The 57,000-nt window shown below is 56.2% G+C and carries 55 protein-coding genes, 1 pseudogene and 1 riboswitch (1 of these 57 only partly in view); of the genes and pseudogenes, 32 read left to right on the top strand and 24 right to left on the bottom strand.

Annotated elements, in window-relative coordinates:
• On the top strand, window positions 1–69 hold the 3' portion of the coding sequence (locus tag NI000_RS23555) for a hypothetical protein (RefSeq protein WP_253413832.1). The gene continues 174 nt to the left of window position 1, outside the view; 69 of the gene's 243 nt are visible here — the last part of the coding sequence; its start codon lies beyond the left edge, outside the window; the stop codon is at window positions 67–69.
• Between the two features lie 77 nt (window positions 70–146).
• Window positions 147–785 carry a hypothetical protein gene (locus tag NI000_RS23550; protein WP_253413831.1) on the top strand — a complete coding sequence of 213 codons (639 nt, stop codon included), beginning with the start codon at window positions 147–149 and terminating at the stop codon, window positions 783–785.
• A gap of 42 nt (window positions 786–827) precedes the next feature.
• Here the strand turns inward: NI000_RS23550 and NI000_RS23545 are convergent, their stop codons facing one another.
• Complete coding sequence (locus tag NI000_RS23545) at window positions 828–1,166, bottom strand: hypothetical protein (RefSeq protein ID WP_253413830.1); 339 nt, start codon at window positions 1,164–1,166, stop codon at window positions 828–830.
• 123 nt (window positions 1,167–1,289) lie between these two features.
• Between NI000_RS23545 and NI000_RS23540 the strand changes: the two genes are divergently transcribed.
• From NI000_RS23540 to NI000_RS23530, 3 genes are all read left to right on the top strand, one after another.
• A complete protein-coding gene (locus NI000_RS23540; protein WP_253413829.1) occupies window positions 1,290–1,880 on the top strand; it encodes a MarR family winged helix-turn-helix transcriptional regulator in 591 nt (196 codons plus the stop codon).
• Between the two features lie 94 nt (window positions 1,881–1,974).
• Entirely contained in the window at window positions 1,975–2,484 is a 510-nt protein-coding gene (locus NI000_RS23535; RefSeq protein WP_253413828.1) for a hypothetical protein, read from the top strand.
• Window positions 2,481–3,347 carry an SDR family oxidoreductase gene (locus NI000_RS23530; RefSeq protein WP_253413827.1) on the top strand — a complete coding sequence of 289 codons (867 nt, stop codon included), beginning with the start codon at window positions 2,481–2,483 and terminating at the stop codon, window positions 3,345–3,347. The genes NI000_RS23535 and NI000_RS23530 overlap by 4 nt, the downstream gene beginning before the upstream one ends.
• A gap of 33 nt (window positions 3,348–3,380) precedes the next feature.
• Here the strand turns inward: NI000_RS23530 and NI000_RS23525 are convergent, their stop codons facing one another.
• Window positions 3,381–5,072 (bottom strand): methyl-accepting chemotaxis protein, encoded by a 1,692-nt coding sequence (locus NI000_RS23525; protein WP_253413825.1) that lies wholly within the window; start codon window positions 5,070–5,072, stop codon window positions 3,381–3,383.
• Between the two features lie 329 nt (window positions 5,073–5,401).
• Window positions 5,402–5,501: riboswitch (purine riboswitch) on the top strand.
• 77 nt (window positions 5,502–5,578) lie between these two features.
• Between NI000_RS23525 and NI000_RS23520 the strand changes: the two genes are divergently transcribed.
• Both NI000_RS23520 and NI000_RS23515 read left to right on the top strand, forming a co-directional pair.
• The gene (locus NI000_RS23520) at window positions 5,579–7,012 is read left to right on the top strand and encodes an NAD(P)/FAD-dependent oxidoreductase (RefSeq protein WP_253413824.1); all 1,434 of its coding nucleotides are present in this window, start codon (window positions 5,579–5,581) and stop codon (window positions 7,010–7,012) included.
• A 155-nt stretch (window positions 7,013–7,167) separates the two neighbouring features.
• Window positions 7,168–7,791 carry a uracil-DNA glycosylase gene (locus tag NI000_RS23515; protein WP_253413823.1) on the top strand — a complete coding sequence of 208 codons (624 nt, stop codon included), beginning with the start codon at window positions 7,168–7,170 and terminating at the stop codon, window positions 7,789–7,791.
• A 110-nt stretch (window positions 7,792–7,901) separates the two neighbouring features.
• Here the strand turns inward: NI000_RS23515 and NI000_RS23510 are convergent, their stop codons facing one another.
• Window positions 7,902–8,375: a hypothetical protein gene (locus tag NI000_RS23510; RefSeq protein WP_253413822.1), complete on the bottom strand. Its 474-nt coding sequence runs from the start codon at window positions 8,373–8,375 to the stop codon at window positions 7,902–7,904.
• A gap of 230 nt (window positions 8,376–8,605) precedes the next feature.
• Here NI000_RS23510 and NI000_RS23505 point away from each other — a divergent pair, with 230 nt between their 5' ends.
• The gene (locus NI000_RS23505; RefSeq protein WP_253413821.1) at window positions 8,606–9,868 is read left to right on the top strand and encodes a Glu/Leu/Phe/Val family dehydrogenase; all 1,263 of its coding nucleotides are present in this window, start codon (window positions 8,606–8,608) and stop codon (window positions 9,866–9,868) included.
• A 132-nt stretch (window positions 9,869–10,000) separates the two neighbouring features.
• On the opposite strand, the gene NI000_RS23500 is transcribed toward NI000_RS23505, so the two are convergent.
• Window positions 10,001–11,296, bottom strand: a complete 1,296-nt coding sequence (locus NI000_RS23500) for an MFS transporter (protein ID WP_253413820.1) — start codon at window positions 11,294–11,296, stop codon at window positions 10,001–10,003.
• Between the two features lie 136 nt (window positions 11,297–11,432).
• Here NI000_RS23500 and pdxR point away from each other — a divergent pair, with 136 nt between their 5' ends.
• Window positions 11,433–12,872 (top strand): MocR-like pyridoxine biosynthesis transcription factor PdxR, encoded by a 1,440-nt coding sequence (gene pdxR, locus NI000_RS23495; protein ID WP_375540996.1) that lies wholly within the window; start codon window positions 11,433–11,435, stop codon window positions 12,870–12,872.
• A gap of 365 nt (window positions 12,873–13,237) precedes the next feature.
• Here pdxR and dapA read toward each other — a convergent pair whose 3' ends face one another.
• On the bottom strand, window positions 13,238–14,128 hold the full coding sequence (gene dapA / locus NI000_RS23490) for a 4-hydroxy-tetrahydrodipicolinate synthase (protein ID WP_253413819.1): 891 nt from the start codon (window positions 14,126–14,128) through the stop codon (window positions 13,238–13,240).
• A 130-nt stretch (window positions 14,129–14,258) separates the two neighbouring features.
• Here dapA and NI000_RS23485 point away from each other — a divergent pair, with 130 nt between their 5' ends.
• Entirely contained in the window at window positions 14,259–15,131 is an 873-nt protein-coding gene (locus NI000_RS23485) for a LysR family transcriptional regulator (protein WP_253413818.1), read from the top strand.
• A 116-nt stretch (window positions 15,132–15,247) separates the two neighbouring features.
• Here NI000_RS23485 and NI000_RS23480 read toward each other — a convergent pair whose 3' ends face one another.
• The 4 genes from NI000_RS23480 to NI000_RS23465 all read right to left on the bottom strand — a co-directional run bounded on the left by NI000_RS23480 (window position 15,248) and on the right by NI000_RS23465 (window position 18,688).
• Window positions 15,248–15,346, bottom strand: a complete 99-nt coding sequence (locus NI000_RS23480) for a YjcZ family sporulation protein (RefSeq protein ID WP_253413817.1) — start codon at window positions 15,344–15,346, stop codon at window positions 15,248–15,250.
• A 517-nt stretch (window positions 15,347–15,863) separates the two neighbouring features.
• Entirely contained in the window at window positions 15,864–16,364 is a 501-nt protein-coding gene (locus NI000_RS23475) for a DinB family protein (RefSeq protein WP_253413816.1), read from the bottom strand.
• Window positions 16,365–16,436: 72 nt separating this feature from the next.
• Window positions 16,437–17,378, bottom strand: a complete 942-nt coding sequence (locus NI000_RS23470; protein WP_253413815.1) for a helix-turn-helix transcriptional regulator — start codon at window positions 17,376–17,378, stop codon at window positions 16,437–16,439.
• Window positions 17,379–17,551: 173 nt separating this feature from the next.
• Window positions 17,552–18,688, bottom strand: coding sequence for a stalk domain-containing protein (locus NI000_RS23465; protein WP_253413814.1), 1,137 nt, complete (start codon window positions 18,686–18,688; stop codon window positions 17,552–17,554).
• Window positions 18,689–18,896: 208 nt separating this feature from the next.
• Here NI000_RS23465 and rsgA point away from each other — a divergent pair, with 208 nt between their 5' ends.
• Complete coding sequence (gene rsgA, locus NI000_RS23460) at window positions 18,897–19,976, top strand: ribosome small subunit-dependent GTPase A (protein ID WP_253413813.1); 1,080 nt, start codon at window positions 18,897–18,899, stop codon at window positions 19,974–19,976.
• Between the two features lie 168 nt (window positions 19,977–20,144).
• Window positions 20,145–21,434: an MFS transporter gene (locus NI000_RS23455; protein WP_253413812.1), complete on the top strand. Its 1,290-nt coding sequence runs from the start codon at window positions 20,145–20,147 to the stop codon at window positions 21,432–21,434.
• A gap of 58 nt (window positions 21,435–21,492) precedes the next feature.
• Here the strand turns inward: NI000_RS23455 and NI000_RS23450 are convergent, their stop codons facing one another.
• Both NI000_RS23450 and NI000_RS23445 read right to left on the bottom strand, forming a co-directional pair.
• Window positions 21,493–22,101, bottom strand: a complete 609-nt coding sequence (locus tag NI000_RS23450) for a methylated-DNA--[protein]-cysteine S-methyltransferase (RefSeq protein ID WP_253413811.1) — start codon at window positions 22,099–22,101, stop codon at window positions 21,493–21,495.
• On the bottom strand, window positions 22,095–22,736 hold the full coding sequence (locus NI000_RS23445; protein WP_253413810.1) for a bifunctional transcriptional activator/DNA repair enzyme AdaA: 642 nt from the start codon (window positions 22,734–22,736) through the stop codon (window positions 22,095–22,097). Before NI000_RS23445 ends, NI000_RS23450 begins: the two co-directional genes overlap by 7 nt.
• A 158-nt stretch (window positions 22,737–22,894) precedes the next feature.
• Here NI000_RS23445 and NI000_RS23440 point away from each other — a divergent pair, with 158 nt between their 5' ends.
• Window positions 22,895–23,860, top strand: coding sequence for a DNA-3-methyladenine glycosylase family protein (locus NI000_RS23440; RefSeq protein WP_253413809.1), 966 nt, complete (start codon window positions 22,895–22,897; stop codon window positions 23,858–23,860).
• 1 nt (window position 23,861) lies between these two features.
• Here the strand turns inward: NI000_RS23440 and NI000_RS23435 are convergent, their stop codons facing one another.
• The gene (locus tag NI000_RS23435; protein WP_253413808.1) at window positions 23,862–26,186 is read right to left on the bottom strand and encodes a bifunctional diguanylate cyclase/phosphodiesterase; all 2,325 of its coding nucleotides are present in this window, start codon (window positions 26,184–26,186) and stop codon (window positions 23,862–23,864) included.
• A 219-nt stretch (window positions 26,187–26,405) separates the two neighbouring features.
• Between NI000_RS23435 and NI000_RS23430 the strand changes: the two genes are divergently transcribed.
• The 5 genes from NI000_RS23430 to NI000_RS23410 all read left to right on the top strand — a co-directional run bounded on the left by NI000_RS23430 (window position 26,406) and on the right by NI000_RS23410 (window position 30,174).
• Entirely contained in the window at window positions 26,406–27,122 is a 717-nt protein-coding gene (locus tag NI000_RS23430) for a hypothetical protein (RefSeq protein WP_253413807.1), read from the top strand.
• Between the two features lie 103 nt (window positions 27,123–27,225).
• On the top strand, window positions 27,226–27,918 hold the full coding sequence (locus tag NI000_RS23425; protein ID WP_253413806.1) for a response regulator transcription factor: 693 nt from the start codon (window positions 27,226–27,228) through the stop codon (window positions 27,916–27,918).
• Window positions 27,915–29,420: a sensor histidine kinase gene (locus NI000_RS23420; protein WP_253413805.1), complete on the top strand. Its 1,506-nt coding sequence runs from the start codon at window positions 27,915–27,917 to the stop codon at window positions 29,418–29,420. Before NI000_RS23425 ends, NI000_RS23420 begins: the two co-directional genes overlap by 4 nt.
• 159 nt (window positions 29,421–29,579) lie before the next feature.
• Window positions 29,580–29,699, top strand: coding sequence for a sporulation protein YjcZ (locus tag NI000_RS23415; RefSeq protein ID WP_253413804.1), 120 nt, complete (start codon window positions 29,580–29,582; stop codon window positions 29,697–29,699).
• A 148-nt stretch (window positions 29,700–29,847) separates the two neighbouring features.
• Entirely contained in the window at window positions 29,848–30,174 is a 327-nt protein-coding gene (locus NI000_RS23410; RefSeq protein WP_054974749.1) for a YnfA family protein, read from the top strand.
• Window positions 30,175–30,253: 79 nt separating this feature from the next.
• On the opposite strand, the gene NI000_RS23405 is transcribed toward NI000_RS23410, so the two are convergent.
• A complete protein-coding gene (locus NI000_RS23405) occupies window positions 30,254–31,927 on the bottom strand; it encodes a glutamine--tRNA ligase/YqeY domain fusion protein (RefSeq protein ID WP_253413803.1) in 1,674 nt (557 codons plus the stop codon).
• 278 nt (window positions 31,928–32,205) lie between these two features.
• Between NI000_RS23405 and NI000_RS23400 the strand changes: the two genes are divergently transcribed.
• Complete coding sequence (locus NI000_RS23400; RefSeq protein WP_253413802.1) at window positions 32,206–32,784, top strand: hypothetical protein; 579 nt, start codon at window positions 32,206–32,208, stop codon at window positions 32,782–32,784.
• Between the two features lie 94 nt (window positions 32,785–32,878).
• Here the strand turns inward: NI000_RS23400 and NI000_RS23395 are convergent, their stop codons facing one another.
• From NI000_RS23395 to NI000_RS23365, 7 genes are all read right to left on the bottom strand, one after another.
• Window positions 32,879–33,211: a hypothetical protein gene (locus NI000_RS23395; protein WP_253413801.1), complete on the bottom strand. Its 333-nt coding sequence runs from the start codon at window positions 33,209–33,211 to the stop codon at window positions 32,879–32,881.
• A 214-nt stretch (window positions 33,212–33,425) separates the two neighbouring features.
• Complete coding sequence (locus NI000_RS23390) at window positions 33,426–34,745, bottom strand: 6-phospho-beta-glucosidase (protein WP_253413800.1); 1,320 nt, start codon at window positions 34,743–34,745, stop codon at window positions 33,426–33,428.
• Complete coding sequence (locus NI000_RS23385) at window positions 34,738–35,724, bottom strand: N-acetylglucosamine kinase (RefSeq protein WP_253413799.1); 987 nt, start codon at window positions 35,722–35,724, stop codon at window positions 34,738–34,740. Before NI000_RS23385 ends, NI000_RS23390 begins: the two co-directional genes overlap by 8 nt.
• Before the next feature lie 29 nt (window positions 35,725–35,753).
• A complete protein-coding gene (locus NI000_RS23380) occupies window positions 35,754–36,764 on the bottom strand; it encodes a LacI family DNA-binding transcriptional regulator (protein WP_253413798.1) in 1,011 nt (336 codons plus the stop codon).
• Window positions 36,765–36,898: 134 nt separating this feature from the next.
• A complete protein-coding gene (locus NI000_RS23375; protein ID WP_253413797.1) occupies window positions 36,899–38,269 on the bottom strand; it encodes an ABC transporter substrate-binding protein in 1,371 nt (456 codons plus the stop codon).
• Between the two features lie 42 nt (window positions 38,270–38,311).
• Complete coding sequence (locus NI000_RS23370) at window positions 38,312–39,193, bottom strand: carbohydrate ABC transporter permease (RefSeq protein ID WP_253413796.1); 882 nt, start codon at window positions 39,191–39,193, stop codon at window positions 38,312–38,314.
• A complete protein-coding gene (locus tag NI000_RS23365) occupies window positions 39,190–40,083 on the bottom strand; it encodes a carbohydrate ABC transporter permease (protein WP_253413795.1) in 894 nt (297 codons plus the stop codon). The genes NI000_RS23370 and NI000_RS23365 overlap by 4 nt, the downstream gene beginning before the upstream one ends.
• A gap of 410 nt (window positions 40,084–40,493) precedes the next feature.
• Between NI000_RS23365 and NI000_RS23360 the strand changes: the two genes are divergently transcribed.
• Window positions 40,494–41,837, top strand: coding sequence for a DUF2252 domain-containing protein (locus NI000_RS23360; RefSeq protein WP_253413794.1), 1,344 nt, complete (start codon window positions 40,494–40,496; stop codon window positions 41,835–41,837).
• Window positions 41,838–42,013: 176 nt separating this feature from the next.
• Here NI000_RS23360 and NI000_RS23355 read toward each other — a convergent pair whose 3' ends face one another.
• Both NI000_RS23355 and NI000_RS23350 read right to left on the bottom strand, forming a co-directional pair.
• Window positions 42,014–42,880, bottom strand: coding sequence for a hypothetical protein (locus tag NI000_RS23355; protein ID WP_253413793.1), 867 nt, complete (start codon window positions 42,878–42,880; stop codon window positions 42,014–42,016).
• 129 nt (window positions 42,881–43,009) lie between these two features.
• A complete protein-coding gene (locus NI000_RS23350; RefSeq protein ID WP_253413792.1) occupies window positions 43,010–43,903 on the bottom strand; it encodes a LysR family transcriptional regulator in 894 nt (297 codons plus the stop codon).
• 170 nt (window positions 43,904–44,073) lie between these two features.
• Between NI000_RS23350 and NI000_RS23345 the strand changes: the two genes are divergently transcribed.
• Genes NI000_RS23345 through NI000_RS23330 form a run of 4 tightly spaced genes read left to right on the top strand, consistent with a single transcriptional unit; the run spans window position 44,074 to window position 49,136 of the window.
• The gene (locus tag NI000_RS23345) at window positions 44,074–45,045 is read left to right on the top strand and encodes an ABC transporter ATP-binding protein (RefSeq protein ID WP_253413791.1); all 972 of its coding nucleotides are present in this window, start codon (window positions 44,074–44,076) and stop codon (window positions 45,043–45,045) included.
• 18 nt (window positions 45,046–45,063) lie between these two features.
• Complete coding sequence (locus tag NI000_RS23340; protein WP_253413790.1) at window positions 45,064–46,155, top strand: ABC transporter substrate-binding protein; 1,092 nt, start codon at window positions 45,064–45,066, stop codon at window positions 46,153–46,155.
• A gap of 12 nt (window positions 46,156–46,167) precedes the next feature.
• Window positions 46,168–47,838, top strand: coding sequence for an ABC transporter permease (locus tag NI000_RS23335; RefSeq protein WP_253413789.1), 1,671 nt, complete (start codon window positions 46,168–46,170; stop codon window positions 47,836–47,838).
• Between the two features lie 5 nt (window positions 47,839–47,843).
• The gene (locus NI000_RS23330) at window positions 47,844–49,136 is read left to right on the top strand and encodes an MBL fold metallo-hydrolase (RefSeq protein WP_253413850.1); all 1,293 of its coding nucleotides are present in this window, start codon (window positions 47,844–47,846) and stop codon (window positions 49,134–49,136) included.
• Here NI000_RS23330 and NI000_RS23325 read toward each other — a convergent pair.
• Window positions 49,133–49,993, bottom strand: a complete 861-nt coding sequence (locus NI000_RS23325) for an EcsC family protein (protein WP_253413788.1) — start codon at window positions 49,991–49,993, stop codon at window positions 49,133–49,135. The genes NI000_RS23330 and NI000_RS23325 overlap by 4 nt on opposite strands.
• Before the next feature lie 527 nt (window positions 49,994–50,520).
• On the opposite strand from NI000_RS23325, the gene NI000_RS23320 reads away from it, so the two are divergent.
• The 8 genes from NI000_RS23320 (at window position 50,521) to NI000_RS23285 (ending at window position 56,666) form a co-directional block, all read left to right on the top strand.
• The gene (locus tag NI000_RS23320) at window positions 50,521–50,772 is read left to right on the top strand and encodes a hypothetical protein (RefSeq protein WP_253413787.1); all 252 of its coding nucleotides are present in this window, start codon (window positions 50,521–50,523) and stop codon (window positions 50,770–50,772) included.
• Between the two features lie 482 nt (window positions 50,773–51,254).
• On the top strand, window positions 51,255–52,145 hold the full coding sequence (locus tag NI000_RS23315) for an AraC family transcriptional regulator (RefSeq protein WP_253413786.1): 891 nt from the start codon (window positions 51,255–51,257) through the stop codon (window positions 52,143–52,145).
• Window positions 52,146–52,150: 5 nt separating this feature from the next.
• The gene (locus NI000_RS23310; RefSeq protein ID WP_253413785.1) at window positions 52,151–53,056 is read left to right on the top strand and encodes an alpha/beta hydrolase family protein; all 906 of its coding nucleotides are present in this window, start codon (window positions 52,151–52,153) and stop codon (window positions 53,054–53,056) included.
• 149 nt (window positions 53,057–53,205) lie between these two features.
• Entirely contained in the window at window positions 53,206–53,745 is a 540-nt protein-coding gene (locus NI000_RS23305; RefSeq protein WP_253413784.1) for a TetR/AcrR family transcriptional regulator, read from the top strand.
• Window positions 53,746–54,312: 567 nt separating this feature from the next.
• Complete coding sequence (locus tag NI000_RS23300) at window positions 54,313–54,816, top strand: C40 family peptidase (protein ID WP_253413783.1); 504 nt, start codon at window positions 54,313–54,315, stop codon at window positions 54,814–54,816.
• 220 nt (window positions 54,817–55,036) lie between these two features.
• On the top strand, window positions 55,037–55,885 hold the full coding sequence (locus tag NI000_RS23295; protein ID WP_253413782.1) for a DUF72 domain-containing protein: 849 nt from the start codon (window positions 55,037–55,039) through the stop codon (window positions 55,883–55,885).
• 309 nt (window positions 55,886–56,194) lie between these two features.
• Window positions 56,195–56,413, top strand: a complete 219-nt coding sequence (locus tag NI000_RS23290) for a hypothetical protein (protein ID WP_253413781.1) — start codon at window positions 56,195–56,197, stop codon at window positions 56,411–56,413.
• A 79-nt stretch (window positions 56,414–56,492) separates the two neighbouring features.
• A complete protein-coding gene (locus tag NI000_RS23285) occupies window positions 56,493–56,666 on the top strand; it encodes a hypothetical protein (protein WP_253413780.1) in 174 nt (57 codons plus the stop codon).
• 100 nt (window positions 56,667–56,766) lie between these two features.
• Here NI000_RS23285 and NI000_RS23280 read toward each other — a convergent pair.
• Window positions 56,767–56,888: pseudogene (locus NI000_RS23280) on the bottom strand (transposase); the annotation flags it as partial.
• Window positions 56,889–57,000: the final 112 nt, after the last annotated feature.

Below are 57,000 nucleotides of genomic sequence, written 5' to 3'. Positions count from 1 at the left end.
ATGGATTTCCGGGTCGAATTGCTCCATGTCAACCTTGAGCAAGCTAGGCAAGATAGTAAGTATCATTAGATTTGCTGGAGTATAATAGATCAAAGAGGATAGCTTTCGGCAAAAGAGGCGGAAATTACAACGGGAAGTGGTTCGATTTGTCTGATGCAGCCAAGGCAATTAACGAGTTGGCGAGAGACTGTTGTTATTCGGAAGAAGAGATGATAAAGAGTCTTGAACTTCTGATAACTCAACTTGAATTGGGGCAACAATTGGAGTTGCACAGTTTGCTTTCGGAGGAGGCCTTAAGCATGATTTATTCTTTTAGAAAAAGATTGGCCGTCGCTCCGGCAGTACAAGAGCATCTCGTATGGCGATACTTTAGTGGGAAAGTCTCGAAAAGTGGCGACAGCATTGACGCAAAGCTTTTTGATGAAATGATTCAAGAATTCATCGATTCTAGGTCGCTGGGTATCGAAAGCATTATTATACAAGCGGTAAAATCGGATTTTTTGACAGATTCGCAACTGGAAAAAGCCAAGTCTGTATTGACAAGCAAAGTATTTGAAAAGGAGTACCTGGCTTGTTCTTTTCGTAAAAAAATAGATTCAGGGGTGATCTTAGATTCCGGGGATATTCGTAAATTGCTTGAAATTAGAGCTTATTCCATACTAGAGCTTGCCATTGACAAAAAGGCAGTAACGTCTGATGGCCTGAATTGTTTCGTGGCTCCGGGAGAGGGTACACCGGATAAAAAAATGAAATCGAATCTATTCCGAAAAGCGCGGCTAAATTGAACGTGATCCTAACTATTCTACTACAATGCGTCTGGCTCACGTTTAATCGCCGGCCACATGGATCGCTTGGCTTTGGCTCAAGGCATCGATTAAACAGTCCAACGCTGCATGATGCCTGTAATCTATAAACAATCTGATTTGTTTCAAATCTCCGACAAAATGGTGCAGATCGGGTTGATGAAACCGGATATTCGTCTTGTAGTAATCCTTGATTTTTCTTAAATAGGGATAACTGCTCCAATGCGGCCCACCCATGAATATAGCTTCGTGTAAACTGCTCGGAATTTCAATGAATCCTGCCTTGGCGCCTTTGTCATCGTATAGGATAATATCCAGTCCCATAGTTCCTCTAAATGTATTGCATGTGATGATGGCGTGCAATAACCTTGCCGAACTGCAAGCTGCAAACCGATTTTATTTTAATGCGCGGTATCCCCGGATTCAAGCTCGACGAGCAAGAAAAAATTTCTTGACACAAAATTAGTTAGGTGCCATACTATATTCATGGCTAACGATAACAAAGTTTGGAATCAGAATGATGCGATTCCCTCGCTTGTCCAATCGAAGCGGCAGCTTGAGCGTTATGGGCTGGACGTTGACGCGCAGGCCATCCTTGTCGCTACCAGGCTGTTGGCAGCGGGGACGAAGCTTGGGCATGCCTCGGAGGTTCATTTTGCAAGATTCGGTTTATCGACAGGGCGGTACCGGGTGCTGGTCGAGCTGGAGGATAACGAGGGAGAAGCGTTGCCGTCGCAATTGGCAGAGAATTTGGGTGTTACGCGGGCTACAATGACAGGGCTTATCGACACTCTGGAGCGGGACGGACTCGTATCCCGCCGGACCAGCGCTCAAGATGGCCGTCAGAGATCGGTCGTTCTGACGGAGGAAGGAGCGAAGAAGCTTCAAGCTATGGCTCCGGAGCACTTCGCGAGGCTGGAAGCGATGGTTGGCCTTCTCAGTATCGAGGAGCGCGGCGTATTTCTTGACCTGCTTGGCCGGGTGACGCAAGGCATCTCGGCACTTACAGACGAGACGATTGAACCAGACAAACCGGCGGGCGAGCTGCAAAGAAAGAAGCGCAGCAGCAAAGAGTAAAACGGGCTAGAATAACTAGCCCGTTTTCACTCCCATATAGTTAGGTTCCTAATTATATGTGGTATAGATATTCGCAAGAGAAAGGAGCAAGTGTATGAACAGGATGGAATCCGCGGATAAGCGCGGAGGCGCTCCTTACAGCGCGTCTGCCGGTTCTGGCGCGAGCCATTTTGTGCTGTGGCGAGAAGTCGTCATGGCCTATGCCTCCCCTGCCGTCATGGCAGGAATCGGAGGATTGGTTACCGCCGACAAGGGTCTTCAAATTGCGGCGCTGACCACCATTGGCGGAGCATCGGCCTTGATCGCCTGGATGCTGGGCCTCTGGCTGCGAAGCGCGGGAGGCAGAAATCGGTGGATCGCCAGCGCGAATCGCGTAGTTGTCACAGGTGCTTTTGCCTTGGGCGGGGCTGCGCTTGGCTTATTGGCCGCCTGGGCCACGATCTATTTGTTCGGAATCGTACGGCCGTTCGATCACGCGGCTTGGCTGGACCGGGTATGGTTCGATTTTCCGCTGTCCGGCACGATTGCAAGCACGATAATCACATGGCGCTGGCGGCTTGCCGTCCGCAAAAAATTTTCATTCAAAGGAGAAGAGAGAAAATGATTGTTATTCTGGGAGCAACAGGTACGATTGGCAGTGCGCTTGTGAAACGTTTGGTTGAACTCGGTGTGCCCGCGCGGGCGCTGAGCAGAGAGCCGGAGAAGCTGCGGCATCGGCTTGGGGAGTGGGGCGTAACGACGATTGAGATCGCAGCGGCCGACGCAGTCGATCCTGAGTCGATGCGGCGCGCTTTCGCAGGGGCCAGCCAGCTTTTCCTGGCGATGTCCAACAGTCCGAGACAGGTCGAGCTGGAGACTTCGATCATTCGGATGGCCGCCGAAGCCGGAATCGGGCATATCGTAAAAATATCCAGCCCCGCCTACGATCCGAGCGCCCCGGTGGCCGTCGCGGGATGGCACCACAAAATCGAGAAAGTCTTGTCCGAATCCGGGCTCATACATACCGTGCTCCGTCCCTATGCGTTCATGCAAAACCTGCAGCGTCTTGCCCCCACAGTCGTCAATCAAGGGGTGTTCTACGGCTGCATGGGCGAAGCGGCATGCAATTTCATCGACTGCCGGGATATTGCGGACGTTGCCGCAGAGGCGCTGACCAACCGCGAGGTCGCCGGCCATGTGTACACACTTACTGGGGCGGAGGTTTTCAGCTATCCGCAGATTGCGGACAAACTGTCTGCCCTGCTCGGCAAGCCAGTCCGGTACATCAATATGGACCCCGAAGCGCTGCGCCGCGATCTGATGGAATTCGGCCATATGCCTCTCTGGCTTGCGAACCATGTGGCGGGAATTCAGTCCATGTCGGTGGCGCTGCCGGAAAAGCCTACGGATACCGTGAAACGTCTGCTCGGTAGAGAGCCGCGCACGCTGGATGCTTTTCTGCGCGAGCATGTGGACATGTTCAGGTAACGGGCCCAGCCCGGGCTATCCATGTTGCAGGCTTCAAACTTTAAAGCGGTGGATCGATTGTTGAAGCTCTTGAGCCATCTCCAGCAAATGACCGGCCGACGCCGCAATCTCCGCCATGGCATCGAGCTGCTTGCTGCTGGCTCCGGCGATATGCTGGGTTCCTTCGGCATTGGCCGCCGCAGCGTCGGCGATCGACCCGATGGAGCCGGCGATGTGCCCGCTGTCCTCGGCCATTTTGCTTGAGGCGGCGGCCACATCCTCCATCTGCCCGCGGATGCTTCGGATGGCCAGGACGATATGGTCGAACGAAGCGCCGGCTTCGTTCACCGTTTGGAGGCCGGAGTCGGCCTCGGCCGCGCTGCGTCGCGTCATCTCGATCGCCGCTTGAATCTCGGTCCTGGCGGATTCGATCAGCTCGGTAATGGTCTGTGCCGATTCGGCCGACCGCATGGCTAGCTTGCGAACTTCGCCGGCGACGACGGCAAAGCCTTTGCCCTGCTCGCCCGCGCGTGCGGATTCGATTCCGGCGTTCAGGGCCAGCAGGTTCGTCTGACGCGAGAGGTCCGTGATGAGCTGAATGGACGTCCCGATCTCCCGGGAACGGGCATCGAGCCGATTCACCGCTTCGGTCATCCGGCTGATCGTTTCATGCACGAGGGAAATTTGCTTCATGGAAGTGTGGATGGCTTGATTGCCCTGCAGCGCGGCTTCCTCCGTCATTTGGATCGCAGTGAAGACGTCTCCGGATTTGGCGGCGGTCTGTTGGGCGTTCAGGGCAATCATCCCGATAATTTCGGAGCTATGCCCGACGGCTTCATTTTGCGTTTCCGTTCCGCTTGCGACCTCCCCGACCGTTGCCGCAATATGCTCGGATGCCCGGCTCGTTTCCTCGGCGCGGACGCTGAGCTGAACCGCATACGCCGCGAACCGTTCCGCATGAGTGCCAACCTGCCGTACAAGTCCTTGCAGGTGCCGGACCATCTGATTAAACGACGAAGCCAGCTCTTGAAATTCGCCTCCCGACCGGATCGCAAGCTGCTTGGTCAAATCCCCTTCCCCCTCGGCAATTTCTTTCAGCTGCCGGTTAACCATCACGAGCGGCTTCGATACCCGAGAGGCTACGATCAGGCCGAAAACAAGGGCAATTCCAATGGCCGCGGCGCTGGCCGTCACAATGAGCTGCTGGGTGAAGGCGACACGGGCGGCGTTGGTTTCATAGGCATGGCGCATCGCTTCTTCCTGCCGGTCGACGATGATTTTGGCTTGATTTTTGATCTCCGTGCCAGCCGGCAGCACCTCCTGACTGACGACCGCCCGCGCCTGCTTCGGATCCGTTTTCAGCAGGGTGACCACTTTGTCCGCGCTCTGTTGCAGCGTTCGGTTCCATTCGGTAATTTGCGCCAGGGCGGCCTGGTCTTCGGGCTGAGCCAGCATGGGCTTTACTTTGTCCGCCAGTTCGCTCAAATCTGCATTCGTTCGCTGAAAACCTTGCAAGTACTGGCTTTCCTGTACGACGAAGTACGCATTAAGGAAGTTCATCTGCTGCGCGGCGTCGAACTGAATGACATGGGTATCCAGCGCCGCTTGAATATCGCTGCGGATCAAATCGGAGTAAGAACGGTTCACGGACTGCAAAGAGTAGAAGGACATGCCGCCGATGACGCCGAGCAGCAGAGGCGCCACGAGGAAGCCGATCACGATTTGTTTGGCGATAGACAGGTTCATAGAGATCGATCCTTTCGTTATCGTAGACCTAAAGAATCGGGCCAATGGAACTATATATTTCCATCTTACAGGAACGTCTCCGAAGATAGTGTTAAGTTATTGTAGATGCCTCACCGGAGCAAAAAGGTTCGTCAGCGGATTCAGAAGTGGCATGGTTCTCGAACGATGGAACATCGAGCGAGGATATGTGATAATGTTCGTGATTTTGTTTTATATTGGACGAGACCTCAGGACAAACGTATAATTTTTCTGTAAAACACGAACAAAAATAAGATATTCCCTTGACACCGATCTGAAATTCCGGTAACGTAATTTACGTAAACCGAATAAGCGTCACAGATGAGACTGTTCGTATATCTTCGGCATGACGGGCCGGGGGTCTCTACAAGGAACCGACAATTCCTGGCTACGAGCGGCGGGTTTTCCATACCCGTTCGAGGCCGGGATTTTTTGCGTCTCCGGACGGGTAGGCACGAGATTATTCGTTCGATGGAGGGAAAGCGAAGATGGGCAAGCGCTTTGATGTGATTATTGTAGGAGCCGGACCGGCGGGGATTTTTGCCGCTTATGAGCTGACGTTGAAAGCGCCTCACAAACGCGTTTTGTTAATCGATAAAGGGCACGATATCGACAGCCGCCGGTGTCCGATTCTGGAAGAGAAGATCCGGCTCTGTCCTCCCCCGGCGGGGAAAAAGGAGTACGCGGGCTGTCTGCCGGCCTGTTCGATTACGGCCGGGTTCGGCGGAGCGGGCGCTTACAGTGACGGGAAGTTCAACATTACGACGGAATTCGGCGGATGGCTGACCGACTATTTGCCGCCGTCGCAGGTGCTGGAGCTTATTCGCTACGTCGACAGCCTCAATCTGCGGCACGGCGCTCCCGATACGATCACCGACCCGATGACCGAGGTCGTGCGCTCGATCGAGCAGCGCGGCTATGCGGCCGGACTCAAGCTTCTGCGGGCGCAGGTCAGGCATCTGGGCACCGAGAAAAATTTGCAAATTCTGAAGTCGATCAACGACTATTTGAAGCGGCATATCGAGATGCGGTTCAAGACGGAAGTGGCCGACGTGCTGACGGTGAAAGAAGCGGAAGGCTACCGGGTGCAGGGCGTCGTGCTGTCCAGCGGCGAGGAGCTGGAAGCGGACGCTGTGATCGTCGCGCCGGGACGGGACGGTTCGGCTTGGCTGACGGAAATTCTCCGCAAGCGGCGCATCCCGATGTTCAACAACCAAGTGGACGTCGGCGTCCGGGTGGAGACGTCCGATGTGGTCATGCGCGAAATTAACGAGCATTTGTACGAGGGCAAATTTATTTTCAACACCTCGGTCGGCACGCGGGTGCGGACGTTCTGCAGCAATCCGTCGGGCCATGTCGTGGTTGAGAACCACAGCGGGGTGATGGCGGCAAACGGGCATGCTTTCAAGGACCCGGCGCTTGGCTCGCTCAATACGAACTTTGCGCTGCTCGTCTCCCACCGGTTTACCGAGCCGTTCGACAAGCCGAACGAATACGCGCGGGAAATTTGCAAGCGGGCGAACGATTTGTCGGGCGGCGGCGTGATCGTTCAGAAGTACGGCGACATCATTCGCGGCCGGCGCTCGACGGCAGGGCGCATTCAGGAAGGATTTCTGGAGCCGACGCTGAAGGAGGCCGTTCCGGGGGATCTGGGCCTCGTGCTCCCGTACAACACGATGAAAAGTCTGATCGAAATGGTCGAGGCGCTGGATAAAGTGACGCCGGGCATCGCATCGGACCATACGCTGTTCTACGGTGTGGAGGCGAAGTTCTATTCGGCCCGGCCGAAGCTGAACGCGCAGCTGGAAACGATGATCCGCGGCTTGTACTGTGGTGGCGACGGCGCGGGCGTGACCCGGGGGCTGGCCCAAGCGGGCGCAGCCGGCGTGTGGATGGCCCGGTCGATCGTGGAGCGGATGTAGCGGAGACGACAAGGTGAAAAGCCGAAGAAGCCGGAGGGCGGCTTCGGCTTTTTCGATAGCCGGACTTCGCTTAAAAGAATCGTGCAACCGTATAAACTCAGGGCTTCCGGAACATCCTGTAAACCGACAATCCTATCGGGAAGGAAGCCGAATCCATGACCGACAACGATCCAATCGCTCTGCCGGAGGAAGCTGCGCCGCAGCATGCGGCATCCTGCAAGCTATGCGAGTTGGCAAACCAGCGGACCCGCGTCATATGGGGGGAAGGCAATCCGGAAGGCCGGATCATTATGCTGCTGGATAATCCCGGAGCGCGGGAGGACCGGGAGGGCCGTGCCTTCGTCTGCGGTACCCGGGCCACGCTGCAGCTCGGTGCGGCGGAGGCAGGACTCGATATGAGCGACGTTTACGTGACCTATGTGTTGAAATGCCGGCCGATTCGCAAATACGACAAAGAAGCCGCTAGGAATACCTGCCGGGCACACCTGCTTTCCCAGTTGGAGCAGAAGCGGCCGAGGCTCATGATCTGCTTGGGGAACGTGGCGGTACAAGCGTATTTTCAAGACCCGGAAGCCGAAGTCAAGCAGCTCAGGGGAAGCTGGTACAATATCGGCGGGCTGCCGACGACCGTCAGCTACCATCCGCTCGCCGTCCGGCGCAGGCCAGGGCTTATGCGTTTGTTCGTGGAGGACCTGAGAAGGGTGGCTGTAAGGTCGGCTGAAACCGGCACGGCAGCGGTCGCCACATCAGGCGGGCTACAGCCGGAGAAGGGGAGCTGACGGAGCGAAGAAGTCCGTCTCAGCTTGAAGTGTAAACTGCTTGCAGTCCGACAGCCGTGATAAGGACATGTCCGCCCTTGCCAGACATGTCCTTCGCAGGTGGGAGAGGGCTATTGCCGCGAGAAGCCTTCCTCCGCTAAATACTCTTCGGCTTCCCCGTACGTTTCGAAGGCCGCTTCGAGATTCAAACCGGCATAGACGCACCACAGCTCGTTCTCGTACAGCAGCATCAAGGTCTGCTTATCCGGACCGATCCAGCGTTCCTCAATCTCCGCTTCGCCGGTGACGGCTTGTTCTTTTGCCGTCTTGGGCGCAAGGGAGCGGATCGAGGCTTCGACAATCGAGCGGAGCTCATCTGCTGTGAAGTCCCGGATGTTCACCATCCCCCGCTCATCAATGTCGTAACCGGACAGATGACCGGCATAGACGAAGCCGTTGCCGTTCGGGTGCAAATGATAGACAACGGTTTTCTTGTCGTAAGCGCTCTGCTCATAGTGATAGTTTACCCGGCCCAAGGATACGTTTTTCCTCTCCAGCTCCGCAAACGATTCGATTACGGCAATCTTTTCCTCAAACGTCAGCATATTTTCCTCTTTCCGTCAGATAAATTTTGAATATATGTCAATTATATTATACATTATTTTTAGAATAAAAATAACAGATAGTGAAAGGTTTTTTGAAGTTTTCTGACGCCAGTAATTTGCGAATATTGTCAAAAAAAACGGTTGAAAGTGGAAGTCGATACCTATAGAATAAAAAACAACTCATTATTTCAGCATTACGTTAAAGCATAGAAGGAGATGGAGATGAATCGATGACTGTTACTACACTGACTGCCGAGAATCTAAACCCGTTTAAAATCGCCCAAAGGCAAATCGAACATGCGGCTTCTCTATTAAACTTGCCCAAAGAGGCCGTAGAAATTCTGAAGCATCCGAAACGGGTGCTGTCCGTCACGTTCCCCGTGAAGATGGACAACGGTCAAGTCCGCGTATTTGAAGGCTACCGCTCTCAGCATAACGATGCGGTCGGTCCGACGAAGGGCGGCATCCGGTTCCATCCGGACGTGACGCTGGACGAGGTTAAGGCGCTCTCGATGTGGATGAGCTTCAAATGCGGCGTTGTCGGCCTCCCGTACGGCGGCGGCAAGGGCGGAGTCATCTGCGACCCGCGCGAAATGAGCAAGGGCGAGCTGGAGCGCGTCAGCCGGGGATTCATGGAAGCAATCGCCGATATCGTCGGACCGGAGAAAGACATCCCGGCTCCGGACGTGTATACGACCCCGCAAATTATGGGCTGGATGATGGATACGTTCAGCCGTTTGAAGGGCTTCAACAGCCCGGGCGTCATTACCGGCAAGCCGCTGATTATCGGGGGCTCCAAGGGAAGAAACGAAGCGACGGCCCGCGGCTGCGTCTTCGCGATTCAAGAGGCGCTGAAGGATATGGGCAAGACGCCGGAAGGCGCGACGGTAGCCATTCAAGGCTTCGGCAATGCCGGCCGGATTGCGGCGAAGCTGCTGTCGGAGCTGGGCTGCCGCATTGTGGCCGTCAGCGACTCGCGCGGCGCGATTTACGACCCGCAAGGACTGGATTTGGACCGCGTAGAGCAGTTGAAGGATCAGGGAGACCTGTCCGCGTACGGCGCGTCGTCCGCCATTCAACCGGAGAAGCTGCTGGAGCTGGATGTCGATATTTTGGTGCCGGCTGCGCTTGAGAATGTCATTACATCGGCGAATGCTGCTCAGATCAAGGCGCGCATCGTGGCGGAAGCGGCCAACGGACCGACGACCCCGGAAGCGGACGAAATTTTGTTCGGCAATGGCGTGAAAGTGATTCCGGATATTTTGGCGAATGCCGGCGGCGTGACGGTTTCCTATTTCGAATGGGTTCAGAACCTGATGAACTATTACTGGAGCGAAGAAGAGGTAAACCTCAAGCTCAAGACGGCGATGACGGAAGCGTATCGCGCGGTTCAAGATCTGGCGACCCAATACAAAACCGATCTGCGTACGGCCGCTTACATGATCTCGATGGAACGGATTTCCAAAGCGATGGAAGCCCGCGGTTGGGTGTAAGCGTAGAGCCTGAATCGAATATGCAATAAACAATCGCCGCCGGCGGCCTTGTACCTTGGTACAGAAGCGCTGGCGGCGATTTGTATGAAGCCGGGGTTCGGTTTGGAACAGCAGCGGGACTGAAGCCTCCGTTCAGGCCTGTGCGGCAGAAGGCCGGCTGGCTTCGCGCTTGCTCCGGCTGCGAAGATGCAGCCAGGCGTAGCCGGCGGCCACGAGTGCGGCAATCGTGATGTTCAACCCGATCAGCGACTGATAGTTGCCGAAGCTGTCGAACAAAAATCCGGCGAGCAACGCCCCGATAATGCCGCCCGCTTGATGGAACAGCAGAAGAAAGCCGGTCTGCGTCGACGTTCCTTTGAGCGTCTCCCCGGCAAGCAGCAGTCCTCCCGGAATAGCGCCGATGTAGGTTGCGCCGAACAAGACGGAGAACAGAACCGGAGACAAATCCAGATGAAACCAGAGCAGCATGAACCCGAGGACCCGGAAGCCGTATAATACGGCCAGGGCGAGCGCCCGCGAAATACGGTCCAATAAATAGCCGAAAACGAACGAGCCGGCCACCTCCATGACCCCGAGGAGACTGAGTGCCGATGCGATCATTGCGCCGGGAACGTGCGCATGCTGATGAATGGCTACCATGTTCATTTCGACGGTGCCCATGTTGAACCCGCAGGCGAATAAAGCGAACATGACGACCGGGATAACCGGGGAGCCGAAGTAAGGCGCGAATTTCTCCCTCAGCCTGCGCAGCGGTAGCCCGGACCGGGAGGGGGCGGCTGCTTGGCCCGTTTCTTCCGGCTGACCAGAAGCTTCTGCGGCCTGAGCCGGCGCTCCGGAGTCCGTCCCTTTCCCGGAATTCCTCCCGTCGCGGATGAACAACAGTGTACTGGGGAGAACGAGTCCGATGCCGAGTGCGGCGGTGATAAGGAAGGCGTATTCCCACGTAAGCTGTCCTTCGTAGCTGATGAAGATCGGGCTGACGATAGCGAGGCCCAGCGGCGAAGCGCTGTTAATGATCGTCATGGCTTTCGCCCGGTGGCGTTTGAACCAATGGAGCACGAGCGTGAACACTGTGGTCGAACCGATCCCGACAAGACCGGTAATGATGCCGTAGCCGATAAAGAAGGCGACGGGATGATGTACGAAAAAGACCACGCTGGAGCCCGTTGCACCGAGCAGCGTGCTGAGCACCATCACCTTTTTGACACCGTATCGATCGACCAGCCACCCGCCGAGCGGCATACACAGCGCAGCGATCAGCAGGTTCAGTGACCAGGACAGCGAAATGAAGCTGCGCCCCACGGCGAAATCCTCGGTAATGGCCGCTTGGTAGTATGCCATGACGAATCGGGATAACGCTGCAATACAACCGAAAACCCAGAGGACCGCGAGAAGCCCCCAGGCGTATTTTTTCTCTCCAAACCACATGCGGAAGCCCTCCCTGACCTGACGATTTTGTTCTAATGAGAGCATAAAAGAGCCTGCGGAGATTGTATGCATCCAATTGGAGGGTACCATTGCCAGCCAATTTGGCGTATACTGGGGTAACCTGGAGGGGATGCGTGTGAACTGGAGGTTGGATACGGATAGCCGGGAACCGAGGTACCGGCAAATCGCCCGTTATTTCGAGCAGCAGATCGTTTCCGGTCAGCTGCTGCCGGGCTCGGCGCTGCCGACGGAACGGGAGCTGTCCGTGCGGCTCGGCATTAACCGCAGCACCGTCACGGCGGCTTACTCCGATTTGCGCGCATCAGGCTTCGTGCAGTCCACGCAAGGGAGCGGCACGCGTGTAAGCGAAACGTTATGGGGCGATACACCGAAGCGCGGCTTGAATTGGCACTCATATGTCAGCGGAGGCTCGTTTGTGCCGACGCTGGCGATTGTCCGGCGGATCCGGGAGATCGCAGCAGCTCCCGATACGGTCGTTTTCTCCAGAGGAGAGCTGTCGGCCGACCTGCTGCCGTCGGAGCAGCTCAGCGCATTGCTTCGGAAGTTAACGCTGTCGATGCCGCTTGATTATGCCAATCCGAAAGGAGAAGCCGAGACGCGGGAGGCGATTTCCGTGCATCTGAAGGAGCAGTACCGGGTGAATGCCGCTCCGGACGAAATCTTGCTGACATCCGGTGCCCAACAGGCTTTGCATCTCGTGACGCACTGTCTGCTGAACCCGGGCGACGCGGTCGGGCTGGAAGGACCGTCATACGCTTACTCCCGCTCGCTCTTCGTCTCGGCAGGCTTGCGTTTGTTTCAAATGCCGATGGACGAGCAGGGTCTCATTCCTGAGGAAGTGGCTCAGTTGTATAACAAGCATAAAATCCGGATGATCTTCGTCAATCCGACCTATCAGAACCCGACCGGAACGACGCTCTCGCTTTCCCGCCGCCGGCGGCTGCTGGAGCTGTGCGAGGAACGCCGCATCCCCATCGTCGAAGACGACCCCTACAGCTTGTTAGCGTTGGAAGGAGCTGCGCCGCCGCCTCTATCCCTTAAGGCGCTGTCATCCGGCAGCGGCCATGTGCTGTATATAGGTACGCTGTCCAAGATGGCCGCGCCCGGATTCCGCGCTGGTTGGATCGTTGCTCCGGCAGGTGTCGCGAGCCGGCTGGCCGAAGCGAAGCAGGAAATGGATTATGGCTACAGTACGATCCTTCAAGAGGTGACGAAGCTGTACTTGACGTCGGGCGTATGGCAGGGTCACCTCGCGGACCTGCGTCAGGCGCTGACGCGCCGCCGCAATCGGATGCTGACCGCGCTGCAGGAGCATCTCGGGAATCGGGCCGAATGGCTCGTGCCGCAGGGCGGCTATTACCTGTGGTGCAAGCTGAACCGGAAAATCCCAGACGGCGAGCTGGTCCGGGAGATGGAGGCGCACCGCGTCGCGGTCATGCCCGGCAGCGTATACGGCGCGGAGGGCAGCTCGTTAAGGCTGTCGTACGCCCGGGAACCGGAAAGCCGGATCGAGGAAGGCATCCGTCGTCTAGCCGCCGTTTTGCGCCACCTGTGATCCGGGGGTCCGGCTGAGGGAACATTTGCTTGAAACTTATTCCCAGGTTCAATCGTCTAATAGATGACGGTCCTTTTGTCCAATGACACCTGGAGCCGCGCTTAGGCACCGTACGCCGGAAGCGGGTGAAGCTTGGCGCTTCTATCGTTGGCGAACCTAAATGATATTGGAGTTGAAGAAATGAAGTTTTTGAAAAACGTTATCCTCATCGTGCTAAGCTGCATCGTTAGCTACTGGCTCGTTGGCGGGGCGTTTATCGATTTGTTTTCCCGTATGAAACATTAGGTTGGGTCCGAAAAAGCCCTCCGCTTGCAGCGGAGGGCTTTTTCGTGCGTCTGACGATTGGTTTTGTTCGGACCGTCGGTTTACTTTACCGGCACACCGGCTCGGCTCCAATACGCTTCGAGCTCCTGCCGAAGCGTCGCGCTGATGCTCGTCATCGGCAGGCGGAGAGCCTCCGAGGCGATAATGCCCTGATGAGCCAGAATCCACTTGACCGGCGCCGGATTCGATTCCTTGAAGAGAAGCCGGATGAGCGGAAGCAGTCCTTCGAACGTTTGCTTGGCTTCGTTCGAGTCTCCTTCGGCGAACTGCCGGTGCATTTCTACTAAAGCTTCCGGCACTACGTTGGAGGCGGTGAGGATACCGCCCTTGGCCCCGCAGCAAAGCATCGCGTAAGCGTAAGAGTCGTCGCCGCACAATACCGGTTTGCTATTCAAGCGGGACAATTCCGTAAGCAGCTGAATGCCGCCGGAGCTGTCCTTCAAACCGATCACCCCGTCCAGTTCCAGGATGGCTCCGGCCGTCTGCGCCGTAAGCCCTACCCCGGTACGCGACGGGTTATCGTAGGCGATGACGGGGATGCCGACTTCCGCCGCTTTGCGGAAATGGGCGGCAATGCCTTCCTGCGACGGGCGGTTATAGTAAGGGACAACGACAAGTACGGCATCCGCGCCAAGCCGTCCCGCAAGCTCCGTACGCTTCACGGTCGAAGCGGTGTCGTTCGTTCCGGTGCCGACGATTACCGGCAGTTTCCCGCCTACCGCGTTCTTGGCAGTCTTTACCAACGCCTCGACTTCTTCCCATGCTACCGTCGGCGATTCTCCTGTCGTTCCGTTGACGACCAGGCCATGGATGCCGCGGTCCGCAAGCCAGCGAACATGCCGCTCGAATGAAGTTAGATCTACGGCGCCGTTACTGTCGAACGGGGTGACGATAGGGACGTAAACACCAGTTAGCTGCTCTTGGGTTAGCATTTTTTACATTCCTCCATGGGTTTCGAATAATTTTTGTTTGGCTCTACTTTACCATGGTTTCAATCATCGGAGTTAGCTATAATAAGTGATAGTCATCATCAATAATATTGATAATAGGGGCGAACATCACATGGATCTGACATATTTCCAGACGTTTCGCGAGGTGGCTAAACGTCAAAGCTTTACCCGGGCCGCCGAGGAGCTTGGCTATGCGCAATCCAGCGTGACGATGCAAATTCAGAAGCTGGAGCGGGAATACGGCGTTTCCTTGTTTGAGCGTCACGGCAGGCTGCTTCGGCTTACGCCGCCCGGCGAAGTGCTGCTGAAGCTCGCTGTGCAGATGCTGGATTTGTATGCGCAGTCCAAAGAAATCGTCGGAAATCAGGTCGGCGGGACGTTGACGATCGGCACGATCGATTCGCTGGCGGCCTACTATCTTCCCCCTTATTTGCAGCAGTTAAGAGAACGGTTTCCCGAATTGAACATTCATATCCAAGCGGAACGCGAGTCGCTGATCGTCAGCAAAGTGAAGGAGGGGGAATTCGACATCGGCCTGCTGCTCGACGGCAAGCCGGTCGACCCGGCTCTTCGCTGCGAGACGATCCGGGAAGAGCCCCTGGTGCTGACCGCGCCGCCCGGCCATCCGCTCACGCAGTTATCCGGCGGTGTAAGCGTGGATCATCTGAACGGAGTCGAGCTAATCATGTCGGAGGAGAGCTGCAATTACCGGGGCATGTTCGAGAACGTGTTAAGGGCGCACAACGTCTCGTTTCTTATCCGTTTTGAGCTGGGTAACCCGGAGGCGATCAAGCAGTGCGTGATGAATGGACTCGGCGTGGCTCTTCTTCCGCAGATCGTTGTGGAAGAGGAGGTACGGCGCGGACGCCTGAAGGTGCTGCCTTTTGTCCACCCCGATATCCGGTTCGATCTGCAGCTGTTTGTCCATCCCAAGAAATGGATGTCGCAACCGCTGCTGGCGTTCATTCGTCTGCTGAAGCCATGAGAAATTGAGGTTGCTGGAGGAATGCCAAAAGAGGGGGTTCGCAGCGAGCCCCCTTCCCGTATGCCCGTGATGTAAGAAAAAAAGCCCAGGCCGCCGCCCGGGCCTTGTGCCTCGAATTAGAACCAGACGGCACAAGATACGATTACCAACAAAATAAACAATACGAGGATTACGCCCGTAGAAGTAAAACCGCCAACCCCTTTTACGCAGCTCATACATCCATCCTCCTTCCGTTTGACCTAGTATACCTTATGATGGTCAGAGGCCCCTTGATTGGGTGAGTGGGAAAATGTGCGTTAGCGGAGATGCAAAAGGATAGGGTGCTGGATGTAGTCAAATGGATTGCAACTATACTCAGCTTATGGCTGAGCGGTAGGAAGCTGTTCAAGTTGATCAAACGGAAGCTAAGCAAGCGAAAAAACCACCGTCAATAAGGTTGCAGCCCTGACCGGTGGTTTTTCGCTTAGATTGAAAACTATGCGCGCCGTGGGGTAGACCACAGCTTCGTTTATCCAAAGAGCCGTTTAGTGTTGGCGCACTGCGGCTCTTTTTAGTGTTCCCAAATTTCAACTGAGACAATCTCTGATTTAATCGGAGTAAATATCAGTTACTGATACTATCTATAAATATCACGTATTCACTGCATACGCCACATATTCATGTCTTGCTTCTTAGACTCAGGCTGACTGTTTTCAGTCGGATGAAACGCTCGGCGTCGTGGCGTTAGCCTGGTCAGATATGCGGCTGCATGCCGCTTTCCAGCCAATCTTCCCGCGTCGGGCCGTAGATGTCCGGAACCCTGAGCCCGGCCTGGCGCATCAGGACGGTCATTTGGCCCCGGTGATGGATCTGATGCTGGATTAAAATCCGCAAGGTCAGGCCATTCGGCCACGTGTCGCCGTACATTTCCGTCGTTTCCGCCAGCTTGGCGTCGGTCCACTGGGTTTGAACGGCATTCAACGCCGCTTGAGAGGCGTTCCGGTAAGCTTCGGCAATCACGGCTGCCGAGGCCGGCGCATGCTGGTCGTCTCCGGCCGATGCGAATTCCAGGCCGGTCCGAGACAGCATCTCATGCACGGTCGTCGTCAGATGCCAGGCAAGCTGTCCAAGCGTCCGATGGTCCGGAGTAACCGCCTGATCCAAGGCTTCGTCGGTCAAGGTATCCATGACTCTCTGGGTAGCGGCTGCTTCTTGCTGCCATTCGGCTATAAAATCGGCTGTTTTTACAAACATCTCGAATTCCTCCCTGTGCTCGCAATTTAGCGTACTTCTTTACAATAGCATAGATTCCCTGACAACTGTATGTCAGGGTTGCTCGTAGAGCCGCGCGATGGCTAGTGCCTCCTCCCGCACCCGCCGGGCGACGGCTTCCGGCTCCAGCACCTTCACATGGGGACCGTACGACAGCAGATGGGCGTACGTCCATGGCGCGTCCGGATGGGAAGCGCGAACGATGAGCGTCCCGTCCGGGCCATACTCGATTTGCTCGGGCTTGTAATAATCCACCACCGGAACCCGGACCTTCGGATTGAATTGCAGCACGAGATTCACGGAATGGGGAGAATCGCGCCGCATCCAGCGGGTATCCAATGCTTCCGTCGGCAGCTGGCGAGGTTCGAACGTCTCCGTTCCGGCTTGCAAATTCCGCATCCGTGACAGCCGGAATATCCGAAAATCTTCCCGCAGCCGGCAATAGCCGTACATGTACCACACGTAGCCTTTTAGCACCACGCTCATCGGTTCGCACAGACGCTCGGCCTGCTCCCCTTTCCCGTTCGTATACTCAAAGGCGGTGAGCCGGTTTTCCCGGATCGCCTGCCTCAGCGTTTCCAGCTTTTCTTTGTCGGCGGTACCGTTCCTCCAGGGATTCATATCGATAATGATCTGCTTGGATGCGTCTGTCACGCTTCCTTGCTCGGATTTCGCCAGAAGCGCGCCGACTTTGTCCAGCAGACTGCCGAAATGCCGGTCGTCCAAGGTGGTCTGCATGCCGCGCAGCGCGACGATGAGCGACTGGAGCTCGTCGAAGGACAGGAGCTGACGGTCCAGCCGGTAGCGGTCCGTAATCTCGTAGCCGCCGGTCTGACCGGCGTAAGAAACGATCGGAATCCCCGCTTGATTGATCGCTTCGATATCCCGGTACACCGTCCGCAGCGACACTTCGAAGCGCTCGGACAATTCCTTGGCGCTTACCCGTTTGCGGTTAAGCAGCAGCATGGTGATGGCCAGCAGCCGGTCGAGTTTCATAAAATGCAGCCGTCCTTTGTTTCCGATTTAATGTCGGTTGGTGTTCATGCCTAATTCTCCATCCGGGCAGCCGAATCCTTTTTATAGAAAGCGACAAGTTGCTTTTTAACGTTTGTTTTTTATGCAAAGCAAAAGAGCGCCGTTAAGCGCTCTTTCTTGGTCTATAGGCGGAACTAACGGATCGTGATCGTCCCGGCTTCGGACTTCACGTCCGCTTTCAGGATGTCCGAGAAAAAGGCCAGCGGCACGTACATTTTGCCTCCACTGTTGATCGCCGGGGCGGTGCCCAGGGAGATCGGAGCCATTTTGTTGATCACGTACTCATCCTTGCCCGTCCGCACGATCGTCCACTGGGCTCCTTTATGCAGCTCCACGGCTTGCTGCTCGGCGTTCCATTTCAGCTCGTAGCCAAGAGCTTCGGCGACGCTCCGCAAAGGCACGGTCACGGAGCCTTTGGCATCAGTGTAGACAGCTGCATCGACGGTGGACAGCTCGGTGCCGTTCACGACAAGCTTCTGCGGCGGGCCGCCCGCTTCGGTGCCCGGTGCCTGCGCTTGCTTCGGCAGCGGGATGGCGAATTCCGGCATGCCTGCGGCGTAAGGCGCGATCTCGTACGGCCCGAAGACGATGACGGCGCTGCCTTGATGAATATAGAACGACTGCGTATCGGCGATGCCTTCGAAGCCGTCTTTGAAATAATCGTCGGGATGCTTGGCGATCTCATCCTTGATGTGCTTGTCGATCGTCTGCTTGTAGTCCGCGCCGAACAAGTCTTTCAGCTCGATCCGCTTCGCGGCGTCTTGATTCAGCACGTTGTATGTGTCGGTGCGCGGCAAACCGTGGGCTCCTCCTGTATACACGTAGGTCGTTACTGCGATGGAGAACATGTCCGCATCGGCAGCACCGCCCCCGGCTTTCACTTCGTACTTGACGGCGACCTCGTACGGTCTGAATTCAAAGCCCGATTTTTTGGCCTCGGCCGCGTCATTTTCCGCTTGCTTCTTCAGCAGCTCCAAGTCTTTCATCGCATCACGCTCCAGAATATCGTTCAGCTCGTCTTGGTATTTTTTATCTTTGAGCCCTTCGATGACCGGGATGCTCAGATCCGCGGAGTACAGATCGGTCTTCTCTTGTACGGCCTTGGCCGATACTTTGACGGCACCTTGCTGAACGGGAGCGGAGATCGGCACGGCTTGAACGGGAGCGCTCGCGGAGGAAGGCTCGGCACTTACCCGGGAACCAGGGATGCCTGCGGTCAATAGGCAAGCTCCTGCGATGCTGAGAGTCAATAGTTTGAACGGTGTTTTCATAAAAGTCCCTCCTAGGTTGTAATGATTTGATGCTTTGATTATAGGACGAATGACTGGCAAGAAAGTTACAATCTGGTTACAAACTCCCGTGACGGCTAGTTCGGTAAAAGATGATTAGAAGTCTTTTTTTACTTTGATGCAGTCGGTCCGGTTCATTACAATAAATGGTACAGCCGTTTTGTCGGCATGAAGAATGGGAGGAAAACAATTGACCGTATACCATCTGTGCGATTGGGGCTGGGACGACCGGCGGGAGGAGGCGTTCGCCCCTTACCGTGAGGCCGGACACGAGCCCGGGCGCATCATTTTGGAGCATAAGCATGTTTACCGCGTGGTGACGGCCGGCGGAGAGCTGCTGGCCGAAGTATCGGGGCGGCTCCGGCATCAAGCGGCCGGCCGGGCCGATTATCCCGCCGTCGGCGATTGGGTGGCGCTGCAGGCGCGGGCGGAGGACGGACGCGCGATCGTGCACGCGGTGCTCCCGAGGGAGAGCAAGTTTTCGCGCAAAGCAGCCGGGTCGGCCGTCGAGGAGCAGATCGTCGCGTCCAATGTCGACACGGTGTTTTTGGTGCATGCGCTGAATGCGGATTTTAACGTGCGGCGGCTGGAACGCTACTTGACCTTATCCTACGAGAGCGGCGCGGCGCCTGTCGTGCTGCTCAGTAAAGCGGATCTGTGCGAGGACGTACCGGGCAAAATAGCCGATGTAGAAGCCGTGGCGCCGGGCGTCCCGGTGCATGCGATCAGTTCTGCACGAGGCGAAGGCTTGGATGCGCTGTCCGCGTATTTGAAGCCGGGACGGACGGTGGCGCTCCTCGGGTCCTCGGGAGCCGGGAAATCCACGTTGGCCAATATGCTTTACGGCGAGGCCATCTTGGACACCGGGGAGATCCGCGAGGGAGACGGACGCGGTCGGCATACGACGACCCACCGCGAGCTTGTGCTGCTGCCCGGGGGCGCGCTGCTGATCGATACGCCTGGGATGCGGGAATTGCAGCTGTGGGATGCGGAATCCGGCTTGGACGCCGCCTTCCGCGACGTGGATCTGCTTGCCGCGGGCTGCCGGTTCGGCAACTGTACGCACCAGGAGGAGCCCGGCTGCGCCGTCAAGGAGGCGCTGGAGAACGGCACGCTCGACCGGGGACGGTACCATAACTACGTGAAGCTGCAGAAGGAGCTGGCGTTCCAAGCCCGCAAGGAAGACAAGGGCTTGCAGCGGGCGGAGAAAGACCGGTGGAAGAAGCTCAACCAATCGATGAAAAAGCATCCGAAGCGTCCGTTGGATTAAATATGCCGTTCAAGGTCATACAAGGCCATACAAAGCCATACAAAGCCCATTCCCTTCGATAACCGGAGAGAATGGGCTTTGCGCTTGATTTTGCCGGACGAGTCTTTCATTTTCGACCGGTTCGGTATACAATCCAGAGACAGCTTCAAAATTAAGGGAGAACCGTATATGTGGACGAACCGGAACGTGTGGATTGTCCTGGCAGGGGAATTTATCGCCGGGCTTGGTTTGTGGATGTCGATTATTGCCAACTTGGAGTTTATGCAGCAGAAGGTGCCTTCGGATTTCATGAAGTCGCTTATTTTATTCGCCGGGCTGCTCGCCGGCGTGCTCTTCGGTCCGCTGGCCGGACGAGTCATCGACACGACCTCGAAGAAAAAGGTACTGCTGATCTCGGGCGCCGGACGCCTTGTCAGCGTCAGCTTTATGTTTGTTGCACTGTATTTCGATTCCATCTGGTGGATGGTGCTGTTCGCCGTGACGCTGCAAATATCGGCCGCGTTCTATTTCCCGGCACTGCAGTCCGTCATTCCGCTGATCGTGAAGGAGCGGGAGCTGCTTGCCTTAAACGGCGTACATATGAACGCGGGTACGATCGCGCGCATTCTGGGGACGACCTTGGCCGGGCTGATGCTGACCGTGATGAGTCTGAAGGGCTTGTATGTCGCCTCCTTCGTGGCTTATGTGGCGCTGCTTGCGTCTACCGCCTTCCTGAACGTGCCCGAGCCCGGCCTGCGGCAGGCGAAAGAGGCTGACGAAGGGGCGGCGGCTGTATCTCGTGGAGAGCCGGAGCAGGCCGAAAAGGGCCAGCGCGGCAGCGATCCGGCAGGGCAGGCGCCGCCGGCGGAGCAAAGCGGCTTCAAGGCGCTTCTGCCGCTGCTGCGTTCGGAGCCGACCGTGCTGACGGTGCTCTGGCTGACGCTGGTGCCGACGTTGTTCATCGGCGGCTTCAACCTGATGGTTATCAACATCAGCGAGCTGCAGCACGATGCGCAGGTGAAAGGGCTGCTCTATGCCGTGGAAGGGGTCAGCTTCATTCTGGCCGGTTTTCTGGTCAAGTGGATGGCCGACCGCGGCGGCTTGATGAACCGCCTGTTCCTGTTTGCGGCGATTGTGGCGGCGGCGCAGTGCCTGCTGTTTTTTGCCGATTCGAAGCTGTGCGCATTGCTTTCGTTCGGGCTGTTCGGCTTGGCGGCGGGCGGATTTTTCCCGGCGTCGGCGACCTTGTTCCAGAAGCAAATTCCGAAAGCGTACCACGGCCGCTTCTTCTCGTTCCGCAGCATGCTCGACCGCGTCGTGTTCCAGGTCGTTCTGCTGAGCACGGGGCTGCTGCTGGATTTGATCGGGTTGCAGCTCATGGTGCTGCTGTACGGGGTGCTGTCGTTTGTGCTCGTCGCCGTCTTTGCCGTTCGCGAAGCCAGATCGGCGAAGAAGGATCGGGCAGAAGCATCATTTTGATTGGAAATGAACGGAAAAGCCGGCTCTTGCGGATAGGCAGGAGCCGGCTTTTTGGGCTTTAATTTTTGCGCAAGCCGCGCTCCTCCCGGAGCGGGAAGCCCTCCAGGCGCAGCAGCCGCTTTTTGGCCTCCAGGCCGCCGAGGTAGCCGGTCAAGGAACCGTCCTTGCCGATCACCCGGTGGCAGGGCAGCACGATCGGCAGTGGATTGGCGCCGACGGCGGCACCGACGGGCCGGGCGGCCAGCGGCCTTCCCAACACCGCGGCCAGCTCCGCATACGTCCAGGTGCTTCCATACGGAATGAGCCGGAGCGCTTCCCAGACCTCGAGCTGAAAGGGGGTACCCCGCACGTCGAGCGGCAGGTCGAACGGGGTGCAGTCCCCCCGGAAATAAGCGGCGAGCGGCTCCATATAAGGGCGCAGCGCCTCCGCGCTTTCCACAAGCGCTGCACCGGGCCAGTGAATCCTCGCCCAAGCAGCCAGCGCCCCGGGCTTCTCGTTCGGGAAGCGAACGCGGCAAAGTCCCTGATCTGTCGCCGCGATTTTCAGCATCCAATCCCCGTCCCGATAGGTGGTCCAATAAACGTACTGCGTCTGCGTGTCCTCCACAGAACCGCGCGAAGTCGGCGAAGCGTTCCGCGCGTTGGAAACGGCGGCTGTATCTAACATGAACGTCCCTCCTCTGTTCTCTTCTTCGACGGATAGGAGCCCGAGGCTTCCTGCGCCTGCCGGTAGGCGGTCGGCGAGAGCCCGGTTCTTTTATGAAATACGGTCGAGAAATAAGCGGCGTTCGGAAAGCCCGTGCGAAGCGCCACTTCGGTCACCGTCTCGCCGGTTTCCTTCAGCCGCCGCTTGGCCGCCTCCACGCGGGTAGCCGCGATATACTCCGCAGGCGTGATCCCGGTCAGCCGCTTGAATGTGCGGTGCAGATGGTAAGGGCTGGCATGCTGCGCTTCCGCCAGCACGGCGAGGGTCAGCGGCTCCGCATAATGCGCCTCGATCCACTTGGCGGTATGCCGGATCCATTCTTCGTCCGGCATCCCCTTGCCGTCGGGACGGCATCGCTTGCAGGGGCGGAAGCCTTGATCGGCGGCGTCGGCCGCGCCGCGGAATATCCGCACGTGCTCCCTCTTCGGGGGCTTCGATTTGCAGGAGGGCCGGCAAAAGATTCCCGTGGTCTTCACGGCGTAAATCAATCGGCCATCGAGCCCGGCATCGTTGGAAATGATGGCGTTCCAGATATCGTCGGTTAACGCCGGCTCCGCTCGTTCGCGGTCCGCCGGCTGTTTATAAAGGTCAGTCATAGCGATCACCTCACGAGCTCAGTATACCCCGGCAGGTCCTGCGATGTAAGGGGGGACGAGTGAGAGCGCAAGATTTCAAAAGCGGAGAAGACCGGAGTATGGTAAAAAGGTAACATGAAGAAAAATAGCGCACGTTGGTTGGATAAAGGAGAGAATGGATGATGAACGAAGCACAGCTTGGGGCCGAGCTTGCATTTCAAGAAGGATGGAAGGACGGCGGACTCGAAGGGGAGCTTATTCCGCGGGGGTCTTTCCGGTTTTCCGCGGCTCTCGCCTACATGGCGAGATCGGAGAACGAATGCCTGTTTTACGTCGATCAAGATCAAGACCGCGTGTACAAATGGATCGAAGCGGGGAATGAGCGGGTGCTCGTCGAAATCTTCGGCGGTCCGGAGGATCGTACTGTGCGTCTGCGGTTTCTTGACGAAGCGGTGCATGGAGATCCGCAGGCTCGTCTGGCGGCGGCCCGCTATGTGTGGGAATGGTTCGACTTGGGGACGGATCTCGACGCGTTCTACCGGCTGGCTGAGAGCGACTTGCTGCTAGGGCCGTTGACGCACCGGTTTTACGGGCTCCGGTGCATCGGCATTCCGGATTTGTTCGAGGCGCTGTGCTGGGCCATTCTCGGGCAGCAGATCAATCTGACGTTCGCCTATACGCTCAAGCGGCGGTTCGTCGAGTCGTACGGCGCTTCCATGGCTTGGGACGGCCGGACCTATTGGACGTTTCCGACGCCCGAAGCAATTGCCGGACTATCGGTGGCCGACCTCACGCCGCTGCAGCTCACGTCCAAAAAGGCCGAGTACGTGCTCGAAACGGCGGCGCGCATGGCGGATGGCCGGTTGACTAAGGAGCATCTGCTCAGCTTGGCCGATGCGCAAGCGGTCGAACGTGAGCTGACTGCCATCCGCGGTATCGGGCCATGGACGGCCCATTACGTAATGATGCGCTGTCTCCGGCTGCCGTCGGCCTTTCCCGCCGGCGACGTCGGGCTGCAGAACGCGGTCAAGCATTTGTTCGGCATGGACAGCAAGCCGACGCCGGCTGAGCTGCAGCGGCTTGCGGCCGGGTGGAGCGGATTTGAAGCGTATGCGACCTTTTATTTGTGGAGGGTGCTGTACTGAGTTAAGCTTCCGCAGCGTCCTTGTCCCTGTGCCGGATCGAGGTCATGAACTCTTCCATCTCGCAGGCGGGCAAAGGCTGGCTGAGCAAATAGCCCTGCACGGTATCGCAGCCGATCTGCTTCAGCCGCGCCAGCTCCGCCTCTGTCTCCACGCCTTCGGCGACCGTCTTGAGTCCGAGCGCATGGGCCATGCCGACGATCGCTTGGACCAGAGCACGGTTGACCGGATCATGGTCCAGCCCGCGGATGAACGTCTTGTCGATTTTGAGCACGCTGAAATCAAACTTTTTCAGGTAAGCGAGCGCGGAATGACCGGTGCCGAAATCATCGATGGCTGTCCCGACGCCAATCCGGCGCAGCTCCTTCAGCAGCCGGATCGTCGCCTCAGCCTTCGTCAAGCCGACGCTTTCCGTAATTTCAATCTCCAATTGGGAAGGATCGACCTCGTGCCGCTGCAGGATCTGTCGGATGCGTTCAGGCAAATGAGGCCGGTGCAGCTGCCGCGCGGACAAATTGACGGCCACCTTGACCGGATAGCCCAGCGCCTCTTCCCACCGGACGTGCTGCAGGCATACATTCTCCAGCACCCATTCGTCCATATCCGCAATCATGCCGATTTCTTCGGCCACCGGGATAAACTCCTGCGGGCTGATCAGGCCCAGCACCGGATGGTTCCATCGCGTCAACGCCTCCAGCCCGACGAGGCGGCCCGAGCGGCAGTCCATCTGCGGCTGGTAGAACACTTCCAGCTCGCCGTTCAGCGCGGTGGCGCGCAGTCCGTTCTCCAGCACCAGCCGCCGGGGCAGCGTCTCGGTCCAATGGGGAGCGAACAAGCGGTAGCCGTTGCGCTGTTCCTTGGCCGCGTACATGGCGGAGTCGGCATGCTTTACAAGCGTTTCCAAGTCGCTTCCGTCTCTTGGGTACAAGCTGATGCCGATGCTGCCGGTGATGTACAAGTCGTGCGGCTCCACATGGAACTTCCGCGCCAGCTCCTTCAGCACGGTATCCGCGACGTCGGTCACCTCCTTCGGGTCCAGCAGCCCGGGCAAAATCACCGTGAATTCGTCGCCTCCAAGCCGGGATACGATCTGCGGCTCCCGGGTGCAGCGGCACAGCCGGTTTCCCGCTTGCACAAGCAGCCGGTCTCCGATTTCATGACCGAGTGAATCGTTAATGATCTTGAACCGGTCGAGGTCGATGAAGAGCAGCCCGACCATCGTGCCGCTTTGCTTCGCATCCAGCAGCGCCGCGTTCAGCTTGTTCTGGAAATGACGGCGGTTTGGCAGCCCTGTCAGCATGTCGTAATGGGCCAAATAACGGAGGTTCTCCTCCGCCTGAATACGTTCCGTAATGTCCGAAAAAATGCCGACATAGGTGCGGATATTCCCCTCGTCGTCTTTGACCGCTTTGATCGTCAGCCATTCCGGGTAAATTTCGCCCGTTTTGCGCTTGTTCCAAATTTCGCCTTGCCACCCGCCGGTCTCCCGGATGGAGGCCCACATCCTCATGTAAAACGCCCGATCCTGACGCCCCGATTGCAGCATGCTCGGCTTGTTGCCGATCGAATCTTTGGCCGTATAGCCGGTCACCGCAGTGAATGCGGGATTGACCGCCAAGATCGTGCCTTCCATATTGGTAATCATGATTCCTTCGTGAGACGATTCGAACACGCTGGCATGCATCCGCAGCGTTTGCTCGGCTTTTTTGCGCTCGGATATATCCGAGAAAATGCCTACGTAGTTGGCGATCCTGCCCGTCTCGTCCTTGACGGCGTTAATGATGAGCCATTCGGGGAACACGCCGCCGTCTTTCCGGCGGTTCCAAATTTCGCCCTGCCAGCTTCCTTGCTGACGGATCGAGGCCCACATGTCGTCGTAGAACGTCTTGTCCTGCTTGCCCGATTGGAGGATTCGCGGCGTTGCTTTGATGATCTCGCTTGCTTTGTACCCGGTCATGCGGGTGAAGGCTTGGTTTACATCCATGATCCGATTCTTGGCATCCGTGATCACAATGCCCTCCTGTGCCGCTTGGAACACCCGCGCATACAGCCGCAGATGCTTCTCCGAGCGTCTCCGCCGGTTCGCCTCCCGCAGCAGCCGGGCGTTGTAGCGGCGGAGAATGAAGTAGAATACGACCGAATTCAGCAGAAACAGCCCCCACCTCAGCAGCAGCGGCACGTCCGGCGTTCCGTAGCCCAGAGCGTCGAGCAAGCCTGACACCTTATCCACGGACAGATCGGCCAAAAAAATGAGCATTAAATTCGATATGATAAAAAACATCGTCAAGGAGTCCAAAACGGGCAGCTTGCCCCGGTTGGCGGATTTCATAGTACCTTCCACCTTTGTCGTAATATGGGTTTGTATCCGGAGGTGAAGCGGTCCCATTATACCAAGGGTATACCAGCCGCGCCTGGCCGCCTATGATGTAGATCACACAATTTCCCATAATGCTGCGACATTGTGTCCGTATTGCCTTGTTACTTTAAGGATGCGGGGAGACAAGCGGAAAGCCCCGACAATCCGGAGAGAAATAAGGAGTGTATGAACATGAAAACCATAGTAAAGTTCGGTACGATTGGCACTTTGCTGCTGGCAACGGCTTTCGGAGCGGTCGGTTCGGCGGCGGCCGAGACGGCGGCAGAGCTTCCGGCAGCCGTTCCCGCACAGAAGGTGGAGGGTGCGAAAAGAGTAGGCGTGCATCGCTTAAACGGTATGCTGCTGCAGCAGCCGGCACATGAGCGGGCTTATCTGAAGCTGCTGGCGAAGACGTATGCGCCGGAAAGCGTGGAGGCATGGAACCAGGCCATCGCGGAGCGGCAAGAGGTGGAGAAGGAGATGCCGAAGCTTCCGGCCATGCTTACCGTTACCCGTAAGGATAAGGCCGACTCGGATGCCAAAGACGATGCGGGCTTGAGCAAGGATGCGGTTGGAAAAGAGGGGCCGGTAAAAATCCGCGTTCTGGACACCGTGAACAAGGAGAATATCTCGGCGCAGCCGCTTCGCGTTGAAATTTTGACAGATGGCGCTGCGGCGGAAGGCCAGAAAACGATTGGCGTCGCGCTTGCGGATGATATAATGATAGCGGGGCCGTCCGAAGAGATGAAGCGTCAGGAGGCGCTGGCCGAAGCGGCGGAAGCCGGCAACGGGGAAGCGATCCGCGGGCTGCTGCCGCAGCTGCTCGACGATTACCGCAAGGAAACGGCCGAACTCAAGACGATGGCCGCGAAGCTCAAAGCGGAACTGCAAAAGACGGAAAGCAAGTAATCCGATGACATAAGGGCGTTCTCTCCGGCCTCTTCAGGCTGCAGACAAGCGCCCTTTTTTCCATTGGCGGGCTTAGGATAGCGAACATACAGGGGGATGGCAGATGTACCGTATTTTTTTGGTGGAGGATGAAGAGCATCTGAACGGGGTACTCACCGCTTACTTGGAAAGCGAGGGTTGGCAGGTGCGTTCGTTTCTGGATGGCGCAGAGGCGCGTCAGGCTATAGCGGAGCGGCCGGACTTGTGGATCCTTGACATTATGCTGCCCGGCATCGACGGGTACCAGCTGCTTCGCGAGATCAAGGCGGATCAGCCGCGGCTGCCGGCCATCTTCATCTCGGCGCGGGACGCGGATATCGACCGGGTCGTCGGGCTGGAGCTGGGGAGCGACGACTATATGGCCAAGCCTTTTTTGCCGCGGGAGCTAGTCATCCGTACGCGCAGGCTGCTTGAGCGCGCATACGGGGTCAGAGGACGGGAAGAACCCGCGGGAGCCGGGAGCCGCCCTCGGCTGTCCCTACCGCCTTATATGGTTGATGAAGGGGCGAGGGCGGTGACGGCGGAGGACGGGCAGCCGATAGAGCTGACTTCCAAAGAGTTCGATTTGCTGCTTTACTTTGCCCGGCATGCCGGGCAGGTGCTCGAACGGGAACAGGTGCTGGCGGGCGTATGGGGCGACGATTATTACGGTTCCGACCGCGTGGTTGACGATCTGGTCCGCCGGCTGAGGCGCAAGCTGCCGCAGCTGCGGCTGGAGACGGTATACGGATACGGGTATAGGATGGTGAAATCATGAGACATTGGCCGCTTTCCGTCAAGTTATGGGGCATTTTTACGGCCTTAACGATCAGCAGCTTCGCCCTGCTTGCCGTCTTGCTGCCGTGGCTGCTAAAAGGCTTTTTTACGGAGCAGCTATACGATATTTTGCTTGATTCGCAGCAGGCCGTCCGAATCGAACCGGCCGTCGCAACCGTAGCAGGGCCTCCGTTAGCGACAAACGCCGTGCCTCCGGTTCTTTCGCTGGATGTCATGCGCATCCCGGATCGTGAAATGAGCGAGATGAGGGTGCGCATCGCCTCCAAGCCCACATCCCAGGCAGAGACGGCTTTATCTGAAGTGGCGCGGACAAGCATTCTTGTGCAAGCGCCTGAAGGTCCGGCCGTAAAGCATATGATGATCATGAATCCGGGTGCAGCATCGGGCTCGATTGCGGCAACTGCCACGGTGAATCCGGCTGATCCTCTCATCAGGCTGGTCGAGCAGGATGCGCTGGTGCAGCAGGAGCCGGTCCAGAAGTACGCCCGCTATGTCGGGGATAAGCCGGTATTTTACGTGATCCGTAAGGAGCAGGTCGAAGGCAGCCCCGGCTTCATGGTATCGTACGCCTCGGGTAATTACCGCAACGATCTGGTCATGACGATGTTCGGCCGGCTGGCGATGCTGATGGTGGCGCTGATCGTTCTTAGCTGGCTCCCGTGTCTGGGGCTGGCCAAATATTTGACGCGTCCGCTCGTGCAGATGGAGCGGCATGTCGGCCGGCTGGCCAAGCGTGATTGGCACGAGCCCTTGGAAACCGGACGCAAAGACGAAATCGGCCGATTGGGCTCGGCCATCGAGACAATGCGCCAGCAGCTTGTGAGACAAGATAAGGCGCAGCAATTTTTCCTTCAAAACATCTCGCATGAGCTCAAGACGCCCGTCATGGTGATCCGCAGCTATGCCCAGTCCATTATGGATGGCGTGTTTCCGCGGAAAACGTTGGCAGGCAGCGTGGACGTCATTATGAAGGAATCGGAGCGGCTGGAGAAACGGATCCGCGACCTGCTTTATTTGAACAAGCTGAATTACTTTACGTCTCGGGAGAAGCCGCATCAGCCCTTCGATCTGAAAGCGCTGCTGGACGATACTGTGGAGAGGCTGCGCTGCCGACGCGCAGACATTGCATGGGAGGTAAATGCCCCGGAAGCGGTCATGCTCACCGGCGACCGGGAGCAGTGGAGCGTTGCGCTGGAGAATCTGACCGACAACCAGCTGCGGTATGCGCAAACCGGTATCCAGCTTGAAGTCAAGCCAGGAGCCGAAGAGGCCCCCGTCGTCCGTTTATGGAACGACGGGCCGCCGCTCGATGAGGAAACGGCGCAAAGCTTGTTCGAGCCGTTCCGGACCGGAGGAGACGGGCAGTTCGGCTTAGGTCTGGCCATCGTCAGGCAAATTGCCGCCAACCACGGCTATACGGCCCGGGCCGAGAATGAAGAGGGGGGAGTCGCCTTTTATTTGGAGCCGGACGCTTCGGTCTAATCGCGCCCTTGCGGAATAGTCGCATTACTTCCCAAGTCGATTGACCTGACGGTACGAATAAATTGGACTGGGAAAAGCACACATTTTGTCACATAGTCCAAACATGCCAAAGGGCGAGGCCATAGGATATAACATGTAAACGAAAGGAGGGACCGAACAATGGGTTTTGGTGGTTGCGGAACTGGCGGCTTTGGCGGCTGCGGAGGGTTTACTAGCACAGGTGTCATTCTCGTTCTCTTCATTCTGCTTGTGATCGTTCTTCGTTCCTTGTTCATCTAATTGCGAGCAACTCCCTGAAGATCCCGTTGACGGGATCTTTTTTTTATGCCTGCCCGCTGCTGGTGAAGCGGTATACATATAGGGGCTGTGGCGGTTAGAATGGAGAAAGAACCATTGCCGGAGAATGAACGGGGAAAGGAAGGCTGCGATGGTACAGGCCGTCATCTTATTTATTCTCGCGGGGCTGGCCGAGATCGGCGGAGGGTACCTTGTCTGGTTATGGCTCCGGGAAGGAAGGCCGATGGGCTACGGCATCGTCGGCGCGCTTATTCTTGTCGTGTACGGGGTTATTCCGACACTGCAAAGCTTTCCGAGCTTCGGGCGGGTGTATGCGGCTTATGGCGGCGTCTTCGTCGTCTTGTCGGTTCTGTGGGGCTGGGGCATCGACAAGAAAACCCCGGACCTCTACGACTGGCTCGGGATGAGCCTATGCTTGGCCGGGGTCGCCGTCATGCTGTACGCCCCGCGGTCCTAACGTGGCGTCCTGGGTGGAGAAAAAAAAAGCCTTTCGCAGCGGATGATCCATCCGGCGAAAAGGCTTCTTTGGGCTTGCGTTATTTTTTCGGGTCGAACGAGCTCTTCAGCGACACGATCCGGTTGAACACCGGGCGGCCCTCCGTCGAATGCTTCGGATCGACGTTGAAGTAGCCGTGGCGGAAAAACTGAAACTTGTCCTGAGGCTTCGCGTCCTGCATATTGTTCTCGACGAAGCCTTGCGCCGTTTCGAGCGACTTCGGATTAATATTGTCGAGGAACGAATCGCCTTCTTCCGCTTGCTCGTCGAGGATGAGTGGCTCGTACAGGCGGAATTCCGCCGGGACGGCTTGCGTCGCTTCCACCCAGTGAATCGTCCCCTTGACCTTGCGGCCGGTAAATCCGCTGCCGCTCTTCGTTTCGGGATCGTACGTGCAGTGCAGCTCCGTAACGTTGCCGTCCGCGTCCTTGATCACGTTCTCGCATTTGATAAAGTAGGCGTGCTTCAGACGCACTTCATTGCCGGGGAACAGGCGGAAGTAACCTTTGACCGGCTCCTCCATAAAGTCGTCCCGCTCGATATAAATTTCTCGCGAGAACGGGATTTGACGATGTCCCATTGCTTCGTTCTCGGGGTTGTTCTCCGCGTCCAGCATTTCCACTTGCCCTTCCGGGTAATTCGTGATGACCACCTTCAGTGGCTGCAGCACGGCCATCGTGCGCGGCGCCTTCAATTTGAGGTCCTCACGGATGAAATGCTCCAGCATCTTCTCGTCGACGATACTGTTGTTCGTCTTCACTACGCCGACTTCGCGGCAGAACGTACGGATCGCTTCCGGAGTATAGCCCTTGCGGCGCAGACCGGAGATCGTAGGCATCCGCGGATCGTCCCAGCCGTCGACGACGTTCTCGTCCACGAGCTGCTTCAGCTTCCGCTTGCTCATCACCGTATTGGTCAGGCTGAGGCGGTTGAATTCGTACTGCCGCGGCACGTTCTCCATCTCGCACTCCTGCACGACCCAATCGTACAGCGGACGGTGATCGGCGAACTCCATCGTACAGATGGAATGCGTGATGCCTTCGATCGCGTCCTCCAGCGGATGAGCATAGTCGTACATCGGATAAATGCACCACTTGTCGCCGGTATTATGGTGATGCGTATGGGAAATCCGGTACAGCACCGGGTCCCGCAGGTTGATGTTCGGGGAGGCCATGTCGATTTTGGCGCGCAGCACCTTCTCGCCGTTGGCATACTCGCCTTTGCGCATCCGCTCGAACAGGTCGAGATTTTCCTCCACGCTGCGGTCGCGGTACGGGCTGTTTTGGCCGGGCTCGGTCAGGGTACCCCGCGTTTCGCGGATTTGCTCCGCCGTCAGATCGCATACGTAGGCTTTGCCCTTGCGGATCAAGCGTACGGCGCGCTCGTACATTTCATCGAAAAAGTCCGAAGCAAAATACAGCTGCTCCCACTCGAAGCCGAGCCACGTGATGTCTTCCTGAATCGAGCGTACAAATTCCTCGTCTTCCTTCACCGGGTTCGTATCGTCAAAACGCAAATGCGTACGTCCGCCGAATTCGTCGGCGAGCTCGAAGTTCAGACAGATCGACTTCGCGTGCCCGATATGCAGGTAACCGTTTGGCTCCGGCGGAAAGCGGGTGACGATGGTATTAACTTTACCCGTGTTCAAATCTTCGATCACGATGTTTTTGATGTAATTGGAGGATGATGCAGAAGCCGGTTTCGTCGTGTCCAATGGGATCAACCTTTCTCACAAATTAGCTGTCAAAATCTATTACTCTCTATAATACACAAAATGGAGGGCAATTATAAATGGTTTTCCGTACGATTCTTTGAAGAAAGCCCTTACTTGACGGACTTTTATGTGTTTTACCATCCGAATCTTGGGCGGTATCTATGAAAATGGGAGGGATTTTCTCTCTTCTACAAGAGATGGTGCAAAATCCGCACCTTGCGGCCAAGAGAACATAAGGTGGAAAGAAGGGGGAAATGCATAGAAAGGAGAGAGTCATTGTGAAAACGAACCATGGAAAAGAAACGAACCGTCTCGTAACGGTACCGGTGCTGCGGAAGACGCTGGCCGCCATGATTCCGTTTTATCGGAGGATTGCTTCGGACCCCGCTTATGCCTCGGCGTGGACCCGGGGCGTGCGCCGTGCGGATCTGGATACGCTGATTCGGCTGTTTCGGCAAGTCGGCTTACCCGAGCGGAGATATGCGTCGTTGTCTACGAACGGCATCGGCTACTTCGTCGATTTCGACGCGCCGAAGCCGATTGTGCTGTACTCGAACGCCACCACGATTCGTCCGGGGACGACGCAGTTTTATTTTAACACCAAGGTTCACCGCGCCATCGCCAAGGCGATTTTGCCGCTCTATCAAGAAATCGTCAACAACCGGCCGTTCGCCTGCATCGTCGTCCGGGCGATCCGCAGCGGCAACCGAGCGCTGCTGGACCGGGTGGTTCGCAGCATTGTCGCGACCCCTCATCTGCGCTCCGTCTCCATCGAAAGCTCAGGCTTCCGGCTCGGCTTCAAATACGCGGCCAGTCCGTTCCGCTTCGACAACCTGACCTTTGGCGGCGAGCCTTAACCTTCATGGCGGCAAAAGGTACGCATAACGGCAAACCCCCTACGTCCGGGCGAGAGGCCGCCGGTCGCAGGGGATTTCTGGTGAGGATATCAGATTAGAGCAGAGCCGAGGCCGCCGACTGCTTCTCCTCATACTGCAGCAGCAGCGCTTCGGCTTTGTGCAAATCTTTGGCGTGCACATCAAGCTTCAAGCTTTCGGGGTGATGGAGATCGACGGCTTCGGCCGCCGTCTGGATCGCGCTCAGAGCCGCATCGGTATCGGATTTCACCCGGCATTTCACCTGCTTCGACCGTAAGAAGGCGTGCCTCGCTTGAAGGTCGCGGGCTTCGTGCCCGGAAGCGGCCATTACCGTTTTCCACTGCGCGGAGCGGCTGTATAGCAGGTACATCGCGGCAAGGACAATCAACAGGAACAATAAACCTCCCATTACCATTAGAAACACCACCTTCGTCTAATTGGATTTTGCGGACGGAGGACTGCCGGTAGTCTGGGGCGGGCGGACGCTTGCTTGCCATTACCCGTTTCCGGCCGGGTTGAAACATGGATTTTTTTGCCTCGACGCCGAACAAGCCGGCTATCGGTTCGGCGACCGATGCCGGCTTGCTGTAAGTCTATTTTAAGGTTTTAAGCATTAGAACGGCTTACACGGTCTGCGCGGCGAAAAATCGCGGCAAGAACGCTTTGTTCTGCTCCAGCATCTCATCCAGCATCGGCTCCGCTTTGTTGACCGAGGTCACGAGCGGATGGTGGGCGAGCGCTTGCAGCGCAAGTCCGCGGTCGCCGGAGACGGCGGCGGCAATGGCGAGACGTTCGTACGTTTTCACCGCATGGATCAAGCCCTTGGCGGCTTCCGGCACGACCGAGACCGGCAGCGGAATCGGCCCCTGCTTCGTGACGACGCAGTTGACCTCGATGCAGGCGTCCGCCGGCAGGAAGTCGAGGATGCCCTGGTTGCGGACGTTCAGCGTCTGAAGGTCGCGCGTATCGTTGTACAGCGACGTCATCAGCTTGACGGCGGCCTCCGAGTAGTATGCGCCTCCGCGCTTCTCAAGCTGCTTCGGCTTCTCGGCCAGATCCGGATCCTTGTACAGCTCGAACAATTCGTCCTCCAGTCGCTTCACCACTTCGGCGCGGGTGCCTTCCCGGGCGGACGATTCAATCTGGTCGGCCAGCATCTCTTCGGTCAAATAAAAATACTTCAAATAGTATGTGGGAATAGCACCGAGCGAACGGATGAACGACGCGTTCCATTCGTACTGCGGGACGTTTTTGGCGGAATAGCCGTCGCGGTTCGCCAGCAGCTCTTCCAGCTTCGATTCGCCGTCGATCCGCACCTGCGTGACCCAGTGCAGGTGATTCAAGCCGACGAATTCGGCGTAGATGCGCTCCATCGGCACCTCGTAGAGGCCGGTCAGCCACTTGTACACCCCGATCGGCGAATTGCAGATGCCGACGGCCCGAATGTTCGAATGGTGGAGGATCGCTTCCGTCACCATCCCGGCCGGATTCGTGAAGTTCAGCATCCAGGCGTCCGGGCACAGCTCCTCCATATCCTTGGCGATGTCCAGTAGTACGGGAATTGTGCGCAGCGCCTTCATCATGCCGCCCGGACCGGTCGTTTCCTGGCCGATCATGCCGTAGCGCAGCGGAATCGTCTCGTCCCGGATGCGCGCTTCCAGCAGCCCGACGCGCAGCTGCGTCGTGACGAAATCGGCGCCCGCCAGCGCTTCCCGGCGATTGGTCGTCAAGCGGACCGTGATCGGCAGCTTCGATTTCTCCACCATGCGCTGCGCCAGTTGTCCGACGATGCGCAGCTTGTGCTCCCCTTCCGGGATATCGACCAGCCACAGGTCCGTGACAGGAAAACGGTCATGATGCACAATAAATCCTTCGATCAGCTCCGGCGTGTACGACGACCCGCCGCCGATCACGACGACTTTCAAGCCTTTGGTTTCAGCCACCTGCAAGCACTCCCTTCAAATCGGATATGCGTCGGACTTGCTCCTGCACCGGCTCGGAGACGGTCGCGCCGTCTTTCTCCATAGCCAGCAAGATCGCACCGACCACCGGCTCCACACCCAGCACCTGAAGCTGGCAGTCCGGAGCTTCCGGCTGCACCAGTTCTACGATATACGGATGAATGAATTGCCCGTCACCCCGGGTCAGCACACTGCCCGCAAGCACCAGATCGAAGGTTTCCCTCTGCATCCCCAGACGCCGGATGACCGCCCGGGCCGCCAGCCCGAGCTCCATTCCCTGCATGCGGAGGATGCGGGCGGCCACGCGGTCTCCGTGGGCGGCTGCTTCGAATAGCAGCGGCGTCAGTTCAAACGGGATGGGCAGCGCATGGTCCAGAAAATGATGGAACATATGTTCGACAGAGGGGTAGTCGAGCTCCTTCGTGACCAAAGCGGTCAGCAGCGTCTCTTCCTCGCGGCCTTCCCATGCCCGGATGACTGCGCGGAACGCTTCCGCCGCCAAGTCCCCGCCGCCGCCGAAATCGCCGTACGGGTAGCCGAAGCCGCCGCATTGATACATCTCGCCCGCAGGGGAGACGCCGACGCAGTTCGTGCCGCTGCCGCAAATCGCCACGACGCCGTACGGCTTCGATGTGCCGGCGCGCAGGGCGATGACGGTGTCGCAGACGACGTCGGAGCCGGGCAGTCCCAGCTCGGCGATCATCGGCCGCAATATGCGGAAGTCGGCTTCGCGGTCGGCGCCTGCCAGCCCGAAGCAGGCCGCGGCAATGTCCTGCTCGCGCAGGCCGGCTTGGCCAAGCGCTTGAGCGACGGCTTGGCAGATGCTCTGCGCGGCCGTATCGCGGTCAATCTGATGGTTGCCGGGGCCGCCTTTGCCGGCTGCGACCAACCGGCCCGTTTCGTCGGTAATGACGGCATACGTTTTGCTGCCGCCGGCATCCATCCCCAAGTAGTATTTCAATGTACTCCACTCCCGTCCTATAGAGCCAGCTACGGTGTGGGGGAATAAGGCGACGTGGATTCTCTCACGATCAATTCCGGCTTCAAGCAGACCGAAGTGTTCCGTTTCATGGAGCCGTCGATCAGCTTGAGCAGCAGGCGGACGGCCTGCTGTCCCATCTGCTCCATCGGCTGTCTGACGGTCGTAAGCCGCGGATGAATATCGGCGGCGAACACTTGATCGTCATACCCGACGATCGAAAGATCGCGCGGAATGCGGTACCCTTCGTCCCGGAACGCATCCATGACGCCGAGCGCAAGGCCGTCTTCTCCGGCGAAGACGGCCGTCGGCACGTTCCCGCTGCGCAGCCATTCCTTGGCGACGTCGAAGCCGCTGCGGATGTTGAATTCGGTGCAGGCCACGGCCAGCGGCGTCAGTCCCGCTTCGGCCATGGCCGCTTCGAATCCGCGTCTGCGCTCCCTGGCGCTGAGAAACAGCTCCGGCCCGCTCACGTGCGCGATGCGCGTATGTCCCAGGCTGATCAAATGCTTGGTCGCCTCGTAGCCGCCTGTATAGTTGTCCACATTCACCGTAGTGGCATTTGTTTTTTCAATCTGATTATCGATAATAACAAACGGGATTTTCTTCCGTTTGAGCTCCAGCACATACTGCTCTTCTTCCATGGGTGACAGCACGATGATGCCGTCGACCCGGTCTTCCTGAAACAAAAAGTTGGTCGGCTTCAAACCGCCGTTCGGAGAGGAGCACACGTTCAGCGCCAAAAAATAACCGTTCTCCTCCAAGGCTTCGTTCACGGCATGCACGATGCCGTCGAACACTGAATCCTGCAGGGTGATCAGCGTCAGGCCGATTAGTCCCGTCGACCCCCGCGCCAGATTGCGGGCGGCGGCATTAGGCCGGTAATCCAGCTCCTGAATGGCCTGTAGCACCTTCTGACGGTTGCTCTCCCGAACAGTGGGCGAATTGTTAAGCACCTTCGACACGGTCACAAGTGACAGTCCCGATTTTTTTACGACGTCCCATATGCTTACTTTTTTCATGATTAGATCAAACTCCCGGATCGGTATTCATTCTTATAAGCAATAGTATACCATAGCTCCGAATGGCCCCTCCGCAAGGAGAGGCCGGGGTGCAAGGGGAGTTGTGGCGCGGCAGGGTCAGAAGGCTTGAGCGCTTACTTTTTGGCTTTGTCGGCGTTTTTCTCCTTCAGCAGGTCGTTCACCTTTTTCTCCAACTGCGGGCTGACTTCGGCCACGGTTTTTTGCCCGTTGTCCACAAGATCCAACTCGTTCTTGACGATGTTCAAAATCTCGGAGTAGTGGGTAATCAAATGATTATACGATTCGACGCCGTATTTCAGGCCGCCTTCGACGACGTTCTTCATATCTTTGGCGTCGATCGCCGGGCTGTAGAGACTAAAATACTTTTCCGCCGCCTGCTGATTGGCCGGAGGCGTGCCGCCGCTCAGCTCGATCGACTTTTCCTGGATGTCCTTGCCGAGCTGGAATTTGATCCATTCGTACGCTTCCTTCGGATGCTTGGAATCCTTCAGGATGAGAAGCGGGTCGACATACAGCACGTTGCGGTTCTTGTCGCTGCCGCTGTACGGGACGGCGGCCACGCCGACCTTGAAGCTGTAATCCTTGACCGAGGCGAGAATCCAGGCCCCGGCGACAGACATCCCTATGCGCCCGGTGGCGAACGGATCGCCGCCTTGCCCGGCGACGGCCTTGGTGAATTCCGGCGACGGCATCACCTTGTCCTTCAGGATCAGGTCGGACAAGCGCTGGTTGATTTTGACGACCTCCGGCGAATTGAAGTGGAAGGACGTCGCATGGCCGCCGTTCGTCCACGTATCATCGGAGTAGACTTTGGCTCCGAAATACACCGGACGCATATCCTTCTCGCCCCAGACCCAGTCCATGCCGAACTCCACTTTCTCAAAATCGTCGCTCGGCTTGCTCAGCTTCTTGGCGGTTTCGACCATTTTGTCGAACGTCCATGACTTGTCTTCGTAGTCCGACGGCGGGTACGGAACGCCTGCTTTATCGAACATGTCCTTGTTGTAGAGGAGCATCGTCACGTAGCTGTAAACCGGGATGCCGTAGTTTTTGCCGTCGATTTTGTAGATGTCCATCAGGTTGTCGGGAATGCCGTAGTCGGACGCTTTGAAGTTGTCCTCTTTCATCAGGTCGGTCAGGTCGCGCAGCAAGCCCTTGTCGTAATACTCGATGAAGCCGCCTTCGCCCCAATGCGAGGTGATGTCGGGAGCCGTGCCGGCGGCAATCATCGCTTGCAGCTTCGAATCGAATTCCTCGTAAGGCGTCTTCATGATCTTGACCTTGATGTTCGGGTGCTTCGCCTCGAATTCCGGAATGAGCTTCTCGACATAGGTTTTATCCGGAAGATCGGGAACGAACTGCGTGATCGTGACCGTGGAGTCCCCCTTGGACCCGCCATCCTTCGTGTCGCCTGAGCAAGCCGGCAGCAGTACTGCGCCTGTCAGCAGAATCGCGCCAAGACAAGCCGTCTTGTTTCTTTTCATCTTTCCTCACTCCTTCATTTGGTGACCCCGCAGACGGGTTATTCATTTCACTCCGGTCAGCACGATGCTTTCTACGAAATATTTTTGTGCGACGGAGAATAAAACCAGGATCGGAACGAGAGCCAGAACGGCCGACAGCATGACAAGGTTCCACGGCACCAGCCGGGTGGCGGACGAATACATCGCGGTCATGCCGATCGTCAGGGTGAAATGCTCGGACGAGTTCAGGTACAGCACCTGCCCGAGCAGATCGTTCCAACTGTACATGAAGGCGAAGATCGCGACGGTCGCCAGCACGGGACCGGAGAGCGGCAGTGCGATGTTCCACCACTGGCGCCACTCGGAGCAGCCGTCGATTTTGGCCGCGTCGTACAGTTCGTTCGATAACGAAGTGAAGAACTGCCGGATGAGGAAGATGTTATAGGCGGAGCCGAAAAAGGCAGGGACGGTAATCGGCAGAATCGTGTCCATCCACCCGAGATTTTTGAACAAAATGAACTGCGGAATCATCAGCGCCGGATACGGAATCATCATCGTGCTGAGCAGAAACAGGAACAGCACATTTTTCCCCCGGGCGTTATAGCGCGCGAACCCGAATGCGACGAGGGACGACGAAAGCACGGTCCCGATGACGCTGAAGAAGGCGATCAGCAGGCTGTTTTTGTACCACAGGCCGTACTGGTATTGAGTGAACAGGTTCTTGAAGTTGCCCCAGGCGAACTGCTCCGGGATGAGTCTGGGCGGGAATTTGAGCACTTCCGCCTGCGACTTGAACGCGGTCGAGAACATGTTGAGCGTCGGGAAAATCATGATGACCGCGATGACGATCAGCAGCAGAAAGACCAGCCACTCGAACGGGGTCGTTTTGCGTTTGCCGCCCGTTTGCCGAATCGAACGCTTCTGCGTTACGGTTGCCGTACTCATACGCCGCCGCCTCCTTCATAATGAACAAGCTTCCGGGATACCCTCATGATCAGGAACGTCATGAGCATGATCACGATGAGCAGCAGCCAGGCCATGGCCGAAGCGTAGCCCATCTTGAAAAACTTAAAGCCGTTCTGCCACAGGTAGTACACGTAAAACTGGGTGGCGTAGTGCGGCCCGCCCTTGGTCATGACGAACGCCTGCGTAAACACCTGGAACGAATCGATAATGCCCATGATGAGCTGGAACAGCACGACGGGCGAAATCATCGGCAGCGTGATGCGCCAGAGCGACTGCCACCGGGTGACGCCGTCGATCTTGGCGGCTTCGTATAGGATCGGAGGCACGCCCTGAAGTCCGGCGAGGAAGATGACCATGCCGGCCCCGGCGCTCCACATCGTCATAATGATCATAGAAGCCAGTGCCCAGTTGCTGTCTTCGAGCCATTTGGGCCCGTCGATCCCGAGCAGGCCGAGCGCCCAGTTGAACATGCCAATCTTGGAGTTGAACACCCACAGCCAGACGAGCGACATAGCCACGCCGGAGATCATGCTGGGGAAATAGATGGCGGTCCGGAAAAACCGGCGGAACGGAATTTTCTGATTGACCAACACCGCCAAAAACAGCGAGAGCAGAAGCTGCAGCGGTACGCTAAATATCGTGAAAAGCACCGTCGCTTTTACCCCGCGCCAGAACAGATCGTCCTGAAACATCTTGGTGTAGTTCTGCAGGCCGACCCACTTCGGCGGGCTGGTGATGTTGTATTCCGTGAAGCTGATGTAGAGCGAATACAGAATCGGGTACAGCGTGAATATTGCCGCTCCGATCAGCCACGGCGAAATAAACAGGTAAAAATATTTGGTCTCCCGTCTGCGTGCCCCCTGCCGCATGGGCAATCCCTCCTTAAAGTATAAACGTTTATATTTTTGCTGAATTAAGGCACGCCCCCTGCCGGCCGGTGCAAAGCCGCTCGTCCGGTTCTGCGCAACATAAAATTGACTTTTTCTTAATGATTTTCTGAAAAGTTTTGCCGGTTAAACTAGGATGTTGTTGAAACGAGGGGGAATTGCGGATTGCACCGAAGCTTTAAAATTATAAACGTTTATATTTTTATACGCCTATAGTAATCGTTTTCAAGGATGGCGTCAATCCCTAATTTTCCAGTCCGTCCCCGGAGACTTGCAGATAGGGCGTCCGAAGCCGGAGAGAGCCGGTCCGTACTTGAATTGACACGCTGTCGGCGCGTAAGCTACCATGAGAAAAATACTTTGCTTATCGCTGCAAAAGGGGGAAACCGCGCATGAATTCGGAGCAGCTAACGGAACGTGTCCGGCTCACGCAGAAAAGGCTGCGCAAGGAGCTGCTGAGCAGTGTGTTGGACGAGTTCGACGGACAGATTATGGCGCTGCCCGAGGCCAAACGGCTGCAGAAATACGCCAAGATGGCGGGAAGCCCGTTTTCGTTCTTCCGGGGGACTGCGTACTTGTTTTATTTTGACGTCAGCCGGGAGTGGTTTCCGTACCACAGCTCGCCGGAGCGGCCGACGTGGATTCAAGGGGATCTGCATTTCGAGAATTTCGGGGCGTTCCGCAGCGAAGAGGGGCGGATCGTGTACGACGTGAACGATTTTGACGAGGGGTATCTGGGCTCCTACCTGTATGATCTGCTGCGGATGTCGGTCAGCGTAGCGCTTGTGTGCCTGACGAAAGATATTGACGCCGATGGACAGAAGGAAGCGATCACCGCTTACTTGGACGCGTATGCGAACCAGATCCGGCGCTTTGCCCGGCGGAAGGACGATCCGCGGACGCTCGTCTTCGACAAAGACCGCACGGACGGGCCGATCCGCAAGCTGCTGAAAAAGACGGAGAAGCGGCTCGCGTCGCAGTTTCTGGAAGGCGTAACAACGCTGACGAGGACGGCGAGGCGGTTTGCCAAATCGGACGAGATCGTGCCGCCGACGCCGCAGGAGCGCCGCATGCTGGAGGAGAGCTGGCCGCAGTATCTGCAATCGCTGGAGTGGAAGACGAAGCGTTCGGACGGCTATTACGCCATCAAGGACGTGGCGGTAAAGCACGGCTCAGGCACGGCCTCCATCGGGCTGGACCGCTTCTATGTGCTCGTCGAGGGCGAAGGCGGCGAGCAGGCGCTGGACGATATCGTGATCGAGGTCAAGGAAGTGCGCGCGCCGGTCCCGGCTTATTTTATGCCGTATAACGAGGCGTTCTGGACGTATTTCGGCCATCAAGGCAAGCGGGTCATCGTGACGCAGCAGGCGATGCATCACGAGGCAGACCCGTTTCTCGGCTTCTTGACGATGGACGAGCGGCATTTTTACGTCAGGGAGCGCTCGCCTTACAAGAAGCGGCTGAAGGCGGACAAGCTGACGGAGAAGGAAGACCTGCTGTCCGTGCTGGACTGCATGGGCCGGATTACGGCGAAGCTTCATGCGCGGGCGGATGCGGACATGGAGCACGGGGTGATGTCGTACCACAGCGAGGAGGAGATTCAGCGAGCGATCGGACCGGACACGGACGCGTTCTGCGATTATATCGCGCACTGGGCGATCGCCTACGCGCATCAGGTCGAGGAGGACTATGCGCTGTTCGTGGAATGGCTGGGCGAGCGGCAGGAGCGGGAGTAAGCCCGAAAGTCCGCCCGCCCGGGCGGCGTTTGATGCGCATCATCTTGCGAAAAAAAGGAGCTGTTCCCTTGCAGCCGTGAACGGTGGCGGCGGGGAATAGCTCCTTTTGGTATGGTATGCGAAACCGGCGTTGTGCCGTGCGATGAAGCTTGCTTATCCGCCCGGCTCGCGCGGGCTTAGTAGCGGTCCATAATCAGCTGCGTTTTCAGCGAATCCTGGGCCAGGAACCAGCCTTTGCTTTGCAGATAAGTGACCAGCTCGTCATGCTTCTGCGAAGCGGTGTCCCGGTCGTCCGTCTTGAACGAAATCTCAACTACGTTCTCCGTACCGGAGCCGTTTGCGCTGCGGATCGGCCACACCTCGATGTACGTTTTCAGGCCGCTATAGGTGCCGGTGTACCGCTTGGCCAGAACCGGGCCGTAGATTCGGGATTTTTGAAGCTTCTCGGTGCCCCAGCCGGCGTACAGCCACTTGTCGAATTTGCCCGGAATGTTATCGATCAGCAGCTGGCGGGAATCTTTGACCGAGGGCAGATCCACGCCGCTGTAGCCGGATTTTTTGACGTCTTTGGAGCGTGTGATGCTGAGCGTCTTGTTCTGATAGCCCCATTCCACCTGCGCCTCGTAGTTGGTGTCCGACGCGTCGAACCCTTCTTGATTGGCCTTCGTCAGCGCCGCGTCGATGTTACCGTTGACGATCGGATAGCGCTTCTTGTAGCTCAGTTCGAACTTGCTGTCGCCTTCCTTCTTCCGAATGCGGGGACTCCAGCCGTTGCTGTAAATGTCTTTGCCGTCCGTATCCAGAAACTGCACGTTCATCTTCGTCACCTTGTCCGGCATACCGAACGCGCTGCGGACCTCGCTCTTCAGCTTGTCGTCCGAGCCCAGCACGGCGTTCGCGGGCATGAGCAGCTTCACCTCGTAATCCGGCACCAGGTTGCTTGCGGCTTTGACAGGCGCAGCAGGGAAGACGGACGATACCGTCAAAGCGGCGGACAGGATGACCGCGGACAGCGCCCCAATCCATTTGGATCGTTTGTTCATCATCGACAACTCCTTCATGTTTTGGAATAGGCTTACACGCTAGACTGTAATGATCGTTTGTTATCTAGATGTTAAGCAGATATGTTGTTTTTGTAAAGAAAAATTTGGAAATTGGTATAAATACTAGATTTACCGGGCTTCTTGCCGCAGAAAATCGATGAACCGCTCCATGACGGCGGACTGCCGCCGATCCGCATTGTACGCGCAGTACACGTAGCGCTTGAACGGATTTTGCGGAATCGGGCGAAATTCGAGCTCCCCGCGTTCCACTTCCCGCTGCACAGCCTGCCGTGAAACGAACGATACGCTCTCCCCCTGCATGACGACCTGCTTGATCGCTTCCAGCGAATCCAGCTCCATGTGCGCTTTCAACTGCACGCGGTTGCTCTGCGCCCATCGGTCGGTCATTTGCCGTGTGCTGGATTCCGGTCCGTGGAGCAGAAAAGGCGCCTCGGAGAGCTGGTCGGGATACAGCTGCGGGTAGGCGGCCAGCCGGTGACGCGGCGCGAAGACGACGACCAGCTCGTCCTCGCACACGGTTTCGGCGATCAATGGGGCCGATTGGAACGGCTCGGTGGATAGGATGCCGAGATCGATCTCGTGATTGCGCAGCAGCTCTTGGATGACGGGAGCCGTCTTGACTTGCAAAGACAAGGTGATTCGCGGATACGCCTTGGCGAAGCCGCTGAGCACCTTCGGCAGCAGGTACGTTCCCGGCACGTAGCTGGCGCCGATCTTCAGCGTGCCGCGGCCCAGCTCGTCGAACTCTTTCACGACCCGCCCCGCTTCCTGCGCCAGCGCGTTGATTTTGACCGCGTAATGGTAGAGCGACCGGCCGGCCTCGGTCAGAATCGTTTTGCCCGAGCGCGTCTCGAACAGCTGCACCCCGAGCTCCTGCTCCATGCTCTTCATGTGGAACGTTACCGTCGGCTGCTTGAGCCCAAGCTGCTCGGCGACGGCGGTAATTTTCTTGTGCTTGTCCAACAGCTCCACGATTTCCAGCTTCAGCAGACTGAAATTCAATGTGCCCACTCCCCTTGTTCGGCTCCGTATTTGACCACAGTATAGAAAAAATCTATGCGAATGAATAGTATGCATTGAATTAATTAACACAATCTTTACGTCCCGCTGACAATCTTCTGCATTTCGCCATGTACACTAGAGCTAGTTTGCAAGATAGGATGGGTTGCAGCATGGATGTGGTCATACGGGGGTTGGAAAAATCGTTCGGGGCGATGCAGGCCTTGCGCCGGACGGATCTGGTCATCAGGAAAGGGCGGTTTACGACGCTGCTCGGGCCGTCGGGCTGCGGGAAGACGACGCTGCTGCGGATGATCGCCGGGCTGGAGCGGCCGGACCGGGGAGAAATCCATCTCGGAGACGAGTGCTTGTTCTCGGCCGAGAGGCGGATCGATCTGCCGGCGCATAAGCGGCATTTTGGCATGGTCTTTCAGGATTTCGCCTTGTGGCCGCATATGACCGTGTTCGAAAATGTCGCCTTCGGCCTGCGCGCCACCGGACAAACGAAAGAGCTCAAGCGGCGGGTGGAGGAAGCGGTAGCGAAGGTACGGCTGCAAGGGATGGAGAAGCGGTACCCGCACCAGTTGTCGGGCGGGCAGCAGCAGCGCGTGGCGTTCGCGCGGGCCGTCGCGCTGAGGCCGCAACTTGTGCTGTTCGACGAGCCGCTCAGCGCCTTGGACGCCGTGCTGCGGGACGAAATGCGGCTGGAGCTGATGAGTCTGGTGCGGGATATCGGGCTGACGGCGCTGTACGTGACGCACGATCAGACGGAAGCCATGTCGATGTCCGACGAGATCGTCGTCATGCAGGAGGGCCGCATTTTGCAGCAGGGCGCACCCGAGGACATTTACCGCACGCCGGCCCATCCGTTCGTCGCCCGCTTCATCGGCAAGTCGAACTGGCTGGTGCCGGACCGAAGCCTGCTTCGTCCGGAGCATGTCCGCTGGTCGGAGCCGGAGGAAGGCGCGGCTGCCGCTTATCCGGGCATGATCCGCAGCGTCAGCTATGTTGGGGACCGCTACGAAATCGGGCTGGACATGGGCGAAATGGGCCTCTGGACGGCTTATCATTCCACCCGCTTACAGGCGGGAGAACGCGTGACGGTGTACGTATCGCCGCAGCATATTCACCATATGAGCGAATAGAACGAGGAGGAACGACGCATGAGCATGGGGAAGGGATTGAAAAATGGGGCTCTGCTGCTGTTGACGGCCGTGATGGGCTTCGGTATTGCCGGCTGCGGAACGACGGCTGCGGACAAGTCTGCGAACACAGGCGCAGCGACCGCGCCGAAGACGGAGCAGGCGGCCGCCAAGCCGGATGACAAGAAAGAGGACAAGAAGCTCGGGGGCAAGCTGGTCGTCTACAGCGCCGGTCCTAAAGAGCTGGCGGAAAGCATTCAGAAAGGGTACGAAGCGAAGACCGGCGTGAAGGTAGAAATGTTCCAGGGGACGACGGGCAAAATTTTGGCCCGGATGGAAGCGGAGAAGGCGAATCCGGTCGTCGACGTCGTCGTGCTGGCTTCCCTGCCGTCGGCCCAAGGGCTCAAAAAGAGCGGCCTCACCCTGGAATACAAAAACGCAGCCAACGCCGACAAGCTGACCCCCGACTGGTCCGACAAAGACGGCCATTTCTTCGGCTACAGCGCCTCCGCGCTCGGCATTGTGTACAACACGAAGCAAGTGAAGACGCCGCCGAAGGAATGGAGCGATCTCGCCAAGGACGAGTGGAAGGGCAAGGTGAACATCCCCGATCCGGCGCTGTCCGGCTCCGCGCTGGATTTCATTACCGGCTATCTGAGCACCAAAGGCGATGGCGGCTGGGAACTGTTCGATCAATATAAGAAAAACGGCGTCGCTCTGGCGGGCGCGAACCAGGAGGCGCTTGACCCGGTCATCACCGGAGCGAAAAGCATCGTAGCGGCAGGCGTCGACTACATGACGTACCAAGCGAAGGCGAAGGGCGAGCCGGTCGACATGGTGTATCCGGCCAGCGGCACGGTCATCAGCCCCCGCCCGGCGGCGATTCTGAAATCGAGCAAAAACCAGGATAACGCCAAAGCGTTCATCGATTATCTGCTGTCCGACGAAGCGCAGAAGATGGTGGCGGACACCTACCTGCTGCCGGGTCGCAAGGACGTGAAGGCGAAGGACCGCGCGAGCGCCGATCAAATCGCGCAGATGAAGATCGATTGGACGTGGATGGACGCGAACGGCGACGCGGCGACGAAGAAATTTACCCAAATGTTCAAATAAGACGGTGAAGGCATGCAGGCAAGAAGCTGGATTTCTATACGATCGGTAGGGATGACCCTCGCCCTCTTTCTTTTGGCGATCCTGGTGGTCGTCCCGCTTTTTTTCATCTTTCTGACGAGCGTGTACCCGGAGCAGACGCTGGATTTGTCCGCACCGCTGCGGACCATTCTGGAGAACAAGCTCGGCGAAGTATTCTGGAACTCGATCTGGCTCGGCCTGTGCGTCGTGCTCGGAACGACGGCGCTGGCGCTGCCGCTAGCCTGGATCTTGGCTAAAACGAGCCTAGGCCGGCACGCGTGGCTGGATATCGTGCTGCTGATCCCGTTCATGACGCCGCCGTACATCGGTTCGATGGGCTGGATTTTGTTCATGCAAAAAAACGGCTATATGGAGCAGCTTCTTCCTATGGCGGAGGCGTGGACGCCGAAATTTTTCAGCGTCTTCGGCATGGTGGCGATCATGAGCTTGCACTTGTTTCCTTTTCTTTACTTGATCCTGCGCAACGCTTTATTGCAGATTGGCGGGAGCAAGGAAGACGCCGCCGCCGTACACGGAGGCCGGTTCTTCTACAGCTTCCGAAGGATCGTGCTGCCGCTGCTGCTGTCCAGCTACGCGATGGGGGCGCTGCTCATCTTCGTGAAGACGATCGCCGAATTCGGCACACCGGCCACCTTCGGCCGCAAAATCGGCTTTTACGTGCTGACCTCGGAAATTCATAAGTACATTTCCAGTTGGCCGATCGATCTCGGCAAGGCGACGGCGCTCGCTTCCGTGCTGCTGAGCACGTGCCTGCTCTTATGGTATGTGCAGACGGTCGTCACCCGGCGGTATACTTACCGTTTGGTCGGCGGCAAGGGAACGCGGAGCAAAATCTATCCGCTAAGCGGGCTGACGCGCCTATTGGCTTGGGGCTACGTGATCGCGCTGCTGGTGCTGTCCGTAGGCGTTCCTTACTTTTCGATCATTTCCGCTTCGCTGATGAAGCTGCGGGGCGTCGGGCTCGCCTGGAGCAATCTGACCTTGAATCATTACGCGGAGCTGCTGACCTGGGGCTCCAAAAGCATGACCGCGCTGCTGAACAGCCTCGGCTTGTCGCTGGCGGCGGCGACGATTTCGGTTCTGCTGGGCACGTGGTTCGCACTGACGATCAAGCAGTCTAGGACATGGCCGCAGCGGATGACCGACCTGTTCAGCCTGCTGCCGAATACGGTGCCGGGCATCGTGCTGGTCGTGGGCCTGATTCTGCTGTGGAACGCGCCATGGATGCCCGTGCCGCTGTACAACACGTACGGGATGGTCGTGCTGACGTATGTCGTCTTTTTTCTGCCGTACACGGTGCAGTACGTCAAAGCGAATTTCTCTCAGCTTGACGATGCGCTGTTTCAAGCGGGGCAAGTGTTCGGCGGCCGGCCGGCTTATGTCTTCCGGCGCATTTTACTGCCGCTTATCGTCCCGGGCATGCTGGCGGGCTGGATGATGACGTTCACCATCTCGGTCCGCGAGCTGGTAGCGTCGCTGATGATTTTGCCGCCTTCGATGGAAACGTCGGCGACGTATATTTTCGCGCAGTTCGAGCAGGGGAAGGTATCGCTCGGCATGGCCATGGCGGTCGTCTCGGTCGGTCTGACGACGCTGATGCTGCTCGGGATCGACCGGCTAAGTTCAAAACAGAAAGTGGATTGAGACTCATGCAGCTCGACATCTGGGGCGGGGCGGGCGAGCACGGCCGCTCCTGCTACCTCCTACACAATGACCGCATCCGCGTGCTGCTGGATTGCGGCGTCAAAAAGACGGGCGCGGGACAATACCCGCTCGTCGATCCGAACGTCATTCCGCGGCTGAATGCCGTTTTTTTGTCCCATGCGCACGAGGATCATTCGATGGCGCTGCCGCTGCTGTACAAGCACGGCTACGGTGGCGTCGTCTGGACGACCCGGGCGACGGCGCAGCAGTTGGACACGTATTTCGCATCCTGGAAAAAATATGTCAGGGGACAGTCGGCCGAGCTGCCGTATGGCGACGAGCACGTGAAGGCGATCCGGTTCGCGTATTTGGAGGACGCCGGTGCTTCAGGGGAATGGATCGACACGGCTCCTCACGTGAGAGCCTGTTGGGGCCGGAGCGGGCACTTGGTCGGCTCCGTCTGGCTGATGCTGGAGCTGGAAGGCAAGCGGGTCTTCTTCTCCGGCGACTATTCTTCAGAGTCCGTGCTGCTTGCGGCGGACGGACCGGAAGTGCTACCGCCGGGAACGGCGGGCCGCCCGGCCGATCTGGCGGTGATCGACGCCGCTTACGGCATGGACGCCGAGGCGCAGCCGGTCCTGCTGGAGCGGCTTGCCACTCGGATCGGGCAGGCGCTGGCGCAGGACGGCTCCGTGCTGCTGCCGGTTCCCGCCTTCGGGCGCGGGCAGGACATGCTCGTCTGGGCGCGGGAGCGATTCCTGGGCGTTCCGCTCGTTGCGGAGCGGGAGCTGCTTCAGGCGTTCGGCCCGATGCTCGACCGGCCCGAATGGTTGAAGCCGGGCGCGGCCGAGCGGATTCGGCGCTGCCTGGAAGACCCGCGCGTCGTCGCAGTGGCGACGGATGCGCAGCGGGAGCAGGCGCTGGCCGCGGGGCGGAGCGCGCTTTATTTCACCGCCGACGGGATGATGCAGTCGGACCGCGCGCAGTGGTATTACCGCAGGCTGGCGGCAGCGGGGAACGGCTGCGTCATCTTGACGGGCCATCTGGCCGCCGGCAGCTTCGGACAGCGTCTGCTGGACGAGCCGCAGGCCGGGGGCGATTGCTCGGCCGAAGCGATCCGCTACAAGGTGCACCAAGGTGTGGCCGATGTCAGGCGGATGCTCCGGGATTTCGGCAGCCGTCAGTCAGTACCGGTGCATACGGGACGGAGCGCGACGGACGCGTTGTGCGCAGCGCTGGCAGCAGAGGGCTTCGCCGGGCTGCATTCGCTCGGGCCGGGCGAAGCGCTGCGCTTCTAGCCGCTGCGCAGCCGCTCCAGCACCCGGCGCTTGCGGTACAGCATTTTGCCCGCTTCGGCGACATCTTGCAGCGTGCTGCGGTTCAGCACCGCACCGAAGATCATCCCGGCGACCGGGACAAGCTGGAACAGCTTCTTCCAGCCGAAATTGTCGCGGTAGATCATCACGACCTCGCGCCAGCCCTGAAGCTGCGAGATCGCGTCCCGCTGCCGGTGCTCGTTGTCGAAGTCGGCCAGCTCCTCCAGCACGGCCTTCTTCCCGACGATGTCGGAAGAGGCGAACTGCAGGCACTTGATCACGAAGACGCGCTCGCGCTTGTCGTTCGGATCGTAGCCGTACACCATTGCCGTCTCCTGCAGCACCTTGAGCGACAAGCCGAGGATGGCCGGAATGTCGATGGCGAGCGTAAAGATGCCGCCGAATCCGGTCGTCGCCCCTTGGGCCGTCGCGAAGAGGGTGCGGCTGCGGGCGAATTCTTCGGCCGCGCCGTCCATGACGGCGAGCGGCAGCGAGGCGACCTCGCCTAGGGTGAGCGCATCGGCAAGTGCTGGCACCGGAGCGTCCGGCCGGCCCGCGAGCTGCCGGTTTAGCTGATCGAGCACGCTTTGCTCGGAGATCAGGTATTGGCCGCCTGTTTGCACGAAGCTTCCGACCTCGTCGATCGCCTGCGCCAGCTTGTTCTGCAGCGCCTTCGGCGTGAGTCGGTCAAGCAGCTGAAAAGGCAGCCTGCCGAGCTTCTCCCAGAACCACAAATCTTTCTGGCTCGCCTCCCACGACTCGATGTCGAGAAGCGCCTGCCGGAGTTCCTCTTTCGTATCGGGGGCAGGCAGCGGAAGAGGGTTATCATTTATTGTCATGGATGGATCAGCTCCTTTATATCCTAGTATTACGGTACGAGTCCTTGGAAGGATGCACATGCGGGCCGGGTTACTTTCTATGCTGCACCGAGGTGGCGGGTTCTAGAGAAAAATTGTGCCTGGCGCAAGAAGGAGCCGGTTGTAAGCACTTGCTTCTTTGGTTAAATTGGTGTAAATTGGAATACACAACATCGCGATTGCTCGAATGTTTATGAAGCGAAAAGCAACGATCAAGGACATGGAACGTGCGACCGGTTGCGCCAGAGAGGGCGTCCGAGGCTGATAGACCCCCCACCGCCGTATGCTTCGCCTCACCTTGTAGCTGCAGCGGGGAACTGAGCTGGACGTATCCGCTGCCGGGCCTCCCCCGTTATCTGAATGAAGGACCGTGCGCGCCTGGAGTCCGAGGCACATGCGGTTGAACCAAGGGTGGTACCACGACACGTTTTCGTCCCTGACGAAGACGTGTTTATTTGTTTATATCCAGTCTGGCTGTACCCAAATCAGGATGCCGAGGAGGAATTCAAATGCAAACCGTTTCGGACTATTTGTTTATCGCCTCATTGCTGACGCTTATTTTGAGTTTTGTGTTCTTGGGCGGAGGAGGGCGGTATAACGGCGTCTCCGCGTACACCACGGATTTGCACATGCAGCAGGACCCTGGTAAAGTATTCGAACGACAGGATAACGTGGTGAAGAGATATTTCAAATCGAAGCTGTTTTGGATCGCTGCGGCAGGCATCGTCATTTCGGTGATATTGTCGGAAATGGGGTCTTAAAACAGCAGTTCGGAAACCTATGCGTTCCTTGCAACATCGAAAGGCCGGAAAAGTATGTATGCATCGTTACCTTGATTAATAAGTCGTAGGCATTGGAAGCGAAGAACTCCCCAAAATCATGGGGAGTTTTTCTGCATGCTATGGAGCCATATTTTAACAAAATAAACGCGAGGAGCAGTAATCCTAAAAGGATGGGTGTAACATCCAATTGAGAGCCCCACCGGAATACGAATTACGATGGCCACGATCATTCTCGAAATAAACTGGATGTGACCCTTTGCATTTTGTATCGCATCCAACCAACGTACAGAGTCATTATAAAAATGGGTAGAATGAAGTATAGCAGTATAGCAGTATAGCAGTAATGAATAAGATGAAAAAAACTCTTTAAAAGCTAAGTTCCGTCTTCAACTTCGCAAAAAATATCAAAAATATCGATCTGAAGTATATTATAGTTATGTTAACTCCATGGAGGCGTTGGAATGAAATACATGGAATCCGTAACTAAAGCGATTGCCTACATAGAAGGTCATCTATCCGATGAGATCACAGCAGATGAAATTGCGAAATGGGTAGGTTACTCACCTTATCATTTCCACCGAATATTCCAATCGGTTACACGAAACTCCGTTTCGAAATACATTAGGAGGCGGAGATTAACCCATGCTGCTTATGACTTGTTTTACTCCAACCTCAGAATTGTAGAGATCGCAATCAAATATCATTTTGCATCTCAAGAAGCTTTTACTCGTGCATTTCAGCAAATGTTTTCTATCACGCCGGGGCAATTCCGCAAGCAAACTGATATGAAAGACACGCCATTCCGGGCAATGGAGAAGAAGGCATTGGACGAAGTTAGGCTACGGCAATTACACAACGGAGCAGCTCTTGATCCCGTTATCATCACCAAGAGAAGACTTCAATTGGTTGGCATGGAAATACGAGGACTTCATTCTCACGTCATCGGAAAGCTATGGGACTCTTTTAAACAACACGTATCAGAAATTGATAGAAGGCGAGATCCCGCGTCTATTTATTACGCTCTAATTGAACTTACAGGAGATAAATGGGAAGTCTCTTATACCGCCTGTGTTGAGGTTGTCGAAGAGGGGAAGCTACCTGAAGGAATGGTGTATAAAGTTCTCCCATCAACAACCTACGCTGTATTCTCACATAAGGGAACCGTTGCAAGAATACAAGATACGTTTGAGTACATTTATAGCTCTTGGTTGCCCAAATCGGGGAGAACGCGTTTGAACCAACCGGAATTTGCACGTTACGATCACAGATATCTGGGTCCAAGTAATGAAGATTCGGAATTTGACATTTACATTCCTATTGGCCCTAAATCTAATTACTTCGCGGAGGAATAAATGGGATGAGAGAGAACGAAAGATTACAACAAGGGTATGCAGGTTACCATGAAGTGAAAATATCCGATGCATCGCTGGGCATAACATTTCCTATGTTGGTGATGTATCCTGCCGGCACCCCTGAACAAGCAGATCAATTGGGGCCCTTCCCGTTGGAGTTAGCGAGAGACGCAGAAGTTTTAGCAGGAAAGTTCCCCTTGGTCTTGATCTCTCACGGCACTGGCGGTTCACCGCTTATGTATCGAACATTAGCTCGGTATTTGGCGCAGAACGGTTTTATCGTCGGAATGCCTGAGCATCCGTTCAATAACAGGAATAATAACAGCCTGGAAGGTACGATACAGAACCTCACCAACAGACCGAGACATATTCGGATGGCCGTCGACTGGTTTTTTGAAAATAAGATGTTTGAGGGAAAGGTAAAACCGGATGCCGTTTCTATCATCGGGCATTCGCTCGGCGGTTACACAGTTCTGGCAACTGCGGGTGGCTTGCCGACTTCGTTTCCTCACGAGACCCCGGACGGACAACCGCAGCTCATAGAGGTTGCGCCAGATCCGCGAATCCGGTCCCTAGTATTACTGGCTCCGGCATCGGTCTGGTTTAGAGCCGAGGGGGCGTTAAGTTCGGTTACCGTTCCGATTTTGATGCTGGATGCAGAGAAGGATCCATATACTCCTTCTTTTCACGCACAAATTATTTTGAGAGGGGTTGCTGCCCAGAATAAGATTCAATATAGAACGGTAGAAAATGCCGGGCACTTTTCCTTTCTGAGCCCATTTCCGGAATCGATGATCACCCCGTCGTTTCTTCCTTCTCAAGACCCTCCCGGCTTTGATCGGAAACAATTTCATGAGATGCTAAATGCTGAAATATTGAGCTTCCTCATAAGTCAGCCATCTTTTATCTGATCTTTATAGGCATCCCGTATGGGCTAAAATGGAAACCACGCAAGTATGTCTCTCTACTCTACGGTTTATTGAAAGCTTGTGTTGATATTTGGAAGAAGAATGATGTATGATCAAAACATACGTTAACGTATGTTTTGGGGGGGAGAATCGTGCAGCTCACGAGTGATGATTGGATTAGATCGGGACTCGAGACGTTATCGCAATCTGGGATTGCATCCGTCAAAATCGAAGCCATCGCTCGAAAACTAAAAATCAGCAAGGGGAGCTTTTACCACTATTTCAGGGATCGCGCTGATTTACTTGAAGCGATGCTTTTCTATTGGGAAGAGCACTTAACCCGAGAAGTCATTGGCCAGATGGAGAACAGCGGCTTGTCTGCCAAAGAACAATTTCAGGCATTGGTGTACCAAAGCTTCTCGCATACGACCAAATTGCAATCGGCCATACTCGCCTGGGCCAATCAAGATGAACAGGTTGCAAAGCGAGTGATGGCGATTGAGCAAGAGCGATTGCGATACATTGCAAAACTGTTCAATGAAATGGGATTCGATCCTGCTGACTCCGCTACGAGAGCGGAGATTAGTTACTTTACTTTCCTCGGTTGGATTGACCGAAGCAGCAGAGATCCGGCATTGAAATCAACTCGGTTGGCGGATGCATTTATTAACCTTATCACACAGATGGCCTAGCGCCTTTTAAATTTGATTTAAAAGGCTTTTCTGTAAACGAAACATACGGATTCGTATGTTTTTGCGTCGTTCAATTCTGGTCATTTCCGTACTACATATCGTGGGATTATTCTGGGCGAAGGAATTTTTCCGGGTAACAGGTGTTGCCGAGCCCATGAACCAATTATCAGCGCTTCACTATTCGCTGCCTTATCTGTTAACCGTGCTAGTGGCTATCGTATTTGCTCTAGCCATGTATGGCTTGGGTGGAGGGTACCTTTTCAATAAAACAAAAACGATTCGTCAAACAAACAAAAATCGAGGTGATCTGTAATGCGGATTTGGAAATATAGCGGTATGTATATGGTCGCGACAGGGATAATCCATAATGTTGTTGGTTTACTCATGGAACTGTCAAGAATAATCCACTCATCGAATTCTCATTCATTTCTAATAGTTGTGGATATTCCTAAGAGCTACTTTGTTTCAGGAACCTCACTAGTAAATTCCTCCAACTAAATCTATGGTACAGTTAGCTCTGGTGGCCGAGCTGGCTAACCTATTGATCCATAAGGAGGATGTCCGAACATGTCACAAGTGAAGAAAAATCGCCTTAGTCAATCGTTATTGGGCATAGCTCTAAGCCTTTCCTTATTCGGTTCGGCAAGCTTGTTGCTGCCTGCACAATCGGCGCAAGCCGCAACGGTGAGCGCTTCAAAGGCAGATCAAATCGTGAAAACGGCTCTATCTTACCAAGGTAAAGTAAAATACCGCTTTGGTGTAAAAGATCCGCAACATCTGACTTTCGACTGCTCCTCGTTCACACAATTTGTATTCAGTAAAAACGGCATTTCGATCCCATGGGGCTCCAGAGCCCAGGCTCGCGTCGGATCGCCGGTAAAGGACAAAGCGCATCTGCAGAAGGGCGATCTTGTCATGTTCAGCGTCAGTACACCGGGCAAAATCAACCACGTCGGTATTTATCTGGGTAACGGCAAATTCGTCGGCAACTCTCCGAGCCGAGGTGTTGCCATCTATGATATGAACTCGGGCTATTGGAAGAACCGTTATATCACCGGACGTCATCTGTAAAATTGAACACCATCCATTATCTGTACTTAAATCATTTTGACTCCCTAGGGTCCCTACGACTATCCGGTTGTGGGGATTCTTTTTTTTTAATACAAATCGAGACGATGTCGAATTCATACAAAATACGGATTTCATTCGCGGATAAGACAGGTTTGAGATTACAGGTATATACCGATAAAATATAATATAGGCTTTAAACTTGTTTAAAAGTGGTGAGTTTATGATATCAATCGGGCTTGCTGGATGGGGAGATCATGACGAGTTATATAAGACTGGAATCAGGCCGCAGGATAAGCTAAAAGAATACAACAGATATTTTAAATTGGTTGAAGTGGATAGTTCCTATTACGCGATTCATAAAGAAGATTTGTATAGTAGATGGGCATCAGACACTTCGAAGGATTTCTCATTCTTGGTGAAAGCTTATCAAGGTATGACAGGGCACACCCGTCAGAATTATTCTGAAGCCGATATGGAAAATATGTTCCGAAGTTTTAATGAGTCGATAAAACCTATTTTAGATGCGGGCAAGTTAAAGGCAGTTCTATTCCAATATCCACCGTGGTTTGATTGTAACCGCATTAATGTGCGCTTGCTACGAACAGCTAAGGAACGAATGAAGAATATTCCAATGGCTCTTGAATTTCGTCATCAAAGCTGGTTTAGTACGGAAATGAGCGAAAAGACGTTATTATTTATGCGCGAGGAAGGTTGGATTCATAGTATTTGTGATGAGCCTCAAGTTTTTCCGGGTTCTGTTCCGATCGTCTTAAAACCAACCAATGACAGTTTAACCATTGTCAGGTTTCATGGGAGAAATACGGATGGCTGGACTGCAAGCGGAACTAAAGACTGGCGAGAAGTAAGGTATCTTTATCGTTATAATCATGAAGAATTACTTGAGTGGAAGGAAAACCTCTTGAAGTTGGAAAAAGAAACCCGGGAGGTTTGTGTGATATTCAATAATAATTCAGGCGGGGATGCTGCTACTAATGCTTTGCAACTTCTAGATCTTCTAGGCCAAGAGTCAACGCAACTTCCTCCCAAGCAAATGGACATGTTCGAATGATATTACCAAATCGTGCTAATTTAGGTGTTGATGGGAGGTGATGAATCATGAAAGTACACAATTGTCCTTCTTGTAATACCTACAGTAGAGAATGTATAATCGTCATCCAGAATGCGCTGAACTATTCGGAAGAGATTCTAAAGTGCAGTATTTGTTCCTGGAGCGGAAAGTGGTCGGACATGAAAGTGCGGGAGATCCCAGACGACGAACCGGTCCCAGGCGTCGAACCGATTACTGACTATGGTGTGCTTCATTCAGATACAGCTAGAATTACATATACAGGAGGCTGTTGCCCTCATTGTGGGGGGAGTGATCCTTTATGCTGGTGCATGGCGATCGATTTCTATGAGCCTCCTGCTCGTTAGCGTAACAAGGCTGCTGATCATCGCGGCATTTGGACTTATTTTGAAAACAGGCTCAGGCCCGGATATTCCGGGTGTGGGCCTGTTTTTTTTGTGCTCGGGCGCCGGGCTGGAAACTACTGGTTCCAGTTCTGTGAAACTTACCACTTTATCGCTGAAAACCTAAAGTTCTCAATAAACAAGGTCGATAAAAACATATGCGAAATGACAAAAATTGCAAAGCAATCCTTGGAGCTTTCCAGACTATGATTTTCGAAAAGATTTTGAGAACCATTTTACTGATGATAAGGATAACTACTAAATATGAGGTAAGAGAAATGTATCTTGAAAGTGCGATTTCAAAAATAAATAGTATAAACTGGAATTTAGTGGGGAAAGTCGTGAACGAGGGCGATGAAGATTTAGGCTATGAATTTTAATGGGTCTGTCAGGGGCTATTAAACTGCGGTGCCGCGGCTTGACATGGAGCCTCCGTGGGCATGATGATTACGTGTCGTGATCTCGTAAGCCTTGTCATGGCTGACACTTCGGACAACAGAAGCCCTCAGGCCACTTCATTTCATGAGATGACGATGGCATGCTTATTCCGTTTGGAATGTCTTTTGAAACTGGATGAGATTCATCGCTTCTTTCTTTGTCATTACCACTCCCGAACGTACGTTTCATTCTAGCATGCTGAACTTACGTTCGTATTAAAAGGTTTAGCTGAGTTAATTGGAGAGTTAAAACGTAAATGTAACCAGAAAGGATGTT

It is taken from the genome of Paenibacillus tyrphae, from assembly GCF_024158745.1.
Lineage (GTDB): Bacteria > Bacillota > Bacilli > Paenibacillales > NBRC-103111 > Paenibacillus_G > Paenibacillus_G tyrfis_A.
Note: the sequence above shows the minus strand (reverse complement) of the source record. Positions and strands in the feature narration are given on the sequence as shown.

Coding starts and splice junctions, on each gene's coding strand:
- NI000_RS23540 (WP_253413829.1), top strand. CDS start 1,290: ATGGCTAACGATAACAAAGTTTGGAATCAGAATGATGCGATTCCCTCG.
- NI000_RS23535 (WP_253413828.1), top strand. CDS start 1,975: ATGAACAGGATGGAATCCGCGGATAAGCGCGGAGGCGCTCCTTACAGC.
- NI000_RS23530 (WP_253413827.1), top strand. CDS start 2,481: ATGATTGTTATTCTGGGAGCAACAGGTACGATTGGCAGTGCGCTTGTG.
- NI000_RS23525 (WP_253413825.1), bottom strand. CDS start 5,072: ATGAACCTGTCTATCGCCAAACAAATCGTGATCGGCTTCCTCGTGGCG.
- NI000_RS23520 (WP_253413824.1), top strand. CDS start 5,579: ATGGGCAAGCGCTTTGATGTGATTATTGTAGGAGCCGGACCGGCGGGG.
- NI000_RS23515 (WP_253413823.1), top strand. CDS start 7,168: ATGACCGACAACGATCCAATCGCTCTGCCGGAGGAAGCTGCGCCGCAG.
- NI000_RS23510 (WP_253413822.1), bottom strand. CDS start 8,375: ATGCTGACGTTTGAGGAAAAGATTGCCGTAATCGAATCGTTTGCGGAG.
- NI000_RS23505 (WP_253413821.1), top strand. CDS start 8,606: ATGACTGTTACTACACTGACTGCCGAGAATCTAAACCCGTTTAAAATC.
- NI000_RS23500 (WP_253413820.1), bottom strand. CDS start 11,296: ATGTGGTTTGGAGAGAAAAAATACGCCTGGGGGCTTCTCGCGGTCCTC.
- dapA (WP_253413819.1), bottom strand. CDS start 14,128: ATGCTAACCCAAGAGCAGCTAACTGGTGTTTACGTCCCTATCGTCACC.
- NI000_RS23485 (WP_253413818.1), top strand. CDS start 14,259: ATGGATCTGACATATTTCCAGACGTTTCGCGAGGTGGCTAAACGTCAA.
- NI000_RS23480 (WP_253413817.1), bottom strand. CDS start 15,346: ATGAGCTGCGTAAAAGGGGTTGGCGGTTTTACTTCTACGGGCGTAATC.
- NI000_RS23475 (WP_253413816.1), bottom strand. CDS start 16,364: ATGTTTGTAAAAACAGCCGATTTTATAGCCGAATGGCAGCAAGAAGCA.
- NI000_RS23470 (WP_253413815.1), bottom strand. CDS start 17,378: ATGAAACTCGACCGGCTGCTGGCCATCACCATGCTGCTGCTTAACCGC.
- NI000_RS23465 (WP_253413814.1), bottom strand. CDS start 18,688: ATGAAAACACCGTTCAAACTATTGACTCTCAGCATCGCAGGAGCTTGC.
- NI000_RS23455 (WP_253413812.1), top strand. CDS start 20,145: ATGTGGACGAACCGGAACGTGTGGATTGTCCTGGCAGGGGAATTTATC.
- NI000_RS23450 (WP_253413811.1), bottom strand. CDS start 22,101: ATGTTAGATACAGCCGCCGTTTCCAACGCGCGGAACGCTTCGCCGACT.
- NI000_RS23445 (WP_253413810.1), bottom strand. CDS start 22,736: ATGACTGACCTTTATAAACAGCCGGCGGACCGCGAACGAGCGGAGCCG.
- NI000_RS23440 (WP_253413809.1), top strand. CDS start 22,895: ATGATGAACGAAGCACAGCTTGGGGCCGAGCTTGCATTTCAAGAAGGA.
- NI000_RS23435 (WP_253413808.1), bottom strand. CDS start 26,186: ATGAAATCCGCCAACCGGGGCAAGCTGCCCGTTTTGGACTCCTTGACG.
- NI000_RS23430 (WP_253413807.1), top strand. CDS start 26,406: ATGAAAACCATAGTAAAGTTCGGTACGATTGGCACTTTGCTGCTGGCA.
- NI000_RS23425 (WP_253413806.1), top strand. CDS start 27,226: ATGTACCGTATTTTTTTGGTGGAGGATGAAGAGCATCTGAACGGGGTA.
- NI000_RS23420 (WP_253413805.1), top strand. CDS start 27,915: ATGAGACATTGGCCGCTTTCCGTCAAGTTATGGGGCATTTTTACGGCC.
- NI000_RS23415 (WP_253413804.1), top strand. CDS start 29,580: ATGGGTTTTGGTGGTTGCGGAACTGGCGGCTTTGGCGGCTGCGGAGGG.
- NI000_RS23410 (WP_054974749.1), top strand. CDS start 29,848: ATGGTACAGGCCGTCATCTTATTTATTCTCGCGGGGCTGGCCGAGATC.
- NI000_RS23395 (WP_253413801.1), bottom strand. CDS start 33,211: ATGGGAGGTTTATTGTTCCTGTTGATTGTCCTTGCCGCGATGTACCTG.
- NI000_RS23380 (WP_253413798.1), bottom strand. CDS start 36,764: ATGAAAAAAGTAAGCATATGGGACGTCGTAAAAAAATCGGGACTGTCA.
- NI000_RS23375 (WP_253413797.1), bottom strand. CDS start 38,269: ATGAAAAGAAACAAGACGGCTTGTCTTGGCGCGATTCTGCTGACAGGC.
- NI000_RS23370 (WP_253413796.1), bottom strand. CDS start 39,193: ATGAGTACGGCAACCGTAACGCAGAAGCGTTCGATTCGGCAAACGGGC.
- NI000_RS23365 (WP_253413795.1), bottom strand. CDS start 40,083: ATGCGGCAGGGGGCACGCAGACGGGAGACCAAATATTTTTACCTGTTT.
- NI000_RS23360 (WP_253413794.1), top strand. CDS start 40,494: ATGAATTCGGAGCAGCTAACGGAACGTGTCCGGCTCACGCAGAAAAGG.
- NI000_RS23355 (WP_253413793.1), bottom strand. CDS start 42,880: ATGAACAAACGATCCAAATGGATTGGGGCGCTGTCCGCGGTCATCCTG.
- NI000_RS23345 (WP_253413791.1), top strand. CDS start 44,074: ATGGATGTGGTCATACGGGGGTTGGAAAAATCGTTCGGGGCGATGCAG.
- NI000_RS23340 (WP_253413790.1), top strand. CDS start 45,064: ATGAGCATGGGGAAGGGATTGAAAAATGGGGCTCTGCTGCTGTTGACG.
- NI000_RS23335 (WP_253413789.1), top strand. CDS start 46,168: ATGCAGGCAAGAAGCTGGATTTCTATACGATCGGTAGGGATGACCCTC.
- NI000_RS23330 (WP_253413850.1), top strand. CDS start 47,844: ATGCAGCTCGACATCTGGGGCGGGGCGGGCGAGCACGGCCGCTCCTGC.
- NI000_RS23325 (WP_253413788.1), bottom strand. CDS start 49,993: ATGACAATAAATGATAACCCTCTTCCGCTGCCTGCCCCCGATACGAAA.
- NI000_RS23320 (WP_253413787.1), top strand. CDS start 50,521: ATGCAAACCGTTTCGGACTATTTGTTTATCGCCTCATTGCTGACGCTT.
- NI000_RS23315 (WP_253413786.1), top strand. CDS start 51,255: ATGAAATACATGGAATCCGTAACTAAAGCGATTGCCTACATAGAAGGT.
- NI000_RS23310 (WP_253413785.1), top strand. CDS start 52,151: ATGAGAGAGAACGAAAGATTACAACAAGGGTATGCAGGTTACCATGAA.
- NI000_RS23300 (WP_253413783.1), top strand. CDS start 54,313: ATGTCACAAGTGAAGAAAAATCGCCTTAGTCAATCGTTATTGGGCATA.
- NI000_RS23295 (WP_253413782.1), top strand. CDS start 55,037: ATGATATCAATCGGGCTTGCTGGATGGGGAGATCATGACGAGTTATAT.
- NI000_RS23285 (WP_253413780.1), top strand. CDS start 56,493: ATGATTTTCGAAAAGATTTTGAGAACCATTTTACTGATGATAAGGATA.